Source organism: Paenibacillus medicaginis, from assembly GCF_042138635.1.
GTDB lineage: Bacteria > Bacillota > Bacilli > Paenibacillales > Paenibacillaceae > Paenibacillus > Paenibacillus medicaginis.
Window position 1 is genome coordinate 1 of the sequence record NZ_JBHIRY010000037.1, and the last position, 46,246, is coordinate 46,246.

Genomic DNA, 46,246 nt, shown 5'->3' on the forward strand with positions numbered 1-46,246 from the left:
ACGCTAAGGTAGGAGCACCATAAGGTGCGTTTGCACTACTGGTTAGGAATAAGTCTAAAAGGCTTGTGCGAAGCGCAGGCACTGTCTACGAAGTAGGCAGAGACAAGCTCGTGACTTGAGTCATGAGTTGTTGACATCATTCTACTCCATTCTCTCGCAAACTCCGGCACCATTCGCCATACATTTCGCCACAGCCTGTCAGATGAATCAACCGTTCATCCGGCAAGGCTGTCGCTTCAATGACGATGTGCAGACGCTCCTCAGGCAGGAGAGACGGAATCAGGCTCCCCCATTCCACCAGACAAACGCCTGTGCCGTAAAAATATTCATCCAGGCCGAGCTCACCCGCCTCATCCTCATCGATCCGATAAACGTCCATATGGTATAGGGGCAAACGGCCTTCGTACTCCTTAATCAGGGTAAAAGTCGGGCTGTTCACCACTTCTTCTACCCCGAGATGTCTGGCGAACGCTTTGGAAAACGCGGTTTTTCCCGCGCCCAGCTCACCGTCCAGCACAATCACGGAGCCTGCGGACGACCGGGCGGCCAATGCCGCCGCCAGCCGCTCCGTATCAGCAACACCTTTCGCCAAATATGTGAAATATTCCTCTATCATTGTATATGCCTACCTCTCGGCGGCCCCTCAGGCCTTGCAACTTGTTCTTTATTATATAGCCCTTCTGTACTTTGCCGCAAGAAAAGGGATAAGCAGCCTTAATGACAAAAAGAACCGCTCTGCCGGTAAAACGGCGAGCGGCTCTTCCCTGTCAGGCTTTATTTTTCCTCCAGCCGGGCGGTTTTGACCGTTTGCGTGTTGACAGGATTCGATCCTACCTGCACGGTCGCCATGCCGTTCTCCACATCCACATGCTCAATCCACACCGGTTCTCCCTCAAGCTTGACCGCAATCATTTCCGGTGAGTCCAAGATGGCTTTGGCACGCTGGGCGTCCATAACCTATTCCTCCTTTGCTGCAAAATCTCCTTTTATCTGGCATCAGATCATTTTCTCCGTATCCATGCTCCTTGTTACTATGCGCCAAAGCGAACCCCGCCATGCGCTACATACAAAATGCCATGCTACGCATACTACGTATTGCGCAGTATACAGCCGCTAACAAAGGAAGGTGATCAACGATGCATACCGTCTGGAAAGGAGCGATCAGCTTCGGCCTTGTCCATGTTCCTGTCAAAATGTTTTCCGCAACAGAGGACAAGGATATTTCCATGCGTTACATTCACAAGGAGTGCGGCAGTCCGCTAACTTATGTACGAAAGTGCCCCGTTTGCGACAAAGAGGTCGAGTGGGAGGAAATCGGCAAAGGTTACGAATATGAGAAGGGCCGTTTTGTCATGTTCGAAAAAGAGGAGCTTGAGCAAATTTCCGAACAGGGCAACAAAAACATCACGATTCTGGACTTCGTCAATTTGACCGATATTGATCCGATTTATTTTCAGAAAACATATTACCTGTCCCCGGATCAAGCCGGCGCCAATGCATACAGCCTGCTGCTTAATGCCATGCAGGATACCGGCAAGATCGGCATCGCCCAAATCTCCATCCGCTCCAAGAGCAGTCTGGCGGCCATTCGGGTGCTGGAAGGCTGCCTTGCCATCGAGACGATATTTTATCCGGATGAAATCAGGCCTATTTCGCAGGTTCCCAATCTTCCCGGAACGACAGCAGTTAATGAAAAAGAACTGTCGATGGCCAAAATGCTGATTGAGCAGCTTTCCACTGAATTTGACCCTGAAAAATATACAGATGAATACCGCGCACGGCTACTGGATCTCATCTCACATAAAGTAGCGGGGGAAGAGGTTAAAATCGCTCCGGCCAAACCGCAGACGAATGTTGTGGACTTGATGGCTGCACTGCAAGCCAGCATTGAGGCGGTTAAACCCATAACACCTGATCCGGGTCCGTCTCCAGGCCGCAAGCGTACTGCCAAAAAGCCAGCCGCCCCGGCCAGAGCCGCTGCCGGCGAAGCACCACCTGCTGATCCCAAGCGAAAAAACGTGGCCAGAAAAACAAGCAAGTAAGGAGGCTCCCGTATGGCCAGAACGGTGAAAGGCAGCATAATGATCGAAGGGCGTGAAATCACCATCACCAATCCGGACAAGCCGTTATGGCCGGAAGCCGGGATTACCAAAGCAATTTATTTGACCAGGCTTGCCGTTCTGGCGCCTTACCTGCTGCCTTACTGTCGTGGCCGCCTATTGACCGTGATCCGCTGGCCGCACGGTATTCACGGCGATTTCTTTTACCAGAAAAACGTGCCTGAGCCGAGACCTGACTTCGTCAAAAGCTATGTCCATCAAGGGATCGATTATATGGTGTTGAATGAACTGCCGCAGCTGCTTTGGCTCGGCAATCAGGCTGCACTGGAGTTCCATCCTTCCCTCCATAAGGCAGGCAGTCCGCTCCCCTGTGAATGGATGATTGACCTGGACCCCTCGGTCGAAGAGGAACCGCGAATCATGGAAGCTGCAAGCATCGTGGGAGAAGTGCTGGCTTCGCTCGGCCTGCAATCGATTCCCAAAACCTCTGGCGCTACAGGTGTACAGATTATCGTCCCCGTAACTGAAGGCATTACATTCGACGAACTGCGGAGCGTTGGCCATTTTGTCGGAAAATACGTAACCGAGAAACATCCGTCTCTGTTCACACTGGAAAGGCTCAAAAAGGACCGCGGCACCTGTATTTATTTCGACTATCTTCAGCACTATCATGGAAAAACGCTGGCCGCCCCCTATACTCCGCGCGCCAGAACAGGCGCTACGGTATCCACTCCCCTAACATGGGAGGAGGTTCGGCGGGATGTATCCCCCAAGGATTATCATCTGCTCAATATTGGAGAACGGCTGCAGCGGATAGGGGACCTGATCAGCATGGTTCCTCCACAGCCGATTCGCCCGTTATTGGACTATTTGAACGGCCAAAAACCTGTACAGATCCAATGACCGTACAGGTTTTTAAAGTTCAGGCTCTGCTGCCTTCCTTTACTCATATCTCAAAGCATCGATCGGTTTCAGGCGCGAGGCTTTAAGGGCGGGAATAACTCCGAACAGGATGCCAACAGCCATACAGCTCAGGAATGAATACAGAACCGGCTCAACCGTATATACGATCGGCATCTGTGCCATGCTGTTCAGCAGCCTGGCCGCCCCGATTCCGCCGAGCACGCCGAGGATGCCGCCAAGCAGACTGATGAATACCGCTTCCATCAGAAATTGCAGCATAATATCGCCGCGCTGAGCTCCGATGGCCTTGCGGATTCCGATTTCCCTGGTCCGTTCCGTAACGGCCATCAGCATCATATTCATAATACCCACCCCGCCCACGAGCAACGCAATCCCGGCCACTCCGATAATCAGCAGATTCATGGTACTATCAACGCCGGTAGTCATCTGCAGATAGTCGGTCTGGCTCATCATTTGAAAGTCGTCCGGCTCCCCTTCCTTGATCATATGCCTGGTCCGCAGCTTCTGCGTAATTTCAGCACGCGCACTATCCATTAATTCGGGTGCCGCAGCGGAAACATTCAATTGCTGAATGCTCATATGGCTCATCCGCTCCATGCCGGCCGTGATCGGAATGTAGATCTGGTTGGCACTGTTGTTCATCATGGAGTTTTTATTCGACAGCAAGCCTACAATTTTAAATGGCAGATTGTTAATCAATACCGTTTCCCCAACCGCATTGGCGCTGTTTTCCCCGAACAGGTCACTGGCAGCCTGCGACCCGATGATGGCCACGTTCATCCCTTTTTCCACCTCATAATTCGTGAAGGTTCTGCCAGCCGTGAAGAAAAGCTTTTGCACGCTCGCAAATGAGGCCGAAGTGCCTTCGATTTGCAGATTCACCTTTTGTCTGTTCCAGACGACATCAGCACTGCTCGTCCCGCTCGGAGCCACATCGGCAACGGATCCGAGCTGCTCCAATGCGGCCACATCCTCCAGGGTGAATTCCGGCGGCTCCACAAATTGGGTGCCATTCGCTTCATCATATTGGTAAAATGGGTAAATCATGATCAAATTATTGCCCATATTATTAATCTGTGAGGTGATCTGGGCATTGGAGCCCTTGCCGATCGCCGCAATGGCAATGACCGCCGCAACCCCGATAATGATGCCGAGCATGGTCAGCAACGAGCGCAGCTTATTGCTTTTCAGACTGGAAAAGGACATCTTCAGCGTTTCCAGCAGGTTCATGCGTTCACTTCCTCTGCCGACATTCTGCGCGGGGTAATCCGCTCATCCTTCTCGATCCGTCCGTCCCGGAAATAGATCAGGCGCTTGGCACATGCTGCCACCTCCGCATCATGTGTCACGAGAACGATCGTGATCCCCTGATCATTCAACCGCTGAAAGATGTCCATAATCTCCACGGTCGTGCGGGAATCCAGCGCGCCTGTCGGCTCGTCCGCCAACAGAATGACCGGATCGTTCACAAGCGCACGGGCGATGGATACACGCTGCTGCTGTCCCCCGGACAGCTCGTTCGGCTTGTTCTTCAGCCGGTCCCCAAGCCCTACATGAATAAGCGCCTCAGCCGCCCGCCGCTTCCGCTCCCTTGCAGGCACCCCGGCATAAATCATCGGCAGCTCGACATTTGCCAGCGAGGTGGAACGGGACAGCAAATGAAATTTTTGAAATACGAAACCGATCTTGCGGTTGCGAATCAGGGCCAGCTCATAAGGCTTGGCACCCAGTACCGGATATCCATCCAGATAAAACTCTCCGGAGTCCGGCAGATCCAGACAGCCGAGCACGTTCATGATCGTGGATTTTCCCGATCCCGACGGACCCATGATGGCGACATATTCCCCCTGCTCAATGGAAAGGTTCACATCATGCAGGGCATGAATTTCCTGACCGCCTACCCTATAGGTTTTGCGGACATGCTGAATGTCAATGACGCGGCTCATCCAGCCGCACCTCCCATCATAGGGTCGACCGGCATCGCAGCAGGCGCAGGGATCACCACCACATCCCCTTCCTTTACGCCGGACTTCAGTTCAACCCGGTCAGGAGTGTAAAAGCCCTGCTCAATCGGCACAAATTCATAAGACTCCGGAGCTGCCGGATTGGACGCCACGTATACGCCGTCCTGTCCTCCCTCGGAGCGGATCGCCATGGCCGGAACGAACAGCACGTCTTTATGCGTGCCCAGTAAGATGGATATTTCCATGACCATCCCGGTTTTCAGCTTGCCATCGGGGTTCTTGACAGACAGCTCAATCGGATAAGCGGTGCTCCCATCCTCGGTGGACGGTTCAGGCGATACAAACTTCACCTCTCCCTGAAACTCCTCACCAGGATAAGCGTTGGTACGAAATATTGCCTTCAAGCCTGTCTGCACCTTAACGATATCGCTTTGTCCGATTTTGGCTGCAATCATCAAATTGTTGGCGCTCGCGTTGTTCATCACAATGAACGGAGCCGTCGGGCTTGTCCCTACGTCGCCGTTTACTTTCAGGATTACACCGTCCCACGGGGCCTTGATTTCCAGCTTTGTCAGACTGTCCTGTTTTTGTTTCAGCACGGTTTCGGCCCGCCGTACCTCAATCCGCGCCGCCTCAATCGTGGAATCATCTGTAGGAGTCTGAATTTTTTTCAGCTCAGCCATCGCCTGCCGGTACGATATTTCCGCATCCTCGATCGCTTGCTTCTGTTGATTTTCAATCTTGCGCATGTTCCTCTCTTGCGCTTTATAGTCCTGTTCGGCCTTTTCCAGTGTCTGCTCAGCCTGCTCCATTTCATTGGCGGGAACAGCCCCTTCTTCCAGCAGAAATTTCTGGTCATCATAAGTCTTACGGGCCTGTTCGAGCTGCTTGGAGGACTGCTCTTTCTGGCTCTGGGCCTCCTCAATATCAAAGTTCTGCTTGGCTCTTTCCAGCTCCGTCTTCGCACGCTGCACACTGACCTGCTGGATTTCCACTTCCTCCGGCTTTGGCCCTTTAAGAGCCTCCTCCAGTTTGTTTTTGGCCATAGCCAGGTCGTCCGCCGCGCTCTGTGCCTGATTGCGGGCCTCCGTATCATCAAGACGGGCCAGTACCTGTCCGGCCTTGACCCGGTCCCCTGGCGCGACATTGACCGCTGCCAGCTTATCGGTGCTTTCGCCTGTGAAGTTAAGGTTAACCTCCTTCGACGCTTTGACCGTCCCCGTGGCGTCTAATGTCTCCGTGACGTCCCCGCGCTCCACCTTCAGCGTCTCGTTCTGAGGCACGGCCACTACTTCTTCTTCAGGCCACTGCCAGTATACCACCGCTCCCGCTCCGCATAATGCAAGCACAATAACGGTCCGAATGATCCATTTCCTTCTCCGTTTCTTTTTCCAATCCACGATTGCATCGTTAGCAACGATTTCACTCACAGCCTGTCCCTCCTAGACACTCCACGGCTTATTCAGCGTATATTCCAGCTGGCTTATCTCGATCACCAATTCCTCAAGCTGACGGCGGAGCTGGTCGGCATTCAAGCGGCTCTCCACCAGCTCAGATTGAACGATCATGCCTCTATCCCATTTCTTGCGGGACAGCTCCAGCGCTTTTTGGGCAATATCATAATTTTCCTTCAATCGTATGTATTCCTGGCCCTTGTCCATCAGCGTGCTGTAGGCCGTTCTCAACGATTCAGCAAAATCTTCCTTCCCTTTCGTCAAGCGCTCATTGGCCTCTTCCAGATCCATACGCTTCAGCTTTTTATCAGACTCACTGCCCTGGAAATTATCGTATCTGATATTCCATTCACTGTTCTTGACCGCTTCCTTCAGGTCAATAATCTCCGGGCTGTCCTCCACGAGCTTGCTGATATGGGCCTCGATATCCAGTTTAACGGGCTTACGGTACTCTGGCGGGTTCTCCAAAGTATATGTTGTGCCCTTGGGCTTGCCTATCAGCGTATTTAACGCATCATACGCCTTTTGCAGCTCCAAGCTGCGCTGCCTGACAGTTTCCTCCGCTTCCATCCGGCTGTGTGCGGCATCATCATATTCATTTTGTGCCATGAGACCACGGGATGATTTGGCGGCAGCGATGCGCTCTTTGGCCCGTGCAAGCTCCAGCTGTTGTTGAGCGGTTTCAACATTGTTTTCCGCAACATAAACGGCCTGATAGCTTTTCATGACCGAGAAGTAGACCTTATCCTTGGCAAACTTGGCATGCCTTACAGCCGTAAGATAAGCCTCATTGGCCGAAGTATAACTCTTCCAGCGCGGATTGCTCTCCGAGGCATCAACGCTCCCGTCGACATCATAAGGTGAGATATACCCCAGGTCTTCCACTGCCTCCTGCAATGTAATCCCTTTGCGATCCACGTCCCGTGTCGAACTTCTCAACAGCTCGTTATTAGCCTCTGCCAGAGCTACGGCCTGCTCCAGGGTAAGCTGGACTTCCCCCTGTTGGGCAGGCGCATTTACTTCCGCATTCGATGGCTGCGGCTGCTGATTGCTCCCTGACGCTGCTTTTACTTCTCCGGCCAAAGCGGCGGATAAAGAAACAACAAGCAGCAGGGCAGCCGTTTTCTCTTTCATCATGAAACCTCCCTTTGATCATGCTCTTATTTCCTCTCACACCCTCTCATGACGAGAGGATGGAAAAATAATGAATCCCTTCTCCTTAGATATTGTAAGTGAAGAGGTCACGGTAGATAAAGTTCTAAAAAAACACATTTTTGTAACCTTAAACGACAAAAACCCGCTTCTTCGTCTTCCAGTCTCCTGTCGTTCATGCTCTAAGTATAAGACAGACTGTTAAAATAAGAAGTGGGATAAATATTAACTTTCTCTTAAAAGATCTGGCTCTTTCGTCGATGATGACAAATACGGCAAACGCACCTCGAATTCGGTACGGATGAGATCGCTATGCACCGATATGGCGCCTTCGTGCTGCTCTACAATGTTCTTGGCGATAAACAGGCCAAGCCCGGTGCTTCCCTCCTGATGGGTGCGGGCACGATCCCCGGTAAAAAACATGTCGAACACATAAGGAAGCTCGTCCGCAGGGATGGCATCGCCGTAATTGACGACTTGAACAACAACCCGATCTTCCTCCAGGCGACCGTAAATATCGATGTATTCGCCGTCCTTGCCATAACGGACAGCATTGGACAACAGGTTCTCGAACACACGTGCGAGCAGATCGCCGTCTCCGGAAGTCATCAGCTGCGGCGCAGCATCAAGGCGCGCTTTCAGCTCACCTTTTTCAAATACGGGATACATCTCTTCGGTTAATTGGGTCAGCAGCTCGCTCAGGTCAAGCGGGTTGCGATTGATCCTCAGCTTGCCGTAATTCATTCGCGTTATCTCGAACAGTTCGTCGATCAGCTTCTCCAGCCGCTGCGATTTGGTGTAGGCAATCGTCATGTAATGCTTCATCTGCTCTGCGGTCAAATCCTTGCCCTGAAGGATGAAATCCAAATACCCGATGACGGAAGTCAACGGAGTCCGCAAATCATGAGCCAGGTTCAGCACCAGCTGTTCCTTGCTGTTCTCGGCGAAATCCCCCCGTTCCACCGCCTGCTGCAGCTTTTCGCTGGCCAGGTTGATATCCCGGGCAATGTCCCCGATTTCATCATTGGACGGGATATGGACCCGATGGGAGAAGTCGCCCCCGGCCAATTGGTTGATCCCGCGGGAAATCTCCCGGAAATAAGCAACATAACGCCGGGTTAGCAGATAGAAGTAGAAAAACGAAATCGGAAAAAAAAGGAGCAGGAACACGTTAATATCGCCGATCTCTCTGATGGTTTCCCGGACTTCGAACATCGGATCTTCGCGGTACAACGTATGGTAATATTGCTGCAGCGCCAAGTAGATCAGAAAAGTAGTACCAGCAGACAACAACATACTGAGCCCGAACAGCCGGATCATATGAAAGCGGAAGCTGCGGAATTTGGGTTTAGCCATTGAATGTATAACCTACTCCCCAGACGGTTTTGATCAGCTTGTCCTTGTGCTGGTCCTCCCCAAGCTTCTTGCGCAGAGTACGGATATGTACCATCACAGTATTTCCGCCTTCATAATACGCCTCTCCCCAAACTTGTTGAAAAATATGCTCTGAGCTGAATACCTTCTTCGGATGGCTGGCCAGCAGCATCAAAATATCGAATTCCTTTGGCCTAAGCTCCACCGGTTTGCCGTACAGAAACACGGTCCGCTGCTCGGGATGGATCACGAGCCCCCCGGCCTCAAGCACGGACGCATCCGCCGAAGCCGCCATCGACGGGTTCAACTGAATGAACCGTCGCAATTGGGCATTCACCCTGGCCACCAGTTCCATCGGGTTAAACGGTTTGGTCATGTAATCGTCGGCACCACGAACCAGACCGGTGATCTTATCCAGGTCGGTCGCCTTGGCGCTAAGAAAAATAATCGGCAGATGATGCTGCTCGCGGATTCGCCGGGTCACCTCGTACCCGTCGATCCTGGGCATCATGATATCCAAAATCGCCAAATCCACAGACTGCGTCCGAATCGCGTCGAGAGCCTCTTGTCCGTCAGCGGCTTTTAGGCAACGGTAGCCCTCTCTGGCCAGATGCAGTTCGATCAGGTCGGCGATTTCCGCCTCGTCATCAGCAATCAGGATAGTGATAGGTTTCACGGCGTTCGCTCCTTTTCAGAGACAAGTATAACCGAAGGGGACGGTTTCATCAGTCCGGCATGGATTCGGTATATCACAAAACCAAGAAGTCCTCCGGCGGTATTCAGCAAAATGTCATCAACGTCGAATTGTCCAATTCTGAACAGGAGTTGGGCGGTTTCCAGTCCCAAGCTTAAGAAAAACGCACAGATGCATATTTTTATCCCTGGCATGCCTTCTTTTTTGAACATCAGTCCCAGCAAAATACCCAAAGGGATAAAAATCGCCACATTTCCGAACAGATTAAGTAAAGTATGGTCCGTTAACGAACGCAGCGATCTGGAGATTTCCCAGAAGGGGACCAAATTGCCTGTATGCAACTGCTGCGCGATCAAACCGGGATGCTGCAGGCCGGTCAACAGCTGGCCCCAGAGAAAACCCAAATCCAGGGAATGAAACTTCAATAAGATGATTTTGACCAACACATATATATAAAGGACGAGCAGAGCTCGAAGGCTTAGCACGCTCAGGCGGCCTCTCGCCCTAGCATCCGATCTTGTTACGGTATTCTTGCTCATTCCCGCATTCATATTGTTAATATTCACGCTCGTATTCGTCTTCATCCCCATTGTCGTCACCATCCCGATTTTCGTATTCATCCTGCCCGGTTATTCTCGTACTGTAATGATAACACCGTCCTCATTATTGCCGGAAATCTCGTATTTTCCTCGCGCAGGCACGGTGATCGTATTATCTTCGATTACCGGAAAGTAAAAGACTTTATAGTTTTCTCCCTCGAGCGTGATACTCACCGACTTCTGCCGTTTCAGTAAATCCAGGTACTGTTCCAGGACAAGGTTCTGCTCCTGCATGATCGCGCTGTGCGGCAAACCGACGTAACGGAAATGCCATGGCTCGAATTGAATGCCCGTCATTGCTGTTTTATCCTCGGGATAGCGCAGAATAAATCCATATTTCCAGGAATTATCTTTCAGCCATTTCCCTTCCGGGGCCTGATTCATATCCGCCTGTGAGGAGCCGATATCCATCGATAAACCGAGGTTGTGCTCGCTATACCCTGCCGGCAGGGCGTATTCCGATCCCATATCGCGATACAGCTCGTCCTGCTTGTCTTCGCTCCGATAACCGCTGCTGATCAAGAAATGATTGACCCCTTCCTCTGCAGCGGCCTTGATCATGGTATGAAATTTGTCCACTAGCCGGGGCGATAGCAGAACCGTGTTATCAAGCACGCCGAATCCATCGATCAGTTCGGGGTTCTTGACCAGACTCACCGCTTCCGACTCGGGGGTTAGCCCTTCCGGAACGGGATGGTCCTTGTTGACGAGCAGCAGATCCCCGTGGAATATCATTTCTTTCGTCACTTTTATTGTAAACCCATCCCCATCCGATTGCGAAACCTCTTCAGAATTGTCTATGCTTACGGCAAAAGGCTCCAATTCATCGGACAGGCTGGTCATGCCCGTCTTCAACTTCGTAAATCCGTAGCCCAGCAGCAACAAAATGATAATACAAAAAAACCATTTCTTCATCCTTCAGCTTCCTCCTAATCCTTCGTATGCTTGTAGGATAAAGAAAACTATTAAAGAAGAAATGAGGTTAAAAATAAAATTTTTCTTAAATCACAACATCATTTTTTGAACTGCCTCTTTAGTGTTCGGGCAGAAAAAAAGCCCCCTGAAATGCGGTCAGGGGACGGGCTTTGCCTTATAATTTAGCTTCGCTAATGAATTCCCTTTTTCTTAAATCTTCCACCCTTAACATCATGAATATTGCCGATCGCAACAAAGGCATGGGGGTCCCAATCTTCTACGATGGATTTCAGCTTCGCTTCTTCAAGCCGGGTAATGACTACGAAAATCACCTTTTTGCTTTCACCGGTAAAGCCGCCTTCACCCTCCAGATAGGTGACACCACGGCCCAGCCGGTCGGTCAGCGCATCGCCGATATCCCGGTATTTATCACTGATGATCCATACGGACTTGGACTGGTCCAGACCCTCAATCGTAATGTCGATCATCTTCATGGCAATATAATAGGCAATCATGGAATAAAGTGCGTTAGGCCATCCGAAGACGAAGCCCGCACTGCCCAGAATGAACACGTTCACGAACAGCACGATTTCACCCACCGAGAAGGGCGTTTTCTCACTGACGATAATCGCCACGATCTCCGTGCCATCGAGTGAACCGCCTGAACGGATGACAAGTCCGACGCCAACCCCGAGAATCACCCCTCCGAAAATAGAGCCCAGCAACGGTTCACCCGGCGTCAACGCCGGAACCGGATGAAGCAGGGTCGTGCCGATGGACATGATGACTACACCAAGCAGTGTAGAGAGCGCAAAGGTCTTTCCGATTTGTTTGTACCCCAAAATAAGAAAGGGCAGATTAAGAAGAAATAGAAAAATACCGAGCGGGAGCTGAAATAATTCCGAAAACATAATGGATACACCGGTAATGCCCCCATCAATAACCCCGTTGGGCACAAGAAAAATTTCAAGCGCGACCGCCATGAGCGCCGCTCCAAGCGTTATAAAAGAAATCCGCCGCAGCAGTTTCTTGATTTTATTTTTACGACTGACCGGAAGCCTTTTTTCCAATGCTGCGACTTGTTGCTTTTCGATGGTTTCCATCATCCTTCCCCCCAAATTTATATGGAATAATTTACATATTAATGGATAAAAAAGGGGGCTTATTTTAACAAGCCCCTTCTTCGCAGCATCATTAACTTATGTATAGTATATCACATAATGTTTGATCCATGGCAAAAAAGTCAGCAGGGAGCAGATAAACAACAAAAAAGCCCGCTTTCCCGTCAAATTCAAGCCATTTCAGCCTTTAAAGGAGCGGGGACAGCATGCGGGTTAACATTTCAGCTGCCTTTCGGGTTTTTGGCCGGTTGGAAAACTCTTCGTAATCAATGGGACTGGAGTGCTGCAAGTCCTCCTCGAAGTCCTGCACCAACCGTTTAATGGCCTCGCCCGAAAACAGCACGGCAGTCAGCTCGAAGTTATAAAAGAAGCTGCGCATGTCCAGATTGGCCGTTCCTACGGAAGCCAGCAGTTCATCCACAATCATCACCTTGGCATGGATAAAGCCTTTACGGTATTGATAGAACCTTACCCCCGCCTCAAGCAGTTCCTCAACATAGGATAAGGAAGCAAGCTGCACCAATACGGAATCCGATTTGAACGGAATAATGATCCGCACGTCCACACCGCTGACGGCAGCCGTCTTGAGCGCTTCATAAATACTGGGGTCCGGGATGAAGTACGGGGTGGTCAGCCATATCCTGCTTTGGGCGACAGACAGGGCCCCGAAGCACATTTCCTGGATCGCATCCCAATCCTGATCAGGACCGCTGGCCAGTACCTGCACCTGCTCATTTCCCTGACATTGGTGTGGAGGGAACAGGCTTTCATCGGTAATCCTCTCCCCGGAAGCAAGCTGCCAGTCGCCGAGGAATGTGTTTTGCAAAATATAGACCCCATCCCCCTCAATCCTGATGTGGGTGTCCCGCCAGAAGCCATGCTTCGGATAGAGCCCCAAATAATCATTCCCGACATTGATACCGCCGACAAAGCCAACGACACCATCCACCACTACAATTTTACGATGATTCCGGTAATTCACCCGCCGGTCAAGGGTCGCGATGAGCGGAGGCAGAAAAAAATAAAATTCCACCCCTGCTTCCCGGCAGTCACGGACAAAGGAGCGGGGCAGATGGTAGCTTCCCAGCCCGTCCGCTACAAAGCGCACCTTAATCCCCTCCCGTGCCTTGCGCATTAAAACCTGCTGAAAACGCGTACCGATTTCATCATTGCGGAAGATGTAAAACTCGATATGAATGTGATGCTGTGCGCGCTCCATCGCCTGCAGCATGTCGGGAAAAGCTTCTTCCCCGTTCGTCAGTATGCTCGTTGCATTGCAGCCTGTGATAGGTCCCTCCGACAAGCGGGAGAGCAGGTTGAACAAGCGCTCCTGATTGGCGAAGCCGGGATTCTCCATTTGTTCAGGATGCTCGATCACCTTGGTCTGCTTCCAGAGGCGGTCTTTGAGTTCCTCGAATAAGCGGGAACCTCTGCGGCGCATGAACTTGCGTTTTTTATAATCCTCGGCCATGAAATAATAGACGACGAATCCGACCAGAGGGAAGCAGAACAGGATAAAGAGCCAGGCTACCGCCTTGGAAGGATTGCGGAATTCAAGAAGCAGGATCGTTCCGACCTGAAAAATAAAAATCAGCAGCGCAATCACCAGCCAAAAAAGCATGTGGCAACCCCTTTACGAATATACTTTGACAATGGGACACTTTACATCTTTGTCATATATCGCGAAATTCAGGAATACATAGTTAGCAATACAGGCATTTGGCCGGCGATATGGCTGTGCAGCCGCCGCCTGCTGTGTATCTGCCGGAAAGGAAAGGAACTGTATGAAAAAAGGAGACTCAAACCGACGGATGACCCTTCTTTTACTGCGTGACGCACAGCGTCCTGCCCGCCAATTTCAGCTGTCCAGACCTGTTATTATTTGGGTGCCTGCCCTGGCTATCCTGTCCATCTCTACACTCGTCGTATCACTCCAGGTCCGATCCGCCCATGTCATATCCAAACTGGAAACCAACCTTGCTGCCCAAAGCCTGCAATTGGAGATCACCGTATCAGACAAAGAAAAGGCGATTGCCCTGCTTGAAAATGAAGTGATGAAGCTTTCCGATCAGGCCGTTGATATGAAGGAACGCATTCAACGAATGAGCGAGCTGGAACATCAGCTTGAGGAGTTTATCCGAAAATATGATCCCGATTCCTCCACCAAGGAAACAGGGAAGAACACACCGATCTCCTGGGACGGGTCCGGCAGCAAGGGCGGTCAATGGATCGCGGTCCACGACCAGCAGAAGCTGATGCCGGGCCGGGAGCTGAAAGACGATTTTGAGGAGATTCAGGAGATGCTGGATGCCATGGAGAAAAGCGTGCCCAGGACACTGAACCGCGCCGAAGACGCCCGCAAGAACTGGGAACAACAGCGGCAGGCCAGATTGCTGCAGGCCCGAAGGCTTGAACTGTCCCGGGAGGGCAAACCTTCGCTCTGGCCGACAGCCGAACGCCGCCTGACCTCCAGCTTCGGATACCGGCGTGATCCGTTAAACGGAAGCAGCGCTTATCACGCAGGCATTGATATTGCGGGACGTATCGGCGATCCGGTCTACGCGGCAGGCGCGGGAACCATTAAAACTGCCGATCAGATGAGTGAACGCGGCAAATATATTATTATCGAGCACCAGAATGGGCTGCAGACCTGGTATATGCATCTCAACGGGATGAATGTATCCCCGGGTGATCAGGTGGACAAGGGCGACCTGATCGGACAGTTGGGCAACACCGGGCGAAGCACCGGCCCTCATCTCCACTTTCAGGTGGTTAAACAAAATATTCCCGTTGATCCGCTGCTCTATGTACAATGAAAGGCACGCCTGCTAGCCGATCACTGTTTTAATTGAAGCTCAGGGAGGTTATAACATGTTCAAATCGAGCCCCAAGCCCGCAAAGCCCGCACCGGCCCGCTCTACGGATACGCTGCTTTCCACCAGCGCCTTCTTTGAAGGAAAATTGCAGTGTGAAGCTCCGCTGCGGATAGAGGGCAGGTACCAGGGTGAGATTAACAGTACGAGTGTTGTTTTCGTTGGCGAATCCTCCGTTATTATAGCCAACATCACTGCCCCGGAGGTCATTATTGCCGGGAAGGTTTTCGGTGATATCTATGCAGACAACCGGGTTACGCTCACCTCTACGGGAGAGCTGTACGGCAATACAGCCTGCGGCGTGATTGTCATTATGGAAGGCGGGGTCCTGAACGGCCTTTGTCAAATGAAAGGCAAAGCGGATTCTCCGTCCGGAGGCCAGTCTGGATCCCAGGACGAATCACAGTCTGCCGATCCTGCCGCCGGGACCGGCTGATTTCATTTCTATATGCCGGTCCGGGGGCCGGCTTTTCTAATTCCCGCAATTCAAGCCGTTACATCCCTTTTGACAAATACGATCCAACTGATTGCAATGAATATAACGTAGTAAGCTACCAATACGGAGATGGAAAAACCGAGGGTCATGCCTCCCCCGCCAACCGGGGAAACCATATACTGACTGAGGCCCATGTTATTAAACAAGGCGTACTTGGCCCAGCTATACCGCTCAGGAGTGAAAATCAGGGACAGCGTATTCTGCATAAAAAGAATAAACAGGGACAGCCCGATCGTCAGACCCCCGGAGCGGAAGACAGCCGACAGCATAAAGGCAAACGTACAGATGACAAACAAATCCGCATACCGGCTAAGCAAACTGAATGCAGTATATTTCCCGGCACTCCAGCCTGGCAGCATATCCGCCATTCCTCCGGACCCTCGCAGCAGCAGCTGTGAAAAAATGGCGCTGATAAGGATCAGCAGGGCAGTGCCTGCAAGACTGAACAATATGACGGACAGATATTTGGATAAAAGCAGCTTGCCGCGGCTCCATGGACGGATCAGCAGAAGCTTGATGGTGCCTGCCGAATATTCCCCGGCCACGGAATCAGCCGCCACAATGACGGTAAATATAATGTTGAGAAAAAAGGCGACAGAAGCTGTAAGCAGCATGCCGTCCCAAGCGCTGACCCCATCGGCAGCCATATATACAAGAAAAGGTATAACCGCCGTAATAAACGACAGAATCCCAAGCATAACCCAAGTTCGGACGCGGACATAGATCTTTACATTTTCATTATGAACAAGCTTAAAAAAATTAGCCAATGGATGTTTCGCCTCCTGTCATCTCCAGGAATTGATCCTCAAGCGTTCTTGCGGACCGGTGTATGGAATATACATGGATCCCGGCTGCAGCCAGCCTGGAATTCAATTGCGCCGTCTCTTCCCTGCCCAGATCAAGAATAAGGCTCCCGCCTTCAATCAGGCCACCGCCGGCAATGATCTGCGCCTGCTGAGGGTCGTTGACTTCAAAGGCCACACGGGCCGATCCAGGCGTGCCTGCCGTGTTGTTCAAGTCACGTATCCCCACCAGCCGGCCGTTCTGAATAATCGCAACGCTGTCGCACATCAGCTCCATCTCGGACAGCAAATGGCTGGACACAAAGATGGTCGTGCCTTCGGTACGGCTCAGGTGCCGCAAATAATCGCGCAGCTCGCGAATCCCCTGCGGATCCAGACCATTCGTAGGCTCGTCCAGAATAAGAAGCTGCGGGCGGTGCAGAATCGCTTGTGCAACTCCGAGCCGCTGGCGCATGCCAAGCGAATAGGTTTTTACCTTCTCTCTGATTCTTCCTTCCAGCCCGACCAGCCTGACCGCCTCCTCGATCCGCCCCCGGTCCACTCCCGGATTCATGCGGGCATAGTGGAGCAGATTCTGGTATCCTGTCATAAACTTGTACATTTCAGGATTCTCTACAATAGCACCAACATGAGCAATGGCACGTTCGAAGTCTGTCTTGATGCTGTGGCCGCAAATATGTATATCTCCCTCAGTTAACGAAATGAGGCCAACCATCATCCGGATGGTTGTCGTTTTCCCCGCTCCATTCGGGCCAAGAAAGCCGAATATCTGCCCGGCCGGAACATCCAGTGTGAGATTATCAACAAGCGTCCTGGAGGATTTGATCTTGGTGACCCTCTGCATGCGTACAACGGGCTCCATCTGCATCGTTCTGACTCCTTCCGTCCGGAAATACGATTCCCTAAGGGAACAAATCCGGTTTTAAACTATTGTACCATAATATTGTATATCTTCTCCTGTTCTGAATGAAAGTTTACATATAGCAATAGATCCGAAGTTTAATTTACTTTCATTTACATAAAATTCACTTCTTTAGTCATAAATTAAATTCGCCGTTTCTGTTACCTTATAACTATATACGCCCACAAAGCCCGTCATATCACGAAAAAACTGTTCATTCCTCATCTATTTATAGTAAAATGCATATATGCTAATACATTAACCAAGTAAAGATACTATAGTATCTTTATATTTTTGTAAAAATAAAAAATGCAACATCACTTATTCATAATACTCCTTACCCTCTCAAAACAACTTGCAACCAGGAGGAGATACGATGGATTATGGCACCCGCATTGCAGAACTACGGGAGAAAAGGGGTTGGAAGCAGGAAGAGCTGGCACAAATTCTTGGGATTACCCGGGCCGCTCTCTCGCATTACGAGAAAAACCGGCGCAAGCCTGATTTTGACACCCTGACGAAGCTGGCCAATCTCTTCGGGGTATCGATCGATTATTTGATCGGCCGCATCCCGCAGACACAAAATGACACGGAACCGAATGTAAAGCAATTTATTGATCAGCTTGAGCTGTCTGACAAGGATATTTTAAACCGCTTTAATCTTATGATTGACGGGCGCAGCTTAAGCGAAGAGGAAGCCAAACGCTTCATTGCGTTTATCCGTATGGAACGAATGATGGAATGACATGGGAACATCCCAATTACAACACAAAAAGACCTCATATCCACCGTATTAGTGGATATTGAGGTCTTTTTTTTCGAAGAAATTCAGTTTGGGACAGCCTCTTCGTTCTCCCTGTATTGCCCTTTTCAGTCGACCACCGCCTGTACCGGAGCCAGAATGTACTGGACGGATTCACCCGGCCCCAGCGTCTCTTCAAAATCCAGGGTTGGAGAAGCCGACAGCCCGGATAATGTGCTTTGTGCCTCGGCATATGTGGCCCCCGGCCCAAAACGTTCCCCCTGATAGATTCCCTGGTTCGGCATCGTTACACGGACCTTAATGCGCTGGGTTGTCGGTTCAAAGTTCACCAAATTGACCAGCAGCTTGCTGGACTTCGCACCGCTCCCCGGCAGCGGATCAAGTGTGGACGTATCCACCGCACGCACATACACCATTTTATCGGCGGTCTCGCTCTTGTTCAGCACCTCATAGGTCAACGGCTTGCCATGAGTGGCATATGCCAGGCTGAGACGTCTCATAATATCGACGCGTGAATCCAGGCCGCTTGCAAATTCATGAATTTTCGTATTCGCAGGATTGTGATTGTTCAGATCAAAGCCTGTCTCAAATAAAGTGAAATCCTTGTAGAAAGCGGCATGCTGGACGAGCATATCGGCATATCCGATCTGTGACCGCATAATCCGGTCGAACACCGCTGCCTGTGGCTGGTTCGCCCCATAAATCGGTTTATCCGTATGGGAGTCGGAGGTACCAAACTCCGTGTTCAGCATCGTCTTGCTGAGCCCGTCCCTGGACCCGCTGAAGGTCTGCAGGTTTTCAACAAAGCTGCCTCCCCGTCCCTGCACATACGATTCACCATAGGCGTGGCCGTTGGTCAGATCCGTCACATTCTCCAGTTCAAGGCGCTGCTTGGGATCCCTTTCCCATCCGTCCGGATCGCCGCACTGTTGCTTGCCTCCTGTCTGGTTTTTGCATGATTTGACGGAATATGCCGGCCAATAAGCCCATCCGGGAGCTACTGTTTTCATATGAGGGGCAATTTTCTTCCCTTCATTGTTCAGCCAGTTGGCTACTGCCAGATTGACCGCTTTGGAACGGTTGAACAGCCCCGGTTCATTGTCGACTTCAAAAAACTGCACATACGGGCCGTAATTTTGAAGATATGAAGTTAACTTCTGTTTGGCTGAATCCGGCAGTGTACCGTCCGCATTCAGCTTGATGTCGCCTGTATACAGGTACAGGGCAACAGCTTGCATGTTGTACTGCTTGAGGGTCTTGTAATAATTGTCCAGATCGGAGCATGCGTTGCCGACGTTGCTCGCACAGGTAACCCGCATTATATTTCCGCTGTAGGCGATCCCCAACCACTTCATCACGGCCGGAAGATGACGGGTAGCCCCTTTATCATAATAAAACTCGTTATTGTTTACATTGGTTCCCGTGCGGATGTAGCTGCCATGAATCGGTTCAGTAACCGGGGAAGCAAGCTTCTCAAGACTCAGGCTGTCCCATGTCCACCAGAGACTCGAATTCTCCGCCTCGGAGCAGTACAGGCACCGGGCCACCCGGAGCTTGAGCTGGTTTACCCCTGTCTGCAGCTGTTCTTTCGGGATATACAATTGATAATTGCTCTTGAAGGTATACGGACTTTCCGTTCCTGCCACGCCCGCAATCTGGATCATGCCGGAAAACTGATGATTGGAAAATACGGCCATCTGCGGCACCGCTTTGCTGGCATCCAGAATGCGGACATTAAAGCGCACACCGTTGGCCGGAACGGTATCCAGTTCATACTCCAGCACGAGCTCCGGACGGGTCTCGGCATTCAGCCCTGGAGGAATGGATCCGTTAAGCTGAATAACAGGGGAAGAGGTCCTGACGGCCTGCGCCGCACCTCCCGCTGCCTTTAATGCCGTTCCGCTCACTGCTTTAACGTCTACTGTAAGGGATTCCTTACCTGTTCCTCCTTGGAACTCGGTGGAAGAATCATTACTAACGCCAAGCATCCATAACGTTGTAGCCGCAGTCTTGTCATTTTCCTGATTGCTTTTGTTCGCATAACCCAGAAGCAAAAACAAGACAGCTAAGCCAAGCAAGCCCAAAAGCAAATATGCATACTTGTTCGCCAACCCATTTTTCATGTTCTTGTCCACACTTTCTGTACAGAGTCATCTCCGGAACAAGAGAGCTATTCCGCAGTATGGAACAAAGCGCTTGAAGGAATGACCGCTTTGGCCTCCTGTCCGCTCTCCCACATCAGGCGTGCCATAGCATCACCTGTTCCTTCATAATACTCCACTTTGATGTCGTAGAGCTGATCTGCCGTAAGGCTGATGCTCCCTTTGCGTTCCGTCCAGCTTTGCTTGAACCAACTGTCAATAATCAACTGCCCATCCACCCAGACTCGGATTCCGTCGTCGGAAATGGTCGTAAAAGTATAGGTACCGCTGTACCCCGGTTTTACCTTGCCTGTCCAGCGTGCGGAGAATTGATCGGCAGGCACTGCCGGATCCGGCGCGGAGCTGCGCCAGTTGAAATCCAGCCTGGCATCCGTGCGTGTAAGCACAGGTGTCCCGCTTAGATTGATATTGTTGAAGAATTCGGCGTGCAGTCCCTCGTTTACCGTATCTGGAACAGGCTCAGGGGCAGGTACAGGTTCCGGTTCAGGCTCCGGATCGGGTTCTTCCCCGACCGGCGGCGCTCCCGGAGGAGCAGAGTCAGGTGGCTCCACAGGAGGGGCCTCAGGAGGAGCGGCCATGTCGGCAATCAATTCATCCCTAGTCAACGTTCTGTCCTCATTCATGTATGCAAAAATTTGACGGTTCGAATTGTTTTGTGTAAGCATATTGCCCCAGGTCATGGAGTATACCCATTTCGGCTGGGCCGACAGCACTCTCTCAGAAGGCATCTCACCGTGCTCGCCAATGGCAATCGGTTTATTTCCAGCCAGATTCAGCAGGCCGTCATAATAGCTCTGCCTGAAATCATTGTCATAGATGTCCGCAGCCAGAATATCGACCTTGGACAAACCGGGGAACGAACTGGCATAAGGAGCAGCCCAAGCGTTCGGAGCGTTGGGATTCCAGACCCACAGCAGATTGTTCAATTGGTGGACATTCACAAATCGGTCATACATGATATCCCATAATTTAACAAAGTTCCTCTTGTTTCCCCACCAGAACCAGTCCCCGTTCATTTCGTGGTAAGGTCTCCACAGAACAGGCACACCCGCATCCCGCAGCTTGCCGAGGGACACCGCGACCTGATCCAGATCTGCGATCAGCCTTGCATATTCCTTGGTCCCTGGCGTTACATACTTGTTAAATTGCGCCTGGGTGATCTTCGCCTGCACATTGGACCAGGTCAACGGTTTACCAGGAAGCGCCTGATGAAAGGTCATCGTAACGATGCCGCCGGTATTGTGCCAATTCATGGCGCTATATACAACATTGCTGCGCTGGGCTTCGGTCATCGCAGTCGACTGGTTGGAAACAGCACCCAGCTCATAGCCGTGCAGACCGGCGTACTGCCCACTGATGTTCTTCAGCTCAATGTTCAGTTCATCAGGGCTTTCCAGATAATCATGCTGACCGGTAATCATTCCTCTTCCGTCCAAATTGAACAAATACATATATAATTCGCGCGCCTCGGCTGAAGCAGCAGGATTAATCGGCGCTGCTGCAGCCTGGGCAGCAGAGTGTTCACGGGACAGTCCCGATGGAAGCAGGGAACAAAAAAGCATGACAGGCAACAATTTTTGAAAAAATCGATACATAGAATAAGTTTTCATCAATTCTCTCCCTCTCGGTAGCCAGGCTGCCAGCCCTCTAAGGGGTAAGGCCCTTTAGCTTTGCGTACACCTGCCTTTCGGCAGGGTTGCCATTTTTCTATGAAGGCTATGAAACTCCCTCTTATCCTAGAATATCGACTCGGAATTTCCAAAAATTAATATATGATTCATACTAGAACCAATTTTCCGGGATATTTTACAAAATAACCTGTAAAACTACATCATTTTTTTCATTTATATGCACAAAAACGCAACCTGTGCGTTTTTGTATCAGATTATAGAATTTTCTTATGAAATGAACTGATGCAAAGCGATGTCGTTCCAATCTATGCAAAAGCGAACGATATCTTCTTCCACCAGTTCGGAACCAGTCTGCACCTCAATCAGTTCCACATCGGTTACAGCCAAAATGCTGTGCTTCGTGCCTTCCGGAATACGGACCACGTCGCCAGCTTTTACTTTATGCAGCTTCTCGTTCAGAATCACTTCCGCTTCGCCGCTGATGATCGTCCATATTTCGCTCCGCTTCCGATGAAGCTGGTAGCTGATATTTTTGTCCTGCTCGATGCAAATCCGCTTGGTGAGCACTTCATTGCCCTCCGGATATTTCACATAATCCACCACCCGGTAATGCCCCCAACGGCGTTCCTCGTACATCGGCCGCTGATTGTGAGCCTTCAGCACTTCCTTGATCCGCGGGCTTTCCGCTTTGTTGGTTACAAGAATGCCGTCCGGGCTGGCCGCAACGATCAGATCACTGGCCCCGATAATAGTAACTGGAATGTCCAGTTCGTTAATCAGGTTTGTATTCACACAATCCTCGGTCATCACTCCCTTGCCCACCTGACGCTGCGACATTTCCTCTGTCAGCGTGTTCCAGGTGCCGAGATCCTTCCAGAAGCCGTCATAAGGAAGCACTACAATGTTCTCTTCCTTCTCCACCACTTCATAATCAAAGCTTATTTTAGGCAATATATGATATTGCTTCTGCAGTTCTTCGTAATTCAGCGGAAGTCCCTTTCCTTCCAGTATCTTCAGCAGATACCCCAGACGGAAGGCAAAAACTCCGCAATTCCAGAGCGCGCTGCGCTCGATCAGAAGCTCAGCCTGCTCCCGGTTCGGTTTTTCCTGAAAATGACTGACCTGCAGGCAGCCTGCCGCTCCGGCCGAGCCTTCTTTCGGAATGATATAACCGTATTTTTCGGACGGATAGGATGGGACAACACCCATAAGAGCAAGATTGGCGCCCGTTTCCTGCAGCGTGTATTCCATACGTGCCACCGTATGGAAGAAGGTTTGCTCCACATACGGATCCACCGGCAGGATCGCAATGACCGTATCCGGGGATGCGCCAGCGACACTGTACAGATAACTGGCTGTAAGCGCAATGGCCGGAAAGGTATCCCTGCGTTCAGGCTCCACGATAATGCTGGCATCACTCCCGATTTGACTCTGAATCATTTCGAACTGAGCTCTGCCAGTAGCGATATAAGAGGAATCCGCCATTCCGGTATCTCCCAGCTGTCTCCACACACGCTGCACCATAGACTCAGGATGTCCTTCCGGGCTTTCCAACACTTTCAGAAACTGTTTGGAACGGGAATCATTGGACAGAGGCCATAATCTTTTACCGGAACCGCCAGACAAAAGCACCAATTTCATAACTCCACTCTCCCTCCATGAAGTAAATTTCCTAAAAAGGACAATTTTTCCTAGTCACTAATATTATACTGCACCTGCAACGCTTGGCGAAAGGCCGTTAAGCCCACTCATGCGTGGTCTGCCGACCGAATAATACTCCAATCCGGATTCGGCGATCTGCTGTTCAGTGAATACATTGCGTCCGTCTATGAGAATCGGCTTGCGCAGCACGGAGCCCAGCATACGCAGGTCAACCTGTTTGTAGTGATCCCAGTCGGTCAGCAGGCAGACGGCGTCAGAGCCAAGCGCCGCTTCTTCAGGCGTGGAGCACCATTGAATCAACTCATGATTAAACTGCTCCCTGAATTTGTCCATTGCGATCGGATCATGGACTTTGACGAACGCGCCTTCCTTCACCAGGGTTTCCACAATTTCGAGGGATGGCGCCTCCCGGATATCATCCGTATTCGGCTTGAAGGACAAGCCCCATACCCCTACATGTATGCCGTTTAACTGCCCGAGAGATTCGCGCAGTTTGGAAATCATCATATAGCGCTGATCAGCGTTGACCTCCACTACGGATTTAAGCAGCTTGAACTCGTAATCTACATTGCCTGCGATTTGAATGAGGGCATTCGTGTCCTTGGGAAAGCACGAACCCCCGTATCCGATTCCCGCCTGCAGAAAAGAGGAGCCGATGCGCTTATCCATGCCCATGCCAACCGCTACATTGGTAACGTCAGCACCCACTTTTTCACAAATATTAGCAATCTCGTTAATAAACGAAATTTTTGTGGCCAGAAAGGCGTTGGAGGCATACTTGATCATCTCGGCACTCCGGATATCCGTTACATAGATATTGTCCGTAAAATCCTGATGAAGCTCGACCATCGTCTCGCGCAGCGCAGGATTGTCAATACCGATAATGATGCGGTCAGGATGAAGCGTATCGCTGATCGCGGAGCCTTCGCGCAGAAACTCGGGTGCCGATACAATATCAAATGCATGACGGGTATGCCGTGCAACCACCTCACGGATTTTTTCATTCGTTCCAACAGGTACGGTGCTCTTGGTCATTATGATCTTATAGCCGTTCATCGCCGCGCCCACCTCAGCCGCCGCCTGCTCAATGTACTGCAGATTGGCTTCCCCGTTCGGCAGGGATGGTGTCCCGACCGCCAAAATCACGATATCCGAACGACGCACCGCATCTTCCAGGTTCGAAGTGAACTCAAGCCGCTGCTCCTGCAAATTCTGCTCAATCAGTTCCTCGATGCCAGGCTCGTAAATCGGTGACTCGGCCCGCTTCAGCTTTTTAATTTTTTCCTCGGCCAGATCAACGCAAATCACCTTGTTATCCTTCAAGGCAAAGCATACTCCCGATACCAGACCTACATATCCCGTTCCGATCACAGCCAGCTTCATCATGGCTTCAATCCCCCTTTAAGAAAGTTCACATAGGCTTGCTCCACATACTTTTTGAACTGTTCCTTAAACGTGTTTTCGTCAAATTTACGGGCATGCCGTGTAATGTCGTCCACGTTCCACCCATGCTTTTCCACGGCTTCCACCGCTTCCAGCACATCCTCTACTTCATGCCTGCGGAAGAAAACACCGTTCAAATACGGTATGATCGTGTCGAGTGCCCCGCCCCCCTGAAAGGCTATGACAGGCCGGCCGGCCGCATTGGCCTCCAGCGGGGTGATGCCGAAGTCCTCAATGCCCGGAAAGACCAGCGCCCGGCACTCTGCCATCAGCTTGTTGACCTCGCTGTCCTCCAGTCTGCCGAGAAATTGAACATTGGATTTCGCCATCTCTTCCAGTCGCTTCCGGTCAGGTCCCTCGCCGACAATGAGCAGCTTCAGGCCGTTGCGGTTAAAAGCCTGTACGGCCAGATCAATCCTCTTGTACGAAATGAGACGGGATACGACCAGATAATAGTCTCCGATGCAAGAGGATCTCTCAAAGCGGGATGTATTAATCGGCGGAAAAATAACATCCGCATCCCGCTGGTAGTAGGACTGAATACGCCGCTTGACAACCGAAGAGTTCGCGACGAACTGATTTACATTGCGCGACGTTTTCTGATCCCATGATTTCAGGCGGTTCATATAAATTCTCAGCATACTTTTGAACAGACTTGATCTGGACTGTCCGGCCATGTATGTGTCGTAGTCCCACGCAAACCGCATCGGTGTATGACAATAACAAATATGAAAAGTATGCTTGGGTACCTGTATGCTTTTCATAAAAGCACTGCTTGAACTCAAGACGATGTCGAATTCCCTGAAGTCAAAATCGCGGATGGCAATGGGATACAGCGGAAGCACGCCCTTGAAATTGGCCTTCACTCCCGGAATGTTCTGCAGCCAGGAGGCCCTTATATCCGCATCCTTCAAATTATGTGATAAGCGGCTGTCACTGAACACCGTTGTGAAGATGGGAGCGTTGGGATACATGCTGTGAAATACCTCGACCACTCTTTCGGCTCCGCCCATCTGGATCAAATAATCATGTGCTATCGCTATTTTCATCAGTACCATCCTTTTAAACGCAAGATCATTTACACCCCTGCAAGCAAACCGTTGTAGTAACGAACGATATCTTTGACGGTATTTTCGATAACGAAATGCTCCTTTACCCGGGCCATTCCTTTCTGCCCCATCAGCTTCCGCTCTACCGGATGCTCCAGCATCCACCGGACCGCGCCGGCCAGCTCCACAGGATCACCCGGCTGAATCAGCAGCCCTGTCTCGTCATGCACTACCGTCTCTGTCGGCCCTCCTTCATTGGAGGCAATCACCGGCAGGCCGGCGGCCATGCCTTCCACAATGACCTGGCCGAACGGCTCCGGTGTAACGGAGGTATGAATCAGCAGGTCACAGCGTCTCATCAGGCCTTGAATATCATCGACATGTCCGAGCAAATTGACGTTTTTCAGCCCATAACGGGCAATCGTATCTTCAAGCTGCCGTTTGTAATCCTGTTCGCCGAACAGCGCATCCCCGGCCAGCCAGAACTTGACCTGCGTGTCCTCCTTAAAAGAACGCGCCGCCTCCAACAGAATATGCTGCCCCTTCCAGTGGGCGAGCCGGCCCACGAGGACCACGTTGAACTCGCTGCTGTCTCTGCCTGTCGGCTCCGCTTCGTCAACGGACCCTATCGTCTTCGCGAACGCGGAGTATACAACGAGCGTTTTTTTATGCGCAGGCAGCTCCAGTGCCCGCAGCGTTGACTTGGAGTTGGCGATCACACCGTTCGGCAAAAAGCGGGACATCAGCCGGATGATCTTCGCGACAATCGGCTTGAGGTACGGCGGGCCGATATGATCGCGGATATGCCAGATCAGCGGGATTTTTGCCGATTTGGCAGCCACGGCCCCGTAGATGGCTGACTTCAGCGAGTTGGTATGCACGCACTGCACATTTTCCTGCTTTAGCAAAGGTGCCAGCCTTTTACCATAAGACAGCATCTTGAATGCTGCCGCAGGAGCCCCCAGGTTAACGGCATTCCGGTTCCGGTTGCGGACCGTTTCATCCATCGGGACAATGCGGACATCGATGCTCTTCTGGCGCAGCCGGTCGGCCAAATCCCCCTCCTCCGCCAGAATGACCAGCGGATCAATATGTGCCCCGATATGGGTCAATATGTTGTATAACGCTACCTCACCGCCGCTCCATCTGGCGGTATGATCGATATATGCCACCTTCAGCATCCTGCCGCCGCCTTTCTGTTCACGACCTGGTCGAAAATATCCTCCACCTGCTCCGCCACCCGTTCCCACGTGTACTTTTCCAGCACATGTGCCCGGCATTCTTCACGTCCCGGCAGTAAAGTCCGGTCCCCCAGGATGCGCAGCAACCCGTTTTTAATCGCTTCGCTGTCCGTCCCGCCGAACAGGAGCTCAGGACGGAATTTGCTCAGAATTTCCTTGCTGCCTCCAACCGGTGTCGCCATTACCGGCAACCCTGATGCCATAGCCTCGACCGTAATCAGCCCAAAGCCTTCCAAAGCCTGAGTTGGTACAATGAACATATCCGAGGCCTGGTGGTATAAAGGAAGCTCCTCATCGGAGACATAACCGAGCAGCTTCACCTGCCCGTCAAGGCCATATTCCCTGATCTTGGCCTCAAGCTCCCCGTGGAGCGGCCCTTTGCCTCCGATCAGCAGAATATGTTCCGGATACCGCTGGACTACATGTCTCCACGCTTCCAGCAGTTGAACGAGTCCCATCCTGTTGACCAGTCTGCGCACGGTCAGTATGATCGTGGCTTCCTGCGGCAGGCTCAGGCGGGCCCGCACCTGGGTCCGGTTTGCGGGAGGATGGAATCTCTCCACATCGGCCGCGCCGGGTATAATATGAATTTTCTGCAGCGGGACTTTGTACTGCTGATGCAAAATGTCACGGAACGTCTCGCTGAGCACGATAAACTTGTCGGCCAGGCTGTAGGCCTTCATTTCAATTGATTTGGCCATCGTTGTCTTGAGCAGATGCTTAAGCCCCTGGCCTTCAATTTTCATTTCTTCCGTCCACGGGCCGTGAAAGGTCGTGACGACCGGAATTCCGCGCTTTTTAGCTTCCAGTGCCGGTCCAACGCCATAAGGGGCGAAATGGGAGTACAGCACATCGACCGGCTGACAGTTGAAGAAATCCGCCGCATACCGCTGCATCAGATCCCTGCGTTTCCATAATGAAAGATCTTTGCTTCCAATATTGTGAATCTGGATTCGAGCAGATGTCCCAGGTTTTGCCCCGCTGCAAATCAAAGCATCAAGCTCATTTCGCCTGGAAAGCTCCTCACAAATGGATTTGAAATACGTGTTTAGCCCGCCAGGCTGCAGCGAGGGCCAGCTTAGCCCCGTCGCCGCGATGCGGAATCCGCCGCTACTGGACGACATAACTGGTTTCCCCCTTTTTCTCGGCAGTCCCTTCCTCCGTAACGGTAACCTGCTTTTTCCGCCGGGTCAGTTCATAATGCTTGAAGCAGACGAGAAATTCATACATGACCCAGAAAAAAGCGACGGCAAATCCCGCAAGCCCCTTGCGGTACAGGCCGTGCAGGAAATATTTCTGCACAAAGCGGGCAGGTGGCCTGAACAGCAGGTTCGCAATCCGGAAGGGCTTGCCCTTGTCATAGACAGTCTGGGCCTCCAGATCCGTATATTTATTAAATCTCGTCACATGGTCGCTGATGCTGCGGAAGCCGTAATGCCACAGCACGCCATTGAGCTTGATCGTATGCCCTTCCGATACATCAGGCATCTCGTGCACCAGGCTGTTAGTAATTCCGTAGATACGGCGGTTATACAACCGAACCAGATGCTCCCCCTTATTCATCCATTTGCCGAGGAAGTCGCCGATCCGGAACACAGAGTATGCCTTGGCGGGATCATACAGCGTCTCCTTATGCTTCAGAATATCAGCCGCCAGCTCTTCATTGACGACCTCATCCGTATCAATCAGAAAAATCCAGTCATAGCTTGCGTGCTCTACGCCGAACGTCCGCTGCTTGGCATAACCCGGCCACGGATTCGTGAAAACCTTGCAGCCCAAGGATTCGGATACCTGGACTGTATTGTCCTTGCTGCCGCCGTCGATGACGACAACTTCATCCGCAAAGACTTTACAGGATTGTATGGCATTCGCAATTCTGACTGCGTCATCCTGGGCAATGATAACAACAGATATTCTGTTATCCGCCGGAACGCTCGACATATGGTTCATTAGGGGGTGCCTCCTTTTTTCTTTAACCGTTCGCCGGTTTACTCCGAATGTAGTTTGACATTGTTGTACGGAGCCATTGAATATCCTGTCTGGAGATTAACAATCTCGGTATTTTGGTTTTAAGTACAAATCTGACATTCACCAGAATGCAGATAAATCTGAGAATTACCGATGACAGCATGGCAATGCCCGCCCCCGTGAGGCCGTATGCAGGTACAAGAACGATCAGCAGCGGGACAACCAGAGCCAGGCCGAGTCCTTGAAGTATGGTCACAAGCTTGGGTTTGCCCAGCGCCATGAATGCCTGTGCCAGCACCATGGTCCCCCCTCCGATGGAAGCCTCAAGCACCAGTAATCTGAAGACGGTAAGCGCCTCTTTAAATTCGGGTCCGTACAGCAGTGTAAATACAAAGGGAGCAAGCAGCATCAGTATGATCGCCGCCAGAATGGCTGCGGTCGAAGTAATACGAAAGGCCCTGAACGTAATGGCGATCGCATCCTCTTTTTCCAGGCTTGACGCTTTCGGGAAAAGGACGACGATGATCGATGTTGAGAACACGTTGACCATTCGTGCCAGGCTGACGGCCACCGCATACAACCCCAGTTCAGCGGGCGCCAATAACGCAGCGATCAGAATCTGGTCAATATAGATGGAAACCTGCCCCATCAAATCATTGCCATAAGAGCCCATCCCGTAAGTGAACAGCCGCTTGAAATGCAGCCAGCCGTTTTTGATTTTTGGCCTGTACTCACGAATGAGCCGCACCGTGACGGCTACGTACACAGGCAATGACGGAAGCAGGTAAGCCAGTGCAGAGGTATAAGGATTTATGTAGCCTGTTATAATTAGAAGTCCCAATAGAGCAAGCGTGCTCAGCGGCACTATATAACGAAAAATGTTGTATTGCTTGTACTCGCCGCGCACCTGCATCATGGCATTGTTGATTTGCGAGATGGCGATCAACGGGCACATCACCATCGACATTTGCGCAAACAGGATCACACTCGGACTAAAGGCATCGAGCCAGAACGGAATCAGCACAACCCCGACGGTTGACGCCAAACATCCGAATATGACGGCAAGCAGCAGGGCAATGCCATACAGTGTTCCGGCATCCTGCGGAGCTCTCTTGGCGTTGTAAATCAGCGCCGAAGGAACGCCAAATGTCATGCAAAAGGCAAGAAATTGCGACCAGTTGACCATGGCCGTCTGCTCACCGCGTCCGGTCGGCCCCAGGTAACGCGCTGTCAGGATGCCTGTCAGCATATTCACAACCAGGATCAGCATGCTGACGATCATGGTCTTCACGACGGCCGAGCTGTTGTCTTTGCTTCTGGCGAAACGCATGATTGTTCCGACAACTGTCCGGATTGGATTGGACAGCGCTTGTAAATTTTGCACCCGAGCTCACCTTCTTTCCGCCATAGCATCTTTGGCCCACAATCCAACTCCGATCAGCGTCCAGACCACGTAGCCTCTTAAGCCGGGAAAGCCGTTATCTGAAATCAGATTGGCACATGCTCCTGCCCATGCCGCAAATCCCAGCCGTGCGTAAGGCTGAAACGAATTCCGTGCAGCGATCCGGGAAACCAGCTTCTTCGCGATCAGGAACAGACCTGCAAAGAAGAAGCTGGCGCCTGGAACACCAAAAGTTAGAAATAGTGCAATAAATCCGTTATCCATAATGCCGAGTTCACCGAGATCGCCGCCGTTATCCAGCTTCGTTCCGGTTCCTACACTGCCAAGCCCCTGGCCGACCGGGTTGCCCGTCACGGCCGGAAGCATCGTATGCAGCAGATCCAGCCGGTCATTGTAGGAACGGTCTTCCTCTATGGACGTCAGCGTCTCCATCCGTGCGACCAATCCTTCTGCCCCCGGAAGCTTGGGAACGATGTACACTAGCAGCGCTCCCAGCACAACCAGCTGCAGGATCGTCCTCCACTTCCCTTTGGAGGAGGAAGTCAAAATATAGGCAAGCAGCATAATAAACACCAGCAGCCATGCCGAGCGGACAAGGGTGGTCATAAGACATACCAGCGTCAGTATGACGCCCAGCCAACCTAGGGCACCGCGCCAGCGCTTTTCCATCAGCATCGGCATCAGCGCTCCTGCCAGGAAAAAGGCGCAGGGACCGGGGGAGTTCAGAGTAGAGAAAACCCGGATCTCCAGCGGATAAGGCAGGCCAATCGAATTCATCTCCACATGATTCATCCAGAAGGCGTCCCATGGCGGCACGGTCATATATTGGATAATTCCGTATACGGACACGGCGACCGCGATATTGGCGTATGTGGACAAAAGACGGTCGATGTCTTTTATATCAAAAGGCCGTACCGCAAAATAGGGCAGAATCATCAGCGGAATAATATAGTTCGCCAGATCATAAGCAAAGCCCATACCGTTTTTGGCTACCCCGATCAGGCTGCCGTAGCCCAGTGCCACCGCGAAATAGAGCGCTATCCTGGCCAATGGCTGCTGCACCTGATGGATGCCGTGCAGCACCGGAATCAGGATCATGGTGCTTGCAAGCAGCGGTGCGATACTTAGCAGCGATACGGACTGATAGGTTCCTTCCATCCAGTCTGAAATGCGCCGGATTTCCGGGCCTACAGCCCATACCACAAGCGTGTAAGGAATCAGCACCCTCGACTGGATAACCGCAAGCACAAATGCCGGAAATACCAGGGCAAGCACGATGGCTCCCTGCTGGCTCATGGCCGGACTTATTTTGGCACTGACAAAACCGATGATGAATGGAAGCAAACAGGCTGCCGCTCCCATAACCACTATAGGGAGACTGCGGCTGTTCCACATCGCGGGTGATTGATTGAATAAACGGCCTTCATTTCTCATTTCAGGCCTCCCTTTCGACCCAGGCTGCAGCGGAAAAAGTCATTCCGCGTTCCCTCCCTTCAAACGGTTGCGTTTAAGCATTTCTTTGGCAAGCAGGAGCACAAACTGCGAATCCTCAATCAGGTATCTTTTCCACAAGCGGCGCGGCTCCTGCGACAATCTCCAGAACCATTCGAAACCTGACTTTTGCATAAAATCAGGGGCCCGCTTCACGGAGCCGGACAGGAAATCGAAGGTTGCACCTACCCCGATGGATACCGGTGCGCGGTACGTTTCATAATGCTGATAAATCCATTTTTCCTGCTTCGGCGCTCCCACACCGACAAATACGATATCCGGCCGGGATTCAATGAGCATCTCCACGATCCGTTTGTTTTCTTCCTCATTCTTCTCAAAACCGTAGGATGGGGAATAACAGCCGACAATGTTCATGCGCGGGAAGGATTCCTGCAGATTGTGCATCGCCCGCTCAGGCACCCCTCTTGCCGACCCGAGAAAAAACAGCCTGTAACTCCTTTCCTCAAAAGCCTCGCCGAGCTTATGGAACAAGTCCGAGCCGGATACCTTCTCCTTCAACGGTTTTCGCAGAAGCTTCGATGCCCATATAATCGGCATGCCGTCGGCAACGACTGCCCCCGCATCCGAGTAAACCCGCCGGAATTCATCATCCTTGCGGAGCTTGATCACATGGTCTACATTGCAGGTGAGAATGTAGGAATGATGCTGTGTCCGAATGGCTCTATCAATAAATTCGAGTAGATCATTAAAATCGTAATTATCAAAATTGACATCAAACATGTTCACTCTGCTCATCGTATCACTTCTCTTTTGCGGAAATCGTATTGATTGGATGTCTGGTAAAGACAGTTCAGATACCAGCAGAACGGGATGATCATTTGAACTGTCGACAAGGTGTTATCGGAAAAAGAATAGATCAGAAATCCGGCAATTAAGCCTGCGTAGTACGGCTTGATCAGCCTGGGCAGAGACCTGTAAATGAGAACAAACACGATCAGCAGCGAGAGCATCAGCAGACCGCAGCCGATATACCCTGTATCAAAATAAAAGCGGATATATTCGTTATGCGGAACGACAAAACCGCGGAACAGCGTTCCATCGTTCGCTACGGTTACGGCGCCCAGTCCTCTCCCCGACCATGGATAATCCTGCACCCTGTTCAGGAAATATTCCCAAGCCTCCGTTCTCCCCGACAGATCAATACCTTCGGATGTCTGCCGTTCGAAGGAACGCTTCTGCAAGTTATCCCACTGCAGGGCCAAAGCACCGAGGACAAGAATGAACGATCCGGCCAGAGGAATAAGATAGTTGATTTTCCCTCCGAGATATTGCCGTGAGATGTCACACAGATATACCAGCAGCATTAGAACCAGCGCGAGGATCGGTCCTCTTGTGCCGGTAGAAATCAGAATCAGAAAGTTCAAGGCAAGCACTGAATAAAAAAACACCGTCTGCCGGGGTCTGCGCTTGAGCTCAATGAGCGCAACCGCAATGCCGAGAAAAGCAAGCATCGCCAGATGTGGCGGTATATTGGCTCCCTGCACCCTTACGGCTCCGGTAAACTCGACAGCCGTAAAAGAATGAAGGCCTGCCACTGACAGAAGAAGACCAGCGCCTACACTGATGATCGGCAGCAGACTGATCATCGTAATATGCTTCTGCGCCACTTCCTTCTTCCATTTGATCAGTAGAAAGAAAAAAGGAAGCGACAGCCCAATAAACGCTTTAAGCGCAATAGAAGCTGTCAAGGTCGGCAGCCATACCGAAGAGGTGAAGGTGATGCCCAGCATGGCGATTAAGGCAAAGATCGGATAGCTGAATTTGAGCCGAATGCCATACACCAGCATACACGGCACAAGCAGCGCCAGAATTCCCAGCTTGTAAAGGGATAGAATCTCCACGCCAAATACGCTACCGGAATACAAAACATCAACAGACACCGCTGTGCTCAGCAGCACCACATAGCTGATCCGTTCCGGATGCCGGAGAGAAACCGCCAGAAGCAGCAGCAGACATACTGCGGCAAGACTGATGACCGGCTGATATGTAGCCGCAATCCCTACAAGCAGTGCGGCGGCAAGAAAAATAAAACCGTACTGCAGGGTGTTTATTCTTGCCAGCCATGGATCGTTACTCATCTTCCAACACCTCTCACCCTGCAGCAGATTGACTTTTACGGTTCCGTATCGTGTCCATGGTCCCACGGATGCTTTCCAGCCTGCAGCGGATCAGCATTTTGCTGCCCACAGAGCGTGCATTCAGTGAGCTGACCGCAATGTACAGCAGCTTGGCTGCCACCTTGCCCAGCAGCATGGCTTTTTCTTTCAGGCTGGTGCATTGGACCGCGTTGGACATCCCCTGGCAGTAATAGCGGTTCATGATCCATTCCTTGCTCAAGCGGGCGGCAGGTACGAAGTGGTCAACCGCCATATCCGGATGGTATTTGACCAGACCGCCTTTGGCGCGGATTTGCTCGAACACCCAGGACTCCTCGCCTGACAGAAGAAGATTTCCCTTTCTTCCCAGATGAAGCGGGAACAGATTGCCTTCCAGGGCCTGTCTGCGCATGGCCATATTGGCGCCAAACGGATTCAGGCTACGCGGATATTCTCTCTCCTCTGTGCCAAGATTGACAATCGTATATGGCAGCTCAAGCGGACCTGTCAGCCATGCGGGACGTTCGGATTCAAAGATCGGAGCAATGGGCCCGCCCATAGCGCTCATGTCCGGATTCCGTTCGAAGGTGGAGATCATCGTGCGAATCCAGGAAGCCGCCGGAATGGCATCATCGTCCAGAAAGGCGATAATATCGGTAGCCGCCAGCCCGATTCCCGCATTGCGTGCCGCCGAAAGCCCCTGCTCGGCTTCATAATAATAGACCGCATTAACGAATTCTCCGTGTGCAGCAATAAAGCGCTGAACTACCTCTGCCGTATGATCCGAAGAACGGTTGTCGATCACGATAATTTCCGCCCGATGCAGCTCATGTAAGCTCAGGAGAGAAACGAGCGTTTTGTCCAGCAGATCGGCACGGTTATAGGTGCAAATAATGACCGACAGCTCTGGCCGGGGAAAGTTGGGCTTCTCCATCAGTATGCATCCCTCGAGAAAAGCATCATGAAGGCCGTTTTCACGATAATTTTAAGATCAAGCCAGATGCTGCGGGCCTGGATGTACTTCAAATCCATCTGCACCATTTCCGCAAAGCCGACGCTGTTGCGGGCACTTACCTGCCAGTACCCTGTGCAGCCGGGAGTGACCAGCAGCCTCTGTTTATCGTAATCCGAGTACTGCTCCACTTCGCTTGGCAGCGGAGGACGCGGACCGACCAGACTCATATCGCCAATCAGCACGTTCCAGAGCTGGGGAATTTCATCAATGCTCGTTTTGCGCAGAAATTTGCCCATTTTGGTGATGCGGGGATCGTTTTTCATCTTGAACATCGCTCCGCTGACCTCGTTTAATGCCATCAAATCCTTCTTCAATTCCTCCGCATTGGAAATCATGGAGCGAAATTTGTACATATAAAACGGCTTTTCATTTTTCCCAACCCTGATTTGCTTGAAGAACACCGTGCCTTTGGGGTCCTCCAGCTTGATCAGAATCGCCACCACTACAAATAGCGGCAGCAATACGATCAGTCCGATCGCACTCAGAACCATATCCAGCAAACGCTTGGCAACCAGATAGGACGTCTTGTCCTGCATTTGTTTCGTTCCATATGGCATGTAAAACGTCGTACCCGGCATGACAGCCTCATAGTCGTCCGGCAGATTTTCCATGCTCATGCTTTAAAGCCCTCCTCTCAACCGACTGTTGTTGGATGTTCAGCTTTAGCCAGCCACTCCGACATCGCTTCCAGCACCGGCTCGCGCAGGTCGCCGTTTTTCAGTGCATATTCAAGTGTAGTCAGCACAAAGCCCAGGCGTTCGCCCACATCATAACGGACACCTTCAAAGTCATAAGCATACACGCGCTCGCTTTGATTCAGCCTTTGAATAGCATCGGTCAGCTGAATTTCACCGCCTGCTCCTTTTTCTTGCAGATCCAGATATTTAAAGATTTTTGGTGAAAATACATATCGTCCCATAATGGCCAAATTTGACGGTGCTGTACCTTTTGGCGGCTTCTCCACAAAATTGTTCACCCGGTACAGTCGGCCGTCCTGAAGGTCAGGCTCGATGATCCCGTAACGATGTGTCACTTCATCCGGCACTCGCTGCACACCGATGATCGAATTTTGCGTATCTTCATATTGTTCAATCAGCTGGCGCAGGCATGGAGTCTGCCCTGTGACAATGTCATCTCCCAGCAGTACGCCAAACGGCTCATCCCCGATAAAGCGTCTTGCACACCACACGGCATGTCCGAGACCTTTCGGTTCCTTTTGACGGATATAGTGGATATCCACTTTGGAGGAACGCTGCACTTCCTGCAAAATTTCAAGCTTGCCATCCTCCAGCAGTCTGGATTCCAGTTCGAATGCGTTGTCGAAGTGATCCTCGATGGCACGTTTGCCCTTTCCTGTTACGATGATGATATCTTCAATTCCGGATTCAATTGCTTCTTCCACGATGTATTGAATGGTCGGCTTGTTGATAATCGGAAGCATCTCTTTAGGCATGGCCTTGGTCGCAGGCAGAAAGCGCGTTCCGAGACCTGCAGCTGGTATGATCGCCTTTTTCACTTTTTTCATCGCACTCGTCCTCCTCAAAGTTTTGTGAGCGTTACTCCCTTGAAACTTCTTCGTACAAAACTACTTCGGAAGCATACGCTTAGTTTTTTGTGTGGTTCATTTCACCTGGTTCATGACAATGCCCAGCAGTGTGGCTCCGGCCTGTTCCATTTGCTGTTTTGTCTTGCGCAGGTTTTCCCGTTTGGTTCTGGCATGCTTCGCTACCAAAATGACACCGTCCGTCCGTGCGGCAAGCAGACGGGCATCCGTATAGTCCAAAGCCGAAGGGCTGTCGAGCAGGATGAGATCGCACTCGCTCTTCAGTTCATCCAGCAACGCCGTCATCCGCTCACTGCCCAGCAAGTCAGGAGCATTGTACAGGTTCTCACCGCCTGGTACGACATACAGCTCCTGTCCGCCTTTGCGCAAAATTTCTTTGGAGGTCGCTCCTCCACGCAAATAGGCCGACAGACCGTTGGTATTCTCCATCCCGAATGCTTCATGAAGCGAGGATTGACGCAGATTACCATCGATCAGCACCACCTTGCGCCCTTCCTGGGCAAAGGAAACTCCCAGATTGGCCAGCAAGGTTGTTTTCCCCTCCCCTTTATCCGGCGAGGTAAACAACAGAACGGTCCCTTGGTCTGTATGACGCAGGACCTGCTGGTGGATATAGGTACGAAGGGAACGGAAAGACTCCGAGATATAGGAAGCCGGGTTGCTCTCGGCAATTAACGTATCATTCAACTGCAGCATAGCTTCGTTCCCCCACTCGTTCTTTTGAATTTCCTACGGTGCCGCCCAGGTCTTTCTTCCGTATCAGCGGAATGCTTCCGATCACCGGGAGACCCAGATCGACTTCGGCTTCTTTCTCACTGCGCAATGTGCCGTTAATGCTCTCCAGGAAAATAATCGTTCCCAACGCGACCATCAAGGACACCAGGAAGCTGATCGCAATATTCATGACCGGACTGCCGTTAATCGGCTCCGGCTGATTGACTGTGTCCGCCAGATTCAAAATTTTCACGTTATTCATATTCATCAATTCAGGAACGGAACGAACGAACGTCTGGGATATGGAATTTACCATAGCGGCAACCGTCTGATAATTTTCCCCTTCGATGGTCAGCCCGATGACCTGGCTTTTGTCAGAGGACTGGATCTTCAGCTTTTCAGCCAGTTGCGCTGCATTCAAACCGAATTCCGGATGATCCGCCACGACTTTTCCCATAATCGCAGGAGATGTAATAATTTGCTTGTAGCTCTCCACCAGATTAAGGCTTGTGTTGACTTCGTTCAGAACGTTGCTGCCTTCTGCTCCTGTAAAATTATTAATAAGCATTTGACTGGAAGCAGAGTACATCGGTTTCACAAAATTTTCACTGACATAAAAAGTCGTGGCACATGCAATCAACACGAATGCCGCGATAAGCCACAGCCTTTTCCTGATTAATACTAGATAGTCCAATATCGTCTTCTCCACAGAAATCCTCCCTTCCGCCTTTTTTTGCTTCTTATTAAAAATTATATTTTCATTTTATCAACGGCACCTGTAACGCACATGGACCATTACGGCACTTTGATCGGAACGAAGGTAGTGATTTGTTTGCCACTTTCGTTTATGGTTTGGTATACTTTTAGACCATCTTTTTTAGAAAAAGAAAAAAACACGGAATTTCTTCCGTGTTTTTACTTTCATTTAAAATTTTATTCAATTATTAATGACATTCCGCGGATAAGTATCAAATAGTGGTTATCGGTTCATATTTCGCAAGACCAATGGCATTGGCATACAACGCAGCCTGTGTACGATCCGCCAAGCGCAGTTTGGCCAGAATCTGGCTGACATGCTTTTTCACCGTAAATTCACTGATAAATAACTTGGCAGCAATCTCACGGTTGCAAGCCCCCTGTCCCAGCTCGATGAGAACTTCTCGTTCTTTGGGTGTCAATTCATCGGTTAGCGACCCGGCTTCCTCGCGCAGCTTGTTCTCCAGGATGGTCGGATCATAATATTTGCGTCCCTTGCCCACAAGCTGAATGGCATACAGCAGTTCTTCCGGAAGCGCCTCTTTCAACACATATCCGTCTACGCCTGCTTCCTCCGCTTTCAGAAAATCTTCACGGCTTGCAGAGGAAGTCAGCAAAATAAACTTGCTATTGAAGCCCATACGGCGTGCAGCTTTGATGATATCCAGGCCGGATTCATCCGCCAGCTTCAGATCCAACAGAACCAAGTCCGGTTGTGTTTCTTCGAGGACCAGCATCGCTTCCCGCTGATTTTTGGCCTCTCCTGCAAATTGTACATTCTGCTGCATGGATATTACCGCAGCAAGTCCTTTTCTTACTAAAGGATGATCATCTACAATGACAATTTTCACCACACGACCTCCTGTTCCTAGTGGAATGATTCAGTTCACTGCATTCGTTCAGCTGCCTGGACGGGAATCCTGATTACAATCTCGGTTCCTTTCCCAACTGCGCTGGAGACACTAAACTCACCTCCCAAAGAGCGTGCAAGATATTCCATGTTTTTCATGCCAAGTCCACCCTCCGCTCCAATCTCCTCCCCTCCTGCGGCAAGCTTTTCAGTCCTGAAGCCGATGCCGTCGTCCATGATGGTCAGCTCAATCTGCTGCAGGGTCAGTGCAAGATAAACCCGAATTTGTTTGGCCTGGCCATGACGGATCGCATTGCCGACAGATTCCGATATCATGCGAAACAGTGCTTTCTGATATGGATAAGGCAGTGTATATTGGTCTCCCGTGTTATGCAGCTCAATCTGCACGTTATTAAGCCTGGATAACATATGTAAATGGCTTTTTACCGTTGCCATCCAGGTCGGTCCGCCACTCTTCTTGGAGCTAAGGCTATGAATGGCAAGCTTTAGTTCCCGCACCGCCTGATTCGCCGACTCCTGAATCAATTCAATCTGCTCATCCACTTGGGCTTTGCCCAGGTGATGCCACGTTTGCCGCAGCGAGTGGGAGGCATAAACAATTCCGAACAGGCTCTGTGAGACATTATCATGCATTTCATTGGCAATCCGGTTCTGCTCATTCGTCACCAGCAGCTGGTTTTCGACCCGTTCAAGCTCATAACGTTCGAGGAAAATCGCACTCAGCTCCGCAAGAAATATGAGCTGCTGCACGAGCCAGCGCCTTCTCTCCATCCCTTGCTCCGGGTCGAGCTTCACACCGATCGCCGCTACGAACCGTGTCGTCATCGGCACGGTTATCATCAGAAAATCGCCCCATTCCGGAAAGCTTCTGAAAAAGGGATCCCGCTCAAACCGGAATTGCTCACGATGAACAGCCAGCTTTTGGAACAGCTGCTGTTCTTCCTCTGCTGTCCAGCCCGTCTGGCTGCTCTCCGGGGCGTCTTCGATTTCCCTGTTATCCAGCCAGAAGAACGCTTTGCTCTGCTTGGTGAGCTTCACCGCATAGTCCGAGATCACCTGCCCCATGTTCACGGCTTTATTATGGCTTGCCGTCTCCATGATGTGATACAGCGATTTGATGTGGTCCATCGTTTCATTCGTGCGCTCGTTCGCCTTCATAAGTTCCCTCTTCATGGTGCCGATCACCTGCATGGCCATAGTGGTCAAAGCAAGTACCAGAATCATATTCGTATTCTGCAGCAGCACTTCGAGAAAGCTGAACCGGTTCACATTGAAGAAGACATAACAAAGCGTTAGTTGGACGCCGATATAAGATACAAGCAATGACCAGCAATACAGGGCGTTCAAATATACACCGGCTGCAAGGATCGGATTCATGACGTACCATTTGTACGGGCTTTCCGTCCCACCGGTAAGGAACTGCAAGACTACAATCCCCAAAGCTTCTACGGCAATGAATACTTTCAGCACCGTCCCATGCTTGCGATATCTACGGTAAATGTACGTAAACACCGTTACAAAAAAGAACAAGAAAAAAATCAATGCCAGCTTGTGACCGGGCGTGCCCGAGTCATGTAACGCATAAGCAAGTGATGTGAAGGCCCAGGATGCATACCGGTATACAAAGATCATCCTGCCTTCCGCTGTGGTCCTCGCTTTCATCCTTTCACCCTATTCTTTGATTAGTAGGGAAGATGAAACATCCGATGTGTTACAAAAATGATAACGAATAAAAAAAGAAATAACAAGTCGTCTTGATTCTAGTAAACGTTTACATCGAAAATATTTTGGTATATTTTATGTCAACTTTCATGTTTCAGTAAACTTTTAACGGGGTAATGTCGCAATTTGTTGCAGTTGTCAACAAGATTTTTTTCATTCTCCAAAAAAATAAACCTGCTGTCAGGAGACATAAAACTCGTCCTGCAGCAGGTTGTTTTTTTGTAATTTTTTTCCATTCCAAGGAAATCGCGCTGTCGAATCAGGTCAGTTCGTGCCTGTGCGGGCAAGTTCACGCATGTTGGCTTCAAATGCAGCGAGCAGAGCTTCATCACCAGTCAACCCGGAGGCTTCCACCTTCTCGATCTGCTCCAGCATCCGTTTGTAATCTTTAGGGATAACACGGACAAAATGCTGAAGCGAAGCCTCCCAATCCTTAAGAATACGCTGTCCCGCCTCACTATCTGTGTAAGCGACATGACGCTCGATCATACCGCGTAGGTCTGCAGCCTCAGCCGCATCTTCCACACGCTCAAGCAACACCATTTCCAGATTGCAGCGATGAAGGAATGAGCCCTCAGGATCATATACATAGGCAATACCACCTGACATGCCTGCCGCAAAGTTGCGCCCCGTTCCGCCGAGTACTACAACCCTGCCGCCGGTCATATATTCGCAGCCATGATCTCCTGCGCCTTCCACAACGACCCTTGCCCCGGAATTTCTTACCGCAAAACGCTCACCGGCTATACCGCTGATATACGCTTCACCGCTTGTTGCTCCGTAGAAGGCCGTATTTCCAATAATGATATTCTCGTCCGCCTTAAAGGTCGCCTTGGACGATTTCTTGACGATGATTTTACCGCCGGACAGACCTTTGCCCACATAGTCGTTCGAATCGCCCTCTACCGTAAGGGTAATACCTTTCGGGATGAACGCCCCGAGGCTTTGCCCCGCCGAACCAACAAAATGGAAGCGGATCGTGTCCTCAGGCAGACCGGCAGCACCATATTTACGTGTCACTTCACTGCCGAGTATGGTTCCAGCGGCACGGTTGACATTAGTGATCGGCAGTATTGCTTCGACTGGAGTTTTGGTCTCCAGAGCCGGAACAGCAAGCGGAAGCAGCTGCTGAAGGTCCAGCGTTTCCTCCAGACCGTGGTTCTGACGCTGTGTGCGGTAGCGCTCGCTTCCCTCTGGAAGCTCAGCCGTATGCAGGAGCAGACTCAGGTCCACACCGCTCTTCTTCCAATGCTCGTTCGCAGCGGCTGCATCCAGGCAGTCCGTACGTCCAACCATCTCCTGGATGGTGCGGAAGCCGAGCTCAGCCATAATTTCACGTACATCTTCCGCCACAAACCGCATAAAGTTAACGACATGCGCCGGATCTCCCATGTAGTTTTTGCGCAGCTGCGGATTTTGGGTAGCCACGCCTACAGGACATGTATCCATTTGGCACACACGCATCATGATGCAGCCGAGCGCAACCAGCGGTGCTGTAGAGAAGCCGTACTCTTCTGCACCAAGCAGGGCAGCAACGGCAAGATCGCGGCCTGAAAGCATTTTGCCGTCCGTCTCAAGCACGACGCGGTCTCTCAGATTGTTCAGAATCAGCGTCTGATGCGCCTCGGCAAGACCGAGCTCCCACGGCATGCCCGCATGGCGGATGGAGCCCTGCGGAGATGCGCCGGTACCGCCGTCATAACCGCTGATCAGAATAATATCCGCACGTCCTTTGGCGACACCGGCAGCGATGGTGCCTACGCCCACTTCGGAAACAAGCTTCACGTTGATGTCTGCACGCGGATTTGCATTTTTCAAATCATAGATCAATTCCGCCAGATCCTCGATGGAATAGATATCATGGTGCGGCGGCGGGGAAATGAGGCCTACGCCTGGCGTAGATCCGCGCACTTCCGCTACCCATGGATATACTTTGCGCCCCGGGAGCTGCCCACCTTCGCCCGGCTTGGCTCCCTGCGCCATCTTGATCTGAATTTCGTCAGCATTCACCAAATAATTCGAGGTCACCCCGAAACGGCCGGAAGCCACCTGCTTGATGGAGCTGCGGCGGGAATCGCCGTTCGCATCCGGCACGAAACGGGCCGGATCCTCGCCGCCTTCGCCGGTATTGCTTTTACCGCCGATACGGTTCATGGCAATCGCCATGTCTTCATGAGCCTCCTTGCTGATGGAACCGAAGGACATGGCCCCTGTCTTGAAGCGGCGCATGATCGACTCCGCAGACTCCACTTCCTCAAGCGGCACAGGTTTGCCGTTTGGTCTGAACTTCAGCAGGGAGCGAAGCGTAAGCTTCTGCTCATTTTCGCCCTGAACGAGCGCCGCATATTTCTTGTACAGCTTGTAATCGCCCGTACGTACCGCCTGCTGCAGCAGATGGATGGTCTGGGGATTGAACAGATGCTCCTCCCCGTCATTCCGCCACTGATACTCACCGCCGGAATCCAGCACTTTATCGTTGCCGTCCTTATCGGTAAAAGCACGGTTATGGTGAGCCAGTGCTTCCGCCGCAACCTCCTCAAGCCCAATGCCGCCAATACGGGACGGAGTCCACGTAAAGTATTTATCCACAAATTGCTGCTTCAGACCAACGGCCTCAAAAATTTGCGCACCCCGGTACGACTGGATGGTGGATATCCCCATCTTGGACAAAATTTTAACGACACCCTTGGTTGCCGCCTTAATGTAGTTTTTCACAGCCTTCTCGTGTGACAGCCCGCGCAGCATTCCCTGCTGAATCATGTCATCCAGCGTCTCGAATGCCAGATACGGATTGACGGCGCTCACCCCGTATCCGAGCAGCAGCGCATAATGATGAATATCGCGCGGTTCGCCGGATTCAAGCAAAATGCTGACTTTCGTGCGCGTTCTGTTCTTGATCAGATGATGATGCAGACCAGCAACAGCCAACAGCGCCGGAATGGCTGCATTCTCCACATCCACACCGCGGTCGGACAGAATCAGGATATTATGTCCTTTGGCAATGACGCGGTCAGCCGACTCGAAAAGCTCTTCCAGAGCTTTACGCAGCCCTTCCGCTCCTTCCTTGGCCGGGAAGAAAATCGGAATGGTCATCGATTTGAAGCCAGGCCGGTGGACATGGCGAATTTTAGCAAAATCTTCATTAGATAAAACCGGGGTCTCCAGACGGATCTGGCGGCAGCTCTCCGGCTCCGGATGCAGTAGATTCCGTTCCGGCCCGATCGTCGTGCCTGTTGACGTAACGATCTCCTCACGGATGGAATCAATCGGTGGATTGGTTACCTGCGCAAACATCTGTTTAAAATAGTTATAGAGACGCTGCGGCTTATCGGACAGCACAGCCAGCGGAGCATCATAGCCCATGGAGCCGATCGGCTCCGCTCCTGTGGCAGCCATAGGCTCCAGCAGCTTGCGCAGCTCTTCGAACGTGTAGCCGAAGGAAAGCTGGAGCTGGTTCACGTTATCATGCTTCGGCTCCGGCAGCTCCGGCGCGTCAGGCAGCTCGTTCAGATCGATGAGATGCTCGTCAAGCCACTCCTGATAAGGCTGCTCGGCAGCGATTTGCGCCTTGACCTCCTCATCGGAAACAATGCGGCCTTCCTTCGTATCGACCAGCAGCATCCGTCCCGGACGAAGCCGGTCCTTATACAGCACATTTTCCGGTGGGATATCGAGCACGCCCGCTTCGGAGGAGAGCACGATCAGATCGTCCTTCGTTACATAATAACGTGCTGGACGAAGCCCATTGCGGTCCAGAATGGCGCCAATCTGAAAGCCGTCCGTAAACGCCATCGCGGCCGGTCCGTCCCAAGGCTCCATTAATGTGCTGTGATATTCGTAAAATGCTCTCTTCGCAGGATCCATACCCTCGTGGTTGTTCCATGGCTCAGGAACCATCATCATGGCTACATGAGGCAATGAACGGCCGCTCAGGTACAAAAATTCCAGCGTGTTATCGAACATGGCCGTATCCGAGCCGTCCGGGTTGATGACAGGCTTGATCTTCTCCGTGTCTTCACCAAACAGCTCGCTCCGGAACTGAGCCTGACGGGCATGCATCCAGTTCACGTTGCCGCGCATCGTATTGATCTCGCCGTTATGGATCATGAAGCGGTACGGATGCGCGCGCTCCCAGCTTGGAAACGTATTGGTGCTGAAACGGGAGTGGATCAGGGCGATGGCCGAGGTAAGCCGGCTATCGCGCAGATCCAGATAGAACTGGCCTACCTGGGCCGTCGTCAGCATGCCTTTGTATACGATCTTCCGGCAGGAGAGACTTGAAATATAGAACGTGTCGCCATACTCTTCATTCTCACTGTAGCGAATGGCAAGCTCAGCGCGTTTACGGATGACAAACAGCTTCCGTTCGAAGGCGAGCTCATCCTCAAGATCAGCGCTGCTGCCGATGAATACCTGACGCACATGCGGCTTGGCAGCCTTGGCGGATTTGCCCAGCATGCTGTCATCTGTCGGCACTTCACGGAATCCCAGCAGCTGCTGGCCTTCCTCGGCGATAATGCTCTTCAGCACTTCTTCGTGGCCTGCGCGCACGGAGGCATCTGTAGACATAAACAGCATGCCGACGCCATAACGTCCGGCCGCCGGAAGGGCAAAGCCGAGCTTCGCCGCTTCTTCCGTCAGGAATGCATGCGGGATCTGCAGCATGATGCCGGCCCCATCGCCGGAATTCGGTTCACTGCCCTGACCGCCGCGGTGCTCCATATTCTCAAGCATGGTAAGCGCCTGGCCTACAATCTCGTGCGAAGCCTTGCCCTTGATATGTGCGACAAAGCCCATCCCGCAGGCATCTTTTTCAAATTGCGGATCATAAAGCCCTTGTTTTGGAGGTAGTCCTGTCTGTCTCATGGAACGCAACCTTTCTGTAATGAACTCATAAAGCCGGGAATTACCCGGTATGGAACCTGAAGACGGTGGCGACAAACTAACTATTCAGCAGGAGCTGAAAATGGGGGTACGACGAAACGCCGCCACTTGGACACCAAGGGCGCGGCGCCTGACAGATTGAATGCGGGCAAAGCGGCAGAGACCTCTTTAATAGACTGCCATTTCAATAAATATGCACTTCACGATTTTGATATAGATTAGTTCTATCATTTTAACACTGACCTAACGCGTTAGCAATTCAAAGTTTTTATGATTGTGATAATAAATTTTTGGAAGCAAAGCTTCACCGCAATGTCGCGGCATCTGAAGAAAGATATGTATAAATATACGAAAAAATGCAATACTCCGATGCCCTTTTTCAGACTCGTCAACAACTCATGACTAAAGTCACGAGCTTGTCTCTGCCTACTTCGTAGACAGTGCTTGCGCTTCGCACAAGC

The 46,246-nt window shown here is 51.4% G+C and carries 39 protein-coding genes and 1 riboswitch; of the genes, 5 read left to right on the forward strand and 34 right to left on the reverse strand.

Annotated features, from left to right (window positions below; genetic code table 11):
• Nucleotides 1-136 precede the first annotated feature (136 nt).
• Nucleotides 137-616, reverse strand: a complete 480-nt coding sequence (gene tsaE, locus ACE5LO_RS24230) for a tRNA (adenosine(37)-N6)-threonylcarbamoyltransferase complex ATPase subunit type 1 TsaE (RefSeq protein WP_375522505.1) — start codon at nt 614-616, stop codon at nt 137-139.
• Nucleotides 617-774: 158 nt separating this feature from the next.
• Nucleotides 775-954, reverse strand: coding sequence for an H-type small acid-soluble spore protein (locus ACE5LO_RS24235; RefSeq protein WP_375354984.1), 180 nt, complete (start codon nt 952-954; stop codon nt 775-777).
• Between the two features lie 182 nt (nt 955-1,136).
• Here ACE5LO_RS24235 and ku point away from each other — a divergent pair, with 182 nt between their 5' ends.
• Together ku and ligD are read left to right on the forward strand one after the other, a co-directional pair.
• Nucleotides 1,137-2,042 carry a non-homologous end joining protein Ku gene (gene ku / locus ACE5LO_RS24240; protein ID WP_375522506.1) on the forward strand — a complete coding sequence of 302 codons (906 nt, stop codon included), beginning with the start codon at nt 1,137-1,139 and terminating at the stop codon, nt 2,040-2,042.
• Between the two features lie 12 nt (nt 2,043-2,054).
• On the forward strand, nt 2,055-2,963 hold the full coding sequence (gene ligD, locus ACE5LO_RS24245) for a non-homologous end-joining DNA ligase (RefSeq protein WP_375522507.1): 909 nt from the start codon (nt 2,055-2,057) through the stop codon (nt 2,961-2,963).
• Between the two features lie 39 nt (nt 2,964-3,002).
• Here the strand turns inward: ligD and ACE5LO_RS24250 are convergent, their stop codons facing one another.
• The 10 genes from ACE5LO_RS24250 to cls form a co-directional block, all read right to left on the reverse strand.
• Nucleotides 3,003-4,214, reverse strand: coding sequence for an ABC transporter permease (locus ACE5LO_RS24250; RefSeq protein WP_375522508.1), 1,212 nt, complete (start codon nt 4,212-4,214; stop codon nt 3,003-3,005).
• Entirely contained in the window at nt 4,211-4,930 is a 720-nt protein-coding gene (locus ACE5LO_RS24255; protein WP_375522509.1) for an ABC transporter ATP-binding protein, read from the reverse strand. The genes ACE5LO_RS24250 and ACE5LO_RS24255 overlap by 4 nt, the downstream gene beginning before the upstream one ends.
• Nucleotides 4,927-6,378: an efflux RND transporter periplasmic adaptor subunit gene (locus ACE5LO_RS24260; protein ID WP_375522510.1), complete on the reverse strand. Its 1,452-nt coding sequence runs from the start codon at nt 6,376-6,378 to the stop codon at nt 4,927-4,929. Before ACE5LO_RS24260 ends, ACE5LO_RS24255 begins: the two co-directional genes overlap by 4 nt.
• Nucleotides 6,379-6,390: 12 nt before the next feature.
• A complete protein-coding gene (locus tag ACE5LO_RS24265) occupies nt 6,391-7,539 on the reverse strand; it encodes a TolC family protein (protein WP_375522511.1) in 1,149 nt (382 codons plus the stop codon).
• A gap of 240 nt (nt 7,540-7,779) precedes the next feature.
• Nucleotides 7,780-8,910: a sensor histidine kinase gene (locus ACE5LO_RS24270; RefSeq protein ID WP_375522512.1), complete on the reverse strand. Its 1,131-nt coding sequence runs from the start codon at nt 8,908-8,910 to the stop codon at nt 7,780-7,782.
• A complete protein-coding gene (locus ACE5LO_RS24275; protein WP_375522513.1) occupies nt 8,903-9,604 on the reverse strand; it encodes a response regulator transcription factor in 702 nt (233 codons plus the stop codon). Before ACE5LO_RS24275 ends, ACE5LO_RS24270 begins: the two co-directional genes overlap by 8 nt.
• Entirely contained in the window at nt 9,601-10,242 is a 642-nt protein-coding gene (locus ACE5LO_RS24280) for a VanZ family protein (protein WP_375522514.1), read from the reverse strand. The genes ACE5LO_RS24275 and ACE5LO_RS24280 overlap by 4 nt, the downstream gene beginning before the upstream one ends.
• Nucleotides 10,243-10,251: 9 nt before the next feature.
• The gene (locus tag ACE5LO_RS24285) at nt 10,252-11,136 is read right to left on the reverse strand and encodes a M15 family metallopeptidase (protein ID WP_375522515.1); all 885 of its coding nucleotides are present in this window, start codon (nt 11,134-11,136) and stop codon (nt 10,252-10,254) included.
• Between the two features lie 191 nt (nt 11,137-11,327).
• Nucleotides 11,328-12,239 carry a YitT family protein gene (locus ACE5LO_RS24290; protein ID WP_375522516.1) on the reverse strand — a complete coding sequence of 304 codons (912 nt, stop codon included), beginning with the start codon at nt 12,237-12,239 and terminating at the stop codon, nt 11,328-11,330.
• Nucleotides 12,240-12,444: 205 nt separating this feature from the next.
• Entirely contained in the window at nt 12,445-13,878 is a 1,434-nt protein-coding gene (gene cls, locus ACE5LO_RS24295; RefSeq protein WP_375522517.1) for a cardiolipin synthase, read from the reverse strand.
• A 190-nt stretch (nt 13,879-14,068) separates the two neighbouring features.
• Here cls and ACE5LO_RS24300 point away from each other — a divergent pair, with 190 nt between their 5' ends.
• Both ACE5LO_RS24300 and ACE5LO_RS24305 read left to right on the forward strand, forming a co-directional pair.
• A complete protein-coding gene (locus tag ACE5LO_RS24300) occupies nt 14,069-15,073 on the forward strand; it encodes a M23 family metallopeptidase (protein ID WP_375522518.1) in 1,005 nt (334 codons plus the stop codon).
• A 55-nt stretch (nt 15,074-15,128) separates the two neighbouring features.
• The gene (locus ACE5LO_RS24305; protein WP_375522519.1) at nt 15,129-15,566 is read left to right on the forward strand and encodes a bactofilin family protein; all 438 of its coding nucleotides are present in this window, start codon (nt 15,129-15,131) and stop codon (nt 15,564-15,566) included.
• A 50-nt stretch (nt 15,567-15,616) separates the two neighbouring features.
• Here ACE5LO_RS24305 and ACE5LO_RS24310 read toward each other — a convergent pair whose 3' ends face one another.
• Both ACE5LO_RS24310 and ACE5LO_RS24315 read right to left on the reverse strand, forming a co-directional pair.
• On the reverse strand, nt 15,617-16,393 hold the full coding sequence (locus tag ACE5LO_RS24310) for an ABC transporter permease (RefSeq protein ID WP_375522520.1): 777 nt from the start codon (nt 16,391-16,393) through the stop codon (nt 15,617-15,619).
• On the reverse strand, nt 16,386-17,297 hold the full coding sequence (locus ACE5LO_RS24315) for an ABC transporter ATP-binding protein (RefSeq protein WP_375522521.1): 912 nt from the start codon (nt 17,295-17,297) through the stop codon (nt 16,386-16,388). Before ACE5LO_RS24315 ends, ACE5LO_RS24310 begins: the two co-directional genes overlap by 8 nt.
• A gap of 409 nt (nt 17,298-17,706) precedes the next feature.
• Here ACE5LO_RS24315 and ACE5LO_RS24320 point away from each other — a divergent pair, with 409 nt between their 5' ends.
• Nucleotides 17,707-18,075 carry a helix-turn-helix domain-containing protein gene (locus tag ACE5LO_RS24320; RefSeq protein WP_375522522.1) on the forward strand — a complete coding sequence of 123 codons (369 nt, stop codon included), beginning with the start codon at nt 17,707-17,709 and terminating at the stop codon, nt 18,073-18,075.
• Nucleotides 18,076-18,200: 125 nt separating this feature from the next.
• Here ACE5LO_RS24320 and ACE5LO_RS24325 read toward each other — a convergent pair whose 3' ends face one another.
• The 20 genes from ACE5LO_RS24325 to gltB all read right to left on the reverse strand — a co-directional run bounded on the left by ACE5LO_RS24325 (nt 18,201) and on the right by gltB (nt 45,767).
• Nucleotides 18,201-20,216 carry a hypothetical protein gene (locus tag ACE5LO_RS24325; protein WP_375522523.1) on the reverse strand — a complete coding sequence of 672 codons (2,016 nt, stop codon included), beginning with the start codon at nt 20,214-20,216 and terminating at the stop codon, nt 18,201-18,203.
• A gap of 47 nt (nt 20,217-20,263) precedes the next feature.
• Complete coding sequence (locus tag ACE5LO_RS24330; protein WP_375522524.1) at nt 20,264-21,865, reverse strand: glycosyl hydrolase; 1,602 nt, start codon at nt 21,863-21,865, stop codon at nt 20,264-20,266.
• Nucleotides 21,866-21,878: 13 nt separating this feature from the next.
• Nucleotides 21,879-21,966: riboswitch (cyclic di-GMP riboswitch) on the reverse strand.
• Between the two features lie 187 nt (nt 21,967-22,153).
• Nucleotides 22,154-23,527: a sugar phosphate nucleotidyltransferase gene (locus ACE5LO_RS24335; protein WP_375522525.1), complete on the reverse strand. Its 1,374-nt coding sequence runs from the start codon at nt 23,525-23,527 to the stop codon at nt 22,154-22,156.
• 63 nt (nt 23,528-23,590) lie between these two features.
• The gene (locus ACE5LO_RS24340; protein ID WP_375522539.1) at nt 23,591-24,931 is read right to left on the reverse strand and encodes a UDP-glucose dehydrogenase family protein; all 1,341 of its coding nucleotides are present in this window, start codon (nt 24,929-24,931) and stop codon (nt 23,591-23,593) included.
• Complete coding sequence (locus ACE5LO_RS24345) at nt 24,931-26,040, reverse strand: glycosyltransferase (protein ID WP_375355004.1); 1,110 nt, start codon at nt 26,038-26,040, stop codon at nt 24,931-24,933. The genes ACE5LO_RS24340 and ACE5LO_RS24345 overlap by 1 nt, the downstream gene beginning before the upstream one ends.
• A 29-nt stretch (nt 26,041-26,069) precedes the next feature.
• A complete protein-coding gene (locus ACE5LO_RS24350; protein ID WP_375522526.1) occupies nt 26,070-27,221 on the reverse strand; it encodes a glycosyltransferase family 4 protein in 1,152 nt (383 codons plus the stop codon).
• Nucleotides 27,215-28,405 (reverse strand): glycosyltransferase family 4 protein, encoded by a 1,191-nt coding sequence (locus ACE5LO_RS24355; RefSeq protein WP_375522527.1) that lies wholly within the window; start codon nt 28,403-28,405, stop codon nt 27,215-27,217. The genes ACE5LO_RS24350 and ACE5LO_RS24355 overlap by 7 nt, the downstream gene beginning before the upstream one ends.
• Entirely contained in the window at nt 28,392-29,231 is an 840-nt protein-coding gene (locus tag ACE5LO_RS24360; protein ID WP_375522528.1) for a glycosyltransferase family 2 protein, read from the reverse strand. The genes ACE5LO_RS24355 and ACE5LO_RS24360 overlap by 14 nt, the downstream gene beginning before the upstream one ends.
• A 22-nt stretch (nt 29,232-29,253) precedes the next feature.
• A complete protein-coding gene (locus ACE5LO_RS24365; RefSeq protein ID WP_375522529.1) occupies nt 29,254-30,633 on the reverse strand; it encodes a lipopolysaccharide biosynthesis protein in 1,380 nt (459 codons plus the stop codon).
• Between the two features lie 6 nt (nt 30,634-30,639).
• Nucleotides 30,640-32,085, reverse strand: coding sequence for an O-antigen ligase family protein (locus ACE5LO_RS24370; protein ID WP_375522530.1), 1,446 nt, complete (start codon nt 32,083-32,085; stop codon nt 30,640-30,642).
• A gap of 39 nt (nt 32,086-32,124) precedes the next feature.
• On the reverse strand, nt 32,125-32,898 hold the full coding sequence (locus ACE5LO_RS24375; protein WP_375522531.1) for a WecB/TagA/CpsF family glycosyltransferase: 774 nt from the start codon (nt 32,896-32,898) through the stop codon (nt 32,125-32,127).
• Nucleotides 32,895-34,241, reverse strand: coding sequence for an O-antigen ligase family protein (locus tag ACE5LO_RS24380; RefSeq protein WP_375522532.1), 1,347 nt, complete (start codon nt 34,239-34,241; stop codon nt 32,895-32,897). The genes ACE5LO_RS24375 and ACE5LO_RS24380 overlap by 4 nt, the downstream gene beginning before the upstream one ends.
• Before the next feature lie 13 nt (nt 34,242-34,254).
• Nucleotides 34,255-35,193: a glycosyltransferase gene (locus tag ACE5LO_RS24385; RefSeq protein WP_375522533.1), complete on the reverse strand. Its 939-nt coding sequence runs from the start codon at nt 35,191-35,193 to the stop codon at nt 34,255-34,257.
• Nucleotides 35,193-35,891, reverse strand: coding sequence for a sugar transferase (locus ACE5LO_RS24390; RefSeq protein ID WP_375522534.1), 699 nt, complete (start codon nt 35,889-35,891; stop codon nt 35,193-35,195). Before ACE5LO_RS24390 ends, ACE5LO_RS24385 begins: the two co-directional genes overlap by 1 nt.
• Nucleotides 35,892-35,908: 17 nt before the next feature.
• Nucleotides 35,909-36,799 carry a UTP--glucose-1-phosphate uridylyltransferase GalU gene (galU, locus tag ACE5LO_RS24395; RefSeq protein WP_375355014.1) on the reverse strand — a complete coding sequence of 297 codons (891 nt, stop codon included), beginning with the start codon at nt 36,797-36,799 and terminating at the stop codon, nt 35,909-35,911.
• A gap of 96 nt (nt 36,800-36,895) precedes the next feature.
• A complete protein-coding gene (locus ACE5LO_RS24400) occupies nt 36,896-37,534 on the reverse strand; it encodes a CpsD/CapB family tyrosine-protein kinase (protein ID WP_375522535.1) in 639 nt (212 codons plus the stop codon).
• Nucleotides 37,518-38,261, reverse strand: coding sequence for a YveK family protein (locus ACE5LO_RS24405; protein WP_375355016.1), 744 nt, complete (start codon nt 38,259-38,261; stop codon nt 37,518-37,520). The genes ACE5LO_RS24400 and ACE5LO_RS24405 overlap by 17 nt, the downstream gene beginning before the upstream one ends.
• A gap of 259 nt (nt 38,262-38,520) precedes the next feature.
• Complete coding sequence (locus ACE5LO_RS24410) at nt 38,521-39,159, reverse strand: response regulator (RefSeq protein WP_375522536.1); 639 nt, start codon at nt 39,157-39,159, stop codon at nt 38,521-38,523.
• Nucleotides 39,160-39,194: 35 nt separating this feature from the next.
• Nucleotides 39,195-40,841, reverse strand: coding sequence for a sensor histidine kinase (locus ACE5LO_RS24415; protein WP_375522537.1), 1,647 nt, complete (start codon nt 40,839-40,841; stop codon nt 39,195-39,197).
• Between the two features lie 324 nt (nt 40,842-41,165).
• Nucleotides 41,166-45,767: a glutamate synthase large subunit gene (gene gltB / locus ACE5LO_RS24420; RefSeq protein WP_375522538.1), complete on the reverse strand. Its 4,602-nt coding sequence runs from the start codon at nt 45,765-45,767 to the stop codon at nt 41,166-41,168.
• Nucleotides 45,768-46,246: the final 479 nt, after the last annotated feature.

Excerpts from the sequence above, each read along its gene's own strand:
- ACE5LO_RS24340 (WP_375522539.1), bottom strand. The coding sequence starts at position 24,931 with ATGAAGCTGGCTGTGATCGGAACGGGATATGTAGGTCTGGTATCGGGA.
- tsaE (WP_375522505.1), bottom strand. The coding sequence starts at position 616 with ATGATAGAGGAATATTTCACATATTTGGCGAAAGGTGTTGCTGATACG.
- ACE5LO_RS24255 (WP_375522509.1), bottom strand. The coding sequence starts at position 4,930 with ATGAGCCGCGTCATTGACATTCAGCATGTCCGCAAAACCTATAGGGTA.
- ACE5LO_RS24355 (WP_375522527.1), bottom strand. The coding sequence starts at position 28,405 with ATGTCGTCCAGTAGCGGCGGATTCCGCATCGCGGCGACGGGGCTAAGC.
- ACE5LO_RS24385 (WP_375522533.1), bottom strand. The coding sequence starts at position 35,193 with ATGGAGAAGCCCAACTTTCCCCGGCCAGAGCTGTCGGTCATTATTTGC.
- ACE5LO_RS24345 (WP_375355004.1), bottom strand. The coding sequence starts at position 26,040 with ATGAAAATAGCGATAGCACATGATTATTTGATCCAGATGGGCGGAGCC.
- ACE5LO_RS24335 (WP_375522525.1), bottom strand. The coding sequence starts at position 23,527 with ATGAAATTGGTGCTTTTGTCTGGCGGTTCCGGTAAAAGATTATGGCCT.
- ACE5LO_RS24250 (WP_375522508.1), bottom strand. The coding sequence starts at position 4,214 with ATGAACCTGCTGGAAACGCTGAAGATGTCCTTTTCCAGTCTGAAAAGC.
- ACE5LO_RS24305 (WP_375522519.1), top strand. The coding sequence starts at position 15,129 with ATGTTCAAATCGAGCCCCAAGCCCGCAAAGCCCGCACCGGCCCGCTCT.
- ACE5LO_RS24265 (WP_375522511.1), bottom strand. The coding sequence starts at position 7,539 with ATGATGAAAGAGAAAACGGCTGCCCTGCTGCTTGTTGTTTCTTTATCC.
- ACE5LO_RS24320 (WP_375522522.1), top strand. The coding sequence starts at position 17,707 with ATGGATTATGGCACCCGCATTGCAGAACTACGGGAGAAAAGGGGTTGG.
- ACE5LO_RS24370 (WP_375522530.1), bottom strand. The coding sequence starts at position 32,085 with ATGAGAAATGAAGGCCGTTTATTCAATCAATCACCCGCGATGTGGAAC.
- ACE5LO_RS24415 (WP_375522537.1), bottom strand. The coding sequence starts at position 40,841 with ATGAAAGCGAGGACCACAGCGGAAGGCAGGATGATCTTTGTATACCGG.
- ACE5LO_RS24375 (WP_375522531.1), bottom strand. The coding sequence starts at position 32,898 with ATGAGCAGAGTGAACATGTTTGATGTCAATTTTGATAATTACGATTTT.
- cls (WP_375522517.1), bottom strand. The coding sequence starts at position 13,878 with ATGCTTTTTTGGCTGGTGATTGCGCTGCTGATTTTTATTTTTCAGGTC.
- ACE5LO_RS24270 (WP_375522512.1), bottom strand. The coding sequence starts at position 8,910 with ATGGCTAAACCCAAATTCCGCAGCTTCCGCTTTCATATGATCCGGCTG.
- ku (WP_375522506.1), top strand. The coding sequence starts at position 1,137 with ATGCATACCGTCTGGAAAGGAGCGATCAGCTTCGGCCTTGTCCATGTT.
- ACE5LO_RS24300 (WP_375522518.1), top strand. The coding sequence starts at position 14,069 with ATGACCCTTCTTTTACTGCGTGACGCACAGCGTCCTGCCCGCCAATTT.
- ACE5LO_RS24280 (WP_375522514.1), bottom strand. The coding sequence starts at position 10,242 with ATGAATACGAAAATCGGGATGGTGACGACAATGGGGATGAAGACGAAT.
- ACE5LO_RS24285 (WP_375522515.1), bottom strand. The coding sequence starts at position 11,136 with ATGAAGAAATGGTTTTTTTGTATTATCATTTTGTTGCTGCTGGGCTAC.
- ACE5LO_RS24390 (WP_375522534.1), bottom strand. The coding sequence starts at position 35,891 with ATGAGCATGGAAAATCTGCCGGACGACTATGAGGCTGTCATGCCGGGT.
- ACE5LO_RS24235 (WP_375354984.1), bottom strand. The coding sequence starts at position 954 with ATGGACGCCCAGCGTGCCAAAGCCATCTTGGACTCACCGGAAATGATT.
- ACE5LO_RS24315 (WP_375522521.1), bottom strand. The coding sequence starts at position 17,297 with ATGCAGATGGAGCCCGTTGTACGCATGCAGAGGGTCACCAAGATCAAA.
- ACE5LO_RS24400 (WP_375522535.1), bottom strand. The coding sequence starts at position 37,534 with ATGCTGCAGTTGAATGATACGTTAATTGCCGAGAGCAACCCGGCTTCC.
- ACE5LO_RS24360 (WP_375522528.1), bottom strand. The coding sequence starts at position 29,231 with ATGAACCATATGTCGAGCGTTCCGGCGGATAACAGAATATCTGTTGTT.
- gltB (WP_375522538.1), bottom strand. The coding sequence starts at position 45,767 with ATGAGACAGACAGGACTACCTCCAAAACAAGGGCTTTATGATCCGCAA.
- ligD (WP_375522507.1), top strand. The coding sequence starts at position 2,055 with ATGGCCAGAACGGTGAAAGGCAGCATAATGATCGAAGGGCGTGAAATC.
- ACE5LO_RS24290 (WP_375522516.1), bottom strand. The coding sequence starts at position 12,239 with ATGGAAACCATCGAAAAGCAACAAGTCGCAGCATTGGAAAAAAGGCTT.
- ACE5LO_RS24325 (WP_375522523.1), bottom strand. The coding sequence starts at position 20,216 with ATGAAAAATGGGTTGGCGAACAAGTATGCATATTTGCTTTTGGGCTTG.
- ACE5LO_RS24380 (WP_375522532.1), bottom strand. The coding sequence starts at position 34,241 with ATGAGTAACGATCCATGGCTGGCAAGAATAAACACCCTGCAGTACGGT.
- galU (WP_375355014.1), bottom strand. The coding sequence starts at position 36,799 with ATGAAAAAAGTGAAAAAGGCGATCATACCAGCTGCAGGTCTCGGAACG.
- ACE5LO_RS24350 (WP_375522526.1), bottom strand. The coding sequence starts at position 27,221 with ATGCTGAAGGTGGCATATATCGATCATACCGCCAGATGGAGCGGCGGT.
- ACE5LO_RS24330 (WP_375522524.1), bottom strand. The coding sequence starts at position 21,865 with ATGAAAACTTATTCTATGTATCGATTTTTTCAAAAATTGTTGCCTGTC.